Source organism: Pseudomonas sp. Sample_22, from assembly GCF_004307635.1.
GTDB lineage: Bacteria > Pseudomonadota > Gammaproteobacteria > Pseudomonadales > Pseudomonadaceae > Aquipseudomonas.
Genome location: NZ_RCNY01000022.1, coordinates 288,358 through 342,643, shown reverse-complemented (window position 1 = coordinate 342,643; position 54,286 = coordinate 288,358). Strand labels below are relative to the sequence as shown.

Here is a 54,286-nt window from a genome sequence, read left to right as displayed (position 1 = left end):
AACCTTTTTCCCCGGTGCCCGCACCCGCGCCCCGCCCATCGTCGCGTAAACAGCCACCTCTGATTTCACACGGTTGAGAAGACAGCTCTGGTTGTCCGCCGTGTCGTTTACGACTGCTCGATGGAAATTGCAATGTCCAGGTTTTCTGCTGACACACGCTTGAGCCCTGCCCAAGTGTCTTTTACCCCGAACGAATCCATGATTCGTTTCAGGCACGCCACCGCCATTCTGTGCGGGGCCTTGCTGACACCTTCGGTGCTGGCCGATGAACACCCAGGTCATACTGAAGAACTGAGCCCGACGGTCATCACCGCCATTGCCCCGAGTTCGCCGCTGACCATCGTCACCAATCCGAAAGACCCGCGGCAACCGGTGCCGGCCAGCGATGGTTCGGATTATCTGAAAACCATCCCGGGATTCGCCCAGGTGCGCAATGGCGGTACCAACGGCGATCCGGTGCTGCGGGGCATGTTCGGTTCGCGCCTGAACATTCTCACCAACGGCGGCATGATGCTTGGCGCTTGCCCAGGGCGGATGGACGCCCCCACCTCCTACATCTCACCGGAAACCTACGACAAGCTTACGGTCATCAAAGGCCCGCAGACCGTACTTTGGGGACCGGGGGCTTCGGCCGGCACCATCCTCTTCGATCGCGAACCGGAAAGCTTCGGCGAACTCGGCACGCGGGTTAACGCCAGTGTGCTGGCCGGCTCCAATGGCCGTTTCGATAAAGTGCTGGACGCCGCTGCTGGCGGGCCACTGGGCTACGTGCGGGTGATTGGCAACACCGCCCAGGCCGACGATTACAAGGACGGCAACAACGACACCGTCGCCTCGCGTTATGACAAATGGAACGGCGATGTCGCACTGGGCTGGACCCCGGACGCCGATACCCTGCTGGAGCTGACCGCAGGCAAGGGTGACGGCGAGGCCCGGTACGCCGGTCGCGGCATGGACGGTTCACAATTCAAGCGCGAAAGCCTGGGCCTGCGCTTCGAGAAATCCAACCTCAGCGACGTACTGGAAAAGCTCGAAGCCCAGGTCTATTACAACTACGCCGACCACGTGATGGACAACTACACCCTGCGCACGCCGTCCGGTACCGGGATGATGGCCGGGCCAATGGCGTCCAATGTCGACCGCCGGACCCTCGGCGCGCGAATCAAGGGCACCTGGCGCTGGGCCGATGTGCAGTTGATCAGTGGCATCGACGCGCAGACCAACGAACATCGCCAGCGCAGCGCCATGGGTGTCGACGCCTACAAGGACCTGCCCTACACCAAGGATGCCGACTTCCATAACTACGGGGTGTTCGGCGAATTGACCTGGTACGCCGCCGAGCGTGACCGATTGATCAGCGGTGCACGCCTGGACCGCGCTTCGGCCAAGGATTACCGGCAGACCACCGGTTCAGGAATGATGACCCGGCCGAACCCGACTGCCGATGACACCCGCGCGGACACCCTGCCCAGCGGTTTCATCCGCTACGAACACGACTTGGCCGACAGCCCGACCACGCTGTATGCGGGCCTGGGGCACACCCAGCGGTTCCCGGATTACTGGGAGCTGTTTTCACCCAAGTCCGGCCCCGCCGGTTCGGTGAATGCCTTCGACTCGATCAAACCGGAAAAGACCACCCAGCTCGACTTCGGCCTGCAATACAAGACCGAAGACCTCGAAGCCTGGGCTTCGGCTTATGTCGGTCAGGTGCACGACTACATCCTGTTCAACTACACCCCGACAATGATGGGCACGACCTCGCAAGCCGAGAACATCAACGCGCGGATCATGGGTGGCGAATTGGGCGCCGCCTACAACTTCACCGAACACTGGAAAGCCGATGCGACCCTGGCCTACGCCTGGGGCAAGAACAGCAGCGATGGCAGTGCATTGCCGCAAATGCCGCCGCTGGATGCGCGTTTTGGCCTGACCTACAGCGAAGACAACTGGAGCGCTGGCGCACTGTGGAGAGTGGTCGCCGCGCAAAACCGTATCGACCAGAACAAAGGCAACGTGGTTGGCAAGGACTTCGACAAGACGCCGGGCTTCGGCGTGTTCTCCCTCAACGGCGCCTATCGGATCAACAGCCACTGGAAGGTCAGCAGCGGCATCGACAACCTGTTCGGCAAGGCGTACGCCGAACACTTGAACCTGGCCGGCAACGCCGGTTTCGGCTACCCGGCCAATGACCCGCAAGCCATAAAGGAGCCGGGGCGCACGCTCTGGACCAAGGTGGACATGAGCTTTTGAATGCTTCGCGGGCAGCCCGCTCCCCTGTAGGAGCGAGGCTTGCCCGCGATCGGTTGCGCAGCAACCGCAAAACAAACAACTAAAAGATCCAGCCAAGCGGAGCACACGTGATGAAACAGCCCAAAGTGAATTTCTACAACCTGGCCTGGCGCTGGCATTTCTATGCCGGATTGTTCGTTGCGCCATTCATGGTAATGCTGGCGCTGACCGGCACGATTTATCTGTTCAAACCGCAGCTCGACTCGCTGATGTACAGCAGCCTGCTCAACGTCCCGGCCGGCCATCACACGATCCCGGCCGATGACTTGCTCAAACGCGTAAAGGACTCGTATCCACAAGCGACGATCAAGCAATACCTGCCACCGGTCAACGCCGAGCGCAGCGCCCAGTTTGTCGTGATCAAAGACGGCACCGAGCTGAATGTGTTCGTCGATCCGTACCATGGCGACATTCTTGGCGAACAGGACGCCAGGAAGAACCTGCAAGCCATTGCCCGGGCGATCCACGGCGAACTGATGATCGGTACCGTCGGTGACCGACTGGTGGAACTGGCTGCCGGGTGGGGCGTGGTGCTGGTGGTTTCCGGGGTGTTCTTGTGGTGGCCGCGCGGTCAGGCTGCGGGCATCTTGTGGCCGCGCCTCAGTAGTCGTGGCCGCGTGCTGTGGCGCGACTTGCACGCCGTCACCGGATTCTGGGGCGCATCCCTGTTGTTGGTGATGCTGCTGAGCGGCATGACCTGGACCGGGTTCTGGGGCCAACAATATGCGGCCGTGTGGAACGTGTTTCCGGCGGCGATGTGGGACGACGTACCGAAATCCGACGTCGAAGCGCGCAGCCTCAACAGTGCCACGCGCCAGACTGTCCCTTGGGCCATGGAAAACACACCGATGCCGATGTCCGGCGCTCACGCCGAACACATGGCCCACGGTGGTGCCCAGGCTGGCCCGGCGGCACCGACCATCAGCCTGCAGGACGTGCAGAACATCGCCACCCAAGGCAAGGTCGAGCCGGGTTACAGCATCACCTTGCCGACGACCGCCACCGGTGTTTTCACCATCGCGGTGTTCGCCGACGACCCGCGCAATGACGCCACGCTGCACGTCGACCAGTACACCGGCAAGGTCCTCGCCGATGTGCGCTACGAGCATTACGGCGCCGTCGCTCGCGCCACGGAAATCGGCGTGATGCTGCACGAAGGCAAGATGTTCGGTGTGGTCAACCAGATCATCGTGCTGCTGATCTGCCTGATGATCCTGCTCAGCGCCGTCAGCGGGGTGGTGATCTGGTGGAAGCGTCGCCCGCAAGGCAAGCTCGGTGTTCCGCCGCTGCGTCATGATCTGCCAAAGTGGAAAACCGCGATGGTCATCATGTTCGCATTGGCGGTGGCATTTCCGCTGGTGGGCGCTTCGCTGGTAGTGGTGTGGGTGCTCGATCGCCTGGTGCTGTCGCGCTTCATCCGGGAAACTGAAAGCGCCTCATCTTCATCGTGAGTCAGGCGAGATGCGCGGGAGCCTTGGCCCTGTAAACTGCCCGCGCGTCATCCTGGCAACTCAGGGTTACTTGCTGGCCTCATCGCGGGCAAGCCTGCTCCCACAGGGTCCATGTCTTACGCAATTTTTGTGATCGACATAACACCTGTGGGAGCTGGCTTGCCAGCGAAGGGTCCGTTCGCTTCACCTAAAGAGTCACTGCATGACTTCGCTGAACCTCACAAATATTTCCTGGTCTCCCCTTGGTCACGGCCATTGTCATCACCAGTTCCAGCTGCGTGATGCCTCGCTGCGCGTGGCCGCCGGTGAGTTTGTCGGGTTGATCGGCCCTAACGGCAGTGGCAAGACCAGCCTGTTGCGTTGTGCGTGGCGCTTCAGCAAACCGCAAAGCGGCGAGGTCGGGCTCGGCCATCACAACGTCTGGAAGCAATCCTCGCGCTGGTGCGCGCAACGCATCGCCGTGGTGCTGCAGGAGTTTCCCGATGCCTTCGGGCTGACCGTCGAAGAAGTCGTCGCCATGGGGCGCACGCCGCACAAAGGCCTGTTCGATGGCGACACTGTCGAGGATCGAAACCTCGCCCTCCACGCTCTGGAATCAGTTGGCCTCAAGGGCTTCGAAGACCATGCGTTTACCACCCTGTCCGGCGGTGAAAAGCAGCGGGTGATCCTGGCCCGTGCGTTGGCCCAGCAACCGCAACTGCTGATCCTCGACGAGCCGACCAATCACCTTGATCCGCGCTATCAGCTGGAGCTGTTGCAGTTGGTCAAGCGCTTGAAGATCGGCACCCTGGCGAGCATCCATGACCTGAATCTGGCCGCGGCGTTCTGCGATCGGCTGTACGTGATCGATCACGGCCGCATCGTCGCTTGCGGCACACCGAAAGAAGTCCTCAACGCCGCGTTGTTGCGTAACGTGTTCGGCGTCGAAGCGTTGATCGATGAACATCCCTTGCACGGCTACCCCCGTATTACCTGGATAACCCAACCATGAATCTGCTGCGTTCCAGTCTTTCCCTCGCGGTGTTGCTGGGCAGCGCCCAGGCGTATGCCGAGCCCACGCATTACCCGTTGACGGTGCAGAGCTGCAATCGTCAAGTGACCTTCCAGCAGGCGCCGAAACACGCGGTCAGCCACGACATCAACATGACCCAAATGATGCTCGCCCTTGGCCTCAAGCCACAGATGGTCGGGTACAGCGGCGTCAGTGGCTGGAAAGCGGTGACGCCACAGATGCAGAGCATCCTCGACGGCTTGCCGGAGCTGGCGGCCAAGTACCCGTCGGTGGAAACCCTGCTCAACGCCAATGTCGATTTCTTCTTCGCCGGTTGGGATTACGGCATGCGTGTCGGCGGTGACCTCACTCCACAGACCCTGCAACCGTTGGGCATCAATGTCTACGAACTGACCGAGTCCTGCGCATTCGTGATGAAGCGTCCACCGGCCAGCCTCGAAGACACATACAACGACCTGCGCAACCTCGGCAGGATTTTCGACGTGCAGGATCGCGCCGATGCCGTGATCAGTGAAATGCAGGCGCAAGTCAGCAGGATTCGCAAAGGTCTGCCCGCCGATAAGCCCAGGGTCTTTCTCTATGACAGCGGTGAAGACCGGGCCATGACGTCCGGTCGCCTGGGCATGCCGCAAGCGCTGATCGATGCCGCCGGCGGGCAAAACATTCTCGCCGATGTCGACGCGAGCTGGACCCGGGTCAACTGGGAGAACGTGGTTGAGCGCAACCCGCAGGTGATCGTGATCGTCGACTATGGCGAAGTCACCGCCGAACAGAAGATTGAATTCCTGCGCAGCAACAAGGCGCTGCAATCGGTGGACGCGATCAAGCACCAACGCTTCATCGTCATTCCCTACGTGCAGGCCACTCCGGGGATCGACAACGTCCTGGCGGTGGAAACCCTGGCCAAGGGTTTGCACGGCGCATGATCAATCGTCGCTACGCCTTGTTGCTGATGGCCCTTGGCGCGCTGCTGCTGGTGTCGTGCGTGGTATCGCTGGGATTCGGCCCGGCGCGGGTGCCGGTGGACGTAGTCTGGCGGATTCTCCTGCACAAGTTGTTCGGCGTTGGTGTGCAGGAGTGGAGCGCCGGGCAGGCACATATCGTCTGGCTGATCCGCGTACCGCGCATGTTGCTCGGTGCGCTGGTCGGCGCCGGGTTGGCGCTGGTCGGCGCGGTGCTGCAAGCGGCGACCCGCAATCCGCTGGCCGATCCGCATCTGCTGGGAGTCACCTCCGGCGCAACCCTGGGCGCGGTGATCGTGATGTTGCATGTCGGTGAAATCGTTGGCTTGCTGACCTTGCCGATTGCAGCATTCATCGGTGCATTGTTGAGCATGCTGGTGGTGCTGATGATCGCCAGCCGCCACGGTCGACTCGAAAGTGAACGCCTGCTGCTGTGCGGCGTGGCGGTGTCGTTCGTGATGATGGCGGTGGCCAACTTGCTGCTGTTCATGGGCGACCATCGCGCCAGTTCGGCGGTGATGTTCTGGATGCTCGGTGGTCTCGGGCTGGCGCGCTGGGAATTGCTCGCGGTGCCCGCCGCCAGCGTGTTGATTGGGTTGGTGCTGCTGCTGGGCATGGCTCGACCGCTCAATGCGTTGATGGCCGGCGAGCAGACTGCCGTGACGCTGGGATTGAATGCGCGATCCGAGAGGTTGCGAGTGTTCGTGATCGCTTCGCTGATGACCGGGGTGCTGGTGTCTATCAGCGGCTCCATTGGTTTTGTCGGGTTGATGGTGCCGCATATTGCGCGGCGACTGGTCGGCGCGGAACACCGTAGATTGCTGCCGGTGTGCGTACTGCTCGGCAGCGTGTTTCTGGTATGGGTCGACGTCGCCGCCCGGACGCTGATCGCGCCCGAAGACTTGCCCATCGGCGTGGCCACCGCCGCGATTGGCGGCTTGTTTTTCATCGGTTTGATGCGACGTCGTTAACATCATGTTTAATTAAAACAAACTAAAAACCACATGGAGGTCTGGAAAAGTCTCGTATTGAGTTGGCACTTAACAAATCCATGACCACGCTCATACTCCGCTCCAGCAAGTTACATAATAAAAAACTTGCGCACATTAATGACGATTATTCCTACACCTTAACCGTCATAATTCTTACAGGAGCGGAAAGAGGTAACCATGTTAAAAAAACTCATCATAGCCATCGCACTTGTTTCAACGCCTGCATGGGCAGCCAAGCCACCCTTTACTGGCGTTGACTACAGCGGCCGATACCAATGTACCGGAATGGACAGTCATATCGGCCCGTTTGAAGGGGTTGTCGACATGAAACTCAATGCCGAACAAAGTACCGGCGAACATGGCGCCTACGGTTTTACCCTGACATTGCCCGACAACTCGCGGTATGACGGGTTTGCCGCCGCCAACTTGAATTCCCTGGCGATTTACTTTGCCCATACCGACCCGTCGCTCAAGGACTACGGTGTCGGGATAGCGAACATCGCGTCCACGCCTGACGGGAAAACTTCATTCACCAAGTACTACTACGGCCCGGAGTACGAAGGTGGCGGACATGGTTTTGAAACCTGCATCAAAAGCTGACACTCGTCGCTTACAAAACTGATACCCACTGTTGAATCCTGCTCGCGGTGGCGATCTTTCAGCCAGCGCAGATGTTGTCTGATCTACCGCTATCGCGAGCAGGCTCGCGCCTACAGTTCGATCGGCACGGCTCGCCCCAATCTGGCGCGGCCACCTGCACCAGCGCGCCAACAGCGTTCTCTCATGGTGCATCCCGCCAACGCTCAATCGCTCTAAACCGACATTTTCCTACCTTTGCCCGACCGGGCACAGCCCTTGCTAAAGACCCTTCAGTAGTCCGCATCTGCCACCCAAGAAAATTCATAAGTTCATGGAGATCGCACAATGAAGCGTCGCAGTTTGATCAAGGCTTTCACACTTTCGGCAAGCATTGCCGCGATGGGCATGACCTGGACCGTCCAGGCTGCCGAGACCATCAAGGTCGGTATTCTGCATTCGTTGTCCGGCACCATGGCGATCTCCGAAACGTCGCTCAAAGACATGGCGCTGATGACCATCGACGAGATCAATGCCAAGGGCGGCGTGAACGGCAAGATGCTGGAGCCGGTGGTCGTGGACCCTGCGTCCAACTGGCCGCTGTTCGCCGAAAAGGGCCGCCAGCTGCTGACCCAGGACAAGGTCGCCGTGGTGTTCGGTTGCTGGACTTCGGTGTCACGCAAATCGGTACTGCCGGTGTTCGAAGAGCTCAATGGCCTGCTGTTCTATCCGGTTCAGTACGAAGGCGAAGAGATGTCGCCGAACGTGTTCTACACCGGCGCCGCGCCGAACCAGCAAGCGATCCCCGCCGTTGAATATTTGATGAGTGAAGAAGGCGGCAGCGCCAAGCGATACTTCCTGCTCGGCACTGACTACGTCTACCCGCGCACCACCAACAAAATCCTGCGTTCGTTCCTGCACTCCAAAGGTGTGGCCGACAAGGACATCGAAGAGGTCTACACGCCGTTCGGTCACAGCGACTATCAAACCATCGTCGCCAACATCAAGAAGTTCTCGGCCGGCGGCAAGACGGCGGTCATCTCCACCGTCAACGGTGACTCCAACGTGCCGTTCTACAAAGAATTGGCCAACCAGGGGCTCAAAGCCACCGACGTTCCAGTCGTGGCGTTCTCGGTGGGCGAAGAAGAACTGCGCGGCATCGACACCAAACCGCTGGTGGGCAACCTCGCGGCGTGGAACTACTTCGAATCGGTGGAGAACCCGGCGAACAAGAAATTCGTTGCCGACTGGAAAGCCTACGCCAAGAAACACAACCTGCCAGGCGCTGACAAAGCCGTGACCAACGACCCGATGGAGGCCACTTACGTCGGCATCCACATGTGGGCGCAGGCCGCTGAAAAAGCCAAATCCACCGACGTCGACAAAGTCCGTGAAGCCCTCGGCGGCCAGACCTTCGCCGCACCGTCCGGCTACACCCTGACCATGGACAAGACCAACCACCACCTGCACAAGCCGGTGATGATCGGCGAGATCCAGGCCGACGGTCAGTTCAACGTCGTATGGCAGACCGAAGGCCCGATCCGCGCCCAGCCGTGGAGCCCGTTCATTCCGGGCAACGACAAGAAGCCGGAGTATGCGGTGAAGAGCAACTGAGTTATCCCGCTCAACCTGATCGTTCCCACGCTCTGCGTGGGAATGCCTCAACGGACGCTCTGCGTCCGCTTCAGGGACGCGGAGCGTCCCGGGCTGCATTCCCACGCGGAGCGTGGGAACGATCAAAACCAACCCCCAGTGGGAGCGGTTTTTGTGGCGAGGGAGCTTGCTCCCGTTGGACTGCGCAGCAGTCCTTTTTTGGGGCCGCTTCGCGTCCCAGCGGGAGCAAGCTCCCTCGCCACAAGAGCCAGCCTTCACATTAGTCCGAGCAAGGCGACTCTCTATGCCCACTGCCCTCTACCGCTTTCTCCTCGCCCTCGCGTTGTTGCTGCCGATGGCCACTCACGCCGGCGACGCCGAAGACTTCGTCGCCGCCAATCCCGTGCAGCAAGCCAAGTTGCTCGAAGCATGGGCCGCGCAGCCCGATCCGGTCCGCGTCGAGCTGATCAATGCCCTGCAACAAGGTGTATTGACCGTCGACGGCCAACCGAAAACCTTGCGCCTGAACAATCGCTTGCGGGGGTTGATCGACACCGCCCTGGCCAGCCATCAGTTGCTCGCCGCCGACGCCAGACTGCGTCTGGCCGCTGCACAGCAACTACAGAAAAGCGCCAAACCGGCGCAGTTGAAATTCCTCGACCAGCAGCTTGCTGGCGAACAGGACGAAAGCGTCCATGCCGCACTGAGCCTTGCCCTGGCCAACCTGCAATTGGTCGATGCCGACCCGGCTGTGCGGCTGGCCGCTGTGCGCCTGCTCGGTGAAACCGGTGACCCGCTGGCCCGCACCCGGCTCGAAGGCTTGCTCGATCCCGCCGTTGAAACCGATGCCACTGTACGCACAGCGGCCGAAACCAGCCTGGCCCAGGTCAAACGCAAACTGCTGATCGGCGAGCTTGTGGGCCAGGCCTTCAGCGGCATGTCGCTGGGTTCGATTCTGCTGCTCGCGGCGTTGGGCCTGGCGATCACCTTCGGCCTGCTCGGCGTGATCAACATGGCCCACGGCGAAATGCTGATGCTCGGTGCCTACTCGACCTACGTCGTGCAATTGATGTTCCAGCGCTACGCGCCGCAGGCCATTGAGTTCTATCCACTGATAGCCTTGCCCGTGGCCTTTTTTGTCACCGCCGCCATCGGCATGGCGCTGGAGCGTACGGTGATTCGCCACCTCTATGGCCGCCCACTGGAGACCCTGCTCGCCACCTGGGGCATCAGCCTGATGCTGATTCAACTGGTGCGTCTGGTGTTCGGCGCGCAGAACGTTGAAGTGGCCAACCCCGCATGGCTGTCGGGCGGCATTCAAGTGCTGCCCAATCTGGTTCTACCGTACAACCGCATCGTCATCATCGCGTTCGCCCTGTTTGTGGTGGTGCTGACCTGGCTGCTGCTGAACAAGACACGCCTGGGCCTGAACGTGCGCGCCGTCACCCAGAACCGCAACATGGCGGCCTGTTGCGGCGTGCCCACCGGACGCGTGGACATGCTCGCCTTCGGCCTCGGTTCGGGCATTGCCGGTCTGGGTGGCGTTGCGCTGAGCCAGATCGGCAACGTCGGCCCGGATCTGGGCCAGAGCTACATCATCGACTCGTTCCTGGTGGTGGTGCTCGGCGGCGTCGGGCAATTGGCCGGCAGCGTGTTCGCCGCGTTTGGCCTGGGGATCGCCAACAAGATTCTCGAACCGCAGATCGGCGCCGTGCTCGGCAAGATCCTCATCCTCGCGCTGATCATTCTGTTCATCCAGAAACGTCCGCAAGGTCTCTTTGCACTGAAAGGACGGGTGATCGACTGATGAACCAGCCTCTGATTGTCACGGCTACCCAAAAGGCCGGCCCGAAAGTCACGATCGCTGTCGGCGCGGTGATCCTCGCCCTGCTGCTGGCATTGCCGCTGCTGTCGTTGCTACCGGTGGACAGCACGTTGCATGTATCCGCCTACACGCTGACGCTGGTGGGCAAGATACTCTGCTACGCCATCGTTGCCCTGGCGCTGGACCTGGTCTGGGGTTACGCCGGCCTGCTGTCCCTGGGCCATGGTCTGTTCTTCGCCCTCGGCGGTTACGCGATGGGCATGTACCTGATGCGCCAGGCCTCGGGAGATGGCTTGCCGGCGTTCATGACGTTCCTGTCGTGGACCGAGCTGCCGTGGTTCTGGACCGGCACCAGCAGCTTTCTCTGGACCCTGTGCCTGGTCGTTCTGGCGCCGGGGTTGCTGGCTCTGGTATTCGGCTTCTTCGCCTTCCGTTCGCGGATCAAGGGCGTGTATTTCTCGATCATGACCCAGGCCCTGACCTTCGCCGGGATGCTGCTGTTTTTCCGCAACGAAACCGGCTTCGGTGGCAACAACGGCTTCACCAACTTCCGCACGATTCTCGGCTTCGGCATTACTGAACCCGGCACCCGCGCCGTGCTGTTTTTCGCCACGGTGCTGTTGCTGGTGGCGAGCCTGTACATCGGCTGGCGGCTGGCGCAAAGCAAGTTCGGCCGAGTGCTGACCGCGCTGCGCGATGCGGAGAATCGCTTGATGTTCTGTGGCTACGATCCGCGTGGTTTCAAGTTGTTCGTGTGGGTGTTGAGCGCTGTGCTATGCGGTTTGGCCGGCGCGTTGTATGTGCCGCAAGTCGGCATCATCAACCCGAGTGAAATGTCGCCGACCAACTCGATTGAAGCGGCGGTGTGGGTGGCCCTCGGCGGTCGTGGCACCTTGATCGGTCCGTTGCTCGGTGCCGGCGTGGTCAACGGCATGAAGAGCTGGTTCACCGTGGCGTTCCCCGAGTATTGGCTGTTCTTCCTCGGTGCGCTGTTCATTGTCGTGACCTTGTATTTGCCCAAAGGCGTGATCGGTTTGCTGAAAAAGAGAGGTGAGCAATGAGAGTCACTGCGACGGCGCAATTCATGCTCGAACCCGCGTTCTTCCCCGTGGAGCCCAACAAGGACGCCGGCACCAGCCGCGACACCATCGGCCTTGGTCAACGCGCCGGCAAGGGCCTGAACACCCGCCACGGCACCATCCTGACCCTGGAAGACATCAGCGTCAGCTTCGATGGCTTCAAGGCCCTGAACGATCTGAACCTGTACATCGGCGTCGGCGAACTGCGCTGCATCATCGGCCCAAACGGCGCGGGCAAGACCACGTTGATGGACGTGATCACCGGCAAGACCAGGCCCAGCCACGGCAAGGCCTGGTTTGGCGAAACCCTGGACCTGACACAGATGAGCGAAGTGCAGATCGCCCAGGCCGGTATCGGTCGCAAGTTCCAGAAGCCCACAGTGTTCGAGGCCCTGAGCGTTTTTGAGAATCTGGAGCTGGCGCAGAAAACCGACAAGTCGGTGTGGGCCAGCCTGCGGGCGCGGCTCAATGGTGAGCAAAAGGATCGCATCGCCGAAGTGCTCGATACCATTCGCCTGACCGCGTCGGTCAATCGCCCCGCCGGGTTGCTGTCACACGGGCAAAAGCAGTTTCTGGAGATCGGCATGTTGCTGATGCAGGACCCACAACTGCTGCTGCTCGACGAACCGGTCGCGGGCATGACCGACGCCGAAACCGAATTCACCGCCGAGCTGTTCAAGACCCTGGCCGGCAAGCATTCGCTGATGGTGGTGGAACACGATATGGGCTTCGTCGGCTCGATTGCCGACCACGTCACCGTGTTGCATCAGGGCAGCGTGTTGGCCGAAGGGTCGCTTGCGCAGGTGCAGGACAACGAGCGGGTGATCGAGGTCTACCTCGGTCGCTGATTTTGCGAATTGATCGTTCCCATGCTCCGCGTGGGAATGCCGCCTGGGACGCTCCGCGTCCCGCTGACAATGCAGGGCTCAAGTCCTGCGCATGGTGACGCTGAGCGTCACGGAATGCATTCCCACGCAGAGCGTGGGAACGATCACGGGGAGAACATGGACATGCTACAAGTCGACAAGCTGCACCAATATTATGGCGGTAGCCACATCCTGCGCGGCCTGACGTTTGAGGTGAAGGTCGGTGAAGTCACCTGCCTGCTCGGGCGTAACGGCGTGGGCAAGACCACGTTGCTCAAATGCCTGATGGGGCTGCTGCCGGCCAAGGAAGGTGCGGTCAATTGGGAAGGTAAACCGATCACCGCCTTCAAGCCGCACCAACGGGTGCACGCCGGCATCGCCTACGTGCCGCAAGGCCGGGAAATCTTCGGCCGCCTGACCGTGGAAGAAAACCTGCTGATGGGTCTTTCACGCTTTCCAGGCAGTGAAGCGAAAGAAGTCCCGGCGTTCATCTACGAATTGTTCCCGGTGCTGCTGCAGATGAAGCAACGCCGCGGTGGCGACCTTTCCGGTGGTCAGCAACAGCAACTGGCCATTGGTCGCGCACTGGCCAGCCGCCCACGCCTGCTGATCCTCGATGAGCCCACCGAAGGCATCCAGCCCTCGGTAATCAAGGAGATCGGCGCAGTGATCAAGAAACTCGCTGCCCGTGGCGACATGGCCATTCTGCTGGTGGAGCAGTTCTACGATTTCGCCGCCGAACTGGCCGATCAATACCTGGTGATGTCCCGGGGCGAAATCGTGCAACAGGGTCGCGGCGAGAACATGGAAGCGGAAGGCGTGCGCGGACTGGTCACGATCTGAGTCATTCCAAGCACCAATTTGTCGCACTCCTCGTTGCGCCGCGCCCCTTGCTGGTGCGCGGCGCGCCTTAACAATCCTGCTCTTGCGGATAAATACCTGCGGCACAGCCTTTGCAACCCTGCTGTCGAACTCCCGAAAAGCATTGACCATGACTCTTCCCGCATCCGGCATTTCGTTTACCCCCAGTTGGCATGCCGAGCTGGAACTGGGCTACGCCCGGTTCAACGACGCCACGCGCCCGGTCCAGCGCCGGCACAAAGGCCCGCTGCGGGTGCAAAAACACCTGTATGCCGAAGGTCCCGAAGTCTGCCAGCACATCATCGTCCACCCGCCGGGCGGGATTGCCGGCGGTGATCGCCTGAACATTTCGGCCGATGTCGGTTCCCGCGCCTGGGCGCAAATCACCAGTCCCGGGGCAGCCAAGTGGTATCGCGCGGCAGGCCCTGCCTATCAGCGGCTGGACTTGAAAGTAGCCGCCGGTGCGACACTGGAATGGCTGCCCCAGGAAACGATCATTTTCAGTGCAGCGCAGGCCGAGCTCAGCACCTCTGTCGAGCTTGAAGGCGATGCCCGTCTGTTCTACTGGGATGTGGTGGCCCTGGGCCGTCCGGCCAGCGGTGAGCGTTTCGACCTCGGGCACTTTCAGGCGCAACTCGAGATCCGTCGCGACGGCCAGTTGCTCTGGCATGAACGCCAGCGCATTGTCGGCAATGACGGTCTGCTCGATTCGCCGATCGGGCTGGATGGGCAACCGGTGTTCGGCACCTTGTTGGTGACTGGCGAGATAGATAGTGAGTTGCTGGAGAAATGCCGCTCGCTGCCCAACGAAGTGCGCGGGGACCTGACCCAGTTGCCCGGGTTGCTGGTGGCTCGATGCCTGGCCAGTGAGGCATTGCTGGCACGGGGCTGGCTGATTGAATTGTGGAAGTTGCTGCGCCCAGCCCTTTTGGATCGCGAAGCCATGCCACCACGCATCTGGAACACCTGAACACCGAACCCTGTGGGAGCTGGCTTGCCAGCGATGCTTTTGGCGGCATCGAGGTCCCCATCGCTGGCAAGCCAGCTCCCACAGGGTTCGTGTTTACATGCCCGAATACCTTTTAATCTGCCCTGATGGATTGCACCAATGGACCTGACCCCACGTGAAAAAGACAAGCTGCTGATCTTCACCGCCGGCCTCGTCGCCGAGCGGCGTTTGGCGCGCGGTGTGAAACTCAATTACCCGGAAGCCATGGCCTACATTTCCGCGGCGCTGCTCGAAGGCGCGCGCGATGGTCGAACCGTGGCCGAACTGATGCACTTGGGCACCACCTTGCTCAGCCGCGAACAAGTAATGGAGGGTATCCCGGAGATGATTGCGGAGATCCAGGTCGAAGCGACGTTCCCCGATGGCACCAAACTGGTCACCGTCCACCAACCGATCGCCTGAGGTCCCGCCATGACTTACCACATCCGCGATGCCGTGCATGCCGATCTTGCGGCGATCCGCGATATTTACAACGACGCCGTGCTCAACACCACCGCGATCTGGAACGAACATGTCGTGGACCTCGACAACCGTCAGGCCTGGTTCCACGCCCGACAGGCGCAGGCGTATCCGATCCTGGTAATCGTCGATATGGACGACGCCGTACTGGGCTACGCTTCTTTCGGCGACTGGCGCCCATTCGACGGCTTCCGCCACACCGTCGAGCACTCGGTCTACGTACGCAGCGATCAACGCGGCAATGGCCTGGGGCCGCAACTCATGGACGTGCTGGTAGCGCGCGCCCGAGGTTGCGGCAAACACGTCATGGTCGCGGCCATCGAAAGTGGCAACACCGCCTCGATCCGCTTGCATGAGCGCATCGGTTTCGTCACCACCGGGCAGATGCCACAAGTGGGTACCAAATTCGGGCGCTGGCTGGACCTGACCTTCATGCAACTGACCCTCAATCCTGGCGCACAGCCACCTGCCGCCCACAAGGAGTGATCGCTCATGAATCCCGCCCAACTGCGACGCGTCAATGTAGAAAGCTTTGCGCACTACCGTCAGGGCCTGATTGATCTGCTGCTCGATGCCGTCGGCTATGGCGCCAGTGTCGGCTTCATGGCCGACCTTGATGCCACGCAGGCCCACGCCTATTTCGATGAGGTTCAGGACAATCTCAACAAAGGCAATTTGTTGCTGTGGGTGGTGGTCAAGGACGAACAGGTGCAAGCCAGCGTGCAACTGGGCCTGTGCCGCAAAGCCAATGGCCTGAACCGCGCCGAAGTGCAGAAATTGCTGGTGCGCGAACATGCGCGACGTCGTGGCCTGGGCCAACAGTTGATGACCGCATTGGAACAGGCCGCCTTGCAACACAAGCGCGGCATGCTCTACCTCGACACTGAAGCCGGCTCGCCCGCTGAGGATTTCTACAAAGCCCTGGGCTACACCCGCGCCGGGGAAATCCCCGATTACGCCTGCGACCCGAGCGGCCGTTACAAGCCCACCGCCCTCTACTACAAGATTCTCCAAGGAGCCCATTGATGATTCCCGGTGAATACCAGATCCAGCCCGGCGACATCGAACTCAACGCCGGTCGCCGCACCATCAGCCTGACCGTGGCCAACAGTGGCGACCGGCCGATCCAGGTCGGTTCGCATTACCACTTTTTCGAAACCAACGACGCGTTGACCTTCGACCGCACCGCCAGCCGCGGCATGCGCCTGAACATCCCCGCCGGCACTGCCGTGCGCTTTGAACCGGGGCAGAGTCGCGACGTCGAGTTGGTGGATCTGGCGGGGCATCGTCGGGTGTTCGGGTTTGCCGGCAGGGTCATGGGCAATCTCGACTGAAATGTTCCCCTGTGGCGAGGGAGTTTGCTCCCGCTCGAGTGCGAAGCGCTCGCTAATCAGAAACATGGGGTGTACCTGACGATATCCGATTGCAGGTTTCACGGCTGTTGCGCAGCCCAACGGGAGCAAGCTCCCTCGCCACAATGGATCGCAGGTTGACACCCATCATTTACAAGGCAAGCGCATGAAAATCTCAAGACAAGCCTACGCCGACATGTTCGGCCCCACCGTCGGCGACAAGGTGCGCCTGGCCGACACCGAACTGTGGATCGAAGTGGAAAAAGACTTCACCACTTATGGCGAAGAAGTGAAGTTCGGCGGCGGCAAGGTGATCCGCGATGGTCAGGGCCAGAGCCAATTGCTGGCCGCCGAAGTGGTCGACACGTTGATCACCAATGCGCTGATCATCGATCACTGGGGCATCGTCAAAGCTGACGTCGGCCTCAAGGACGGGCGCATCGCCGGCATCGGCAAGGCCGGCAATCCGGACGTGCAACCGGACGTGACCATTGCCATCGGGGCCAGCACCGAAGTCATCGCGGGCGAAGGCATGATCCTCACCGCCGGCGGCATCGACACCCATATCCACTTCATCTGCCCGCAGCAGATCGAAGAGGCGCTGATGAGCGGCGTCACCACCATGATCGGCGGCGGCACCGGTCCGGCCACCGGCACCAACGCCACCACCTGCACCTCCGGGCCATGGCACCTGGCGCGCATGCTCCAGGCCGCCGATGCGTTCCCGATGAACATCGGCCTCACCGGCAAAGGCAACGCCAGCTTGCCGGAGCCGTTGATCGAGCAGGTCAAGGCCGGCGCCATCGGCCTCAAGTTGCATGAAGACTGGGGCACCACCCCGGCAAGCATCGACAACTGCCTGAGCGTCGCCGATCAGTTCGACGTGCAGGTGGCGATCCACACCGACACCCTCAACGAATCAGGCTTCGTCGAAACCACCCTCGCCGCTTTCAAGGGCCGCACCATCCACACCTATCACACCGAAGGTGCCGGTGGCGGTCACGCACCGGACATCATCAAGGCCTGCGGCTTCGCCAACGTGCTACCGAGTTCGACCAACCCGACCCGACCGTTCACCCGTAACACCATCGACGAACACCTCGACATGCTGATGGTCTGCCATCACCTTGACCCGAGCATTGCCGAAGACGTGGCCTTCGCTGAAAGCCGCATTCGCCGCGAGACCATTGCTGCCGAAGACATCCTCCACGACCTCGGTGCGTTCTCGATGATCAGCTCCGACAGCCAGGCCATGGGTCGTGTCGGCGAAGTCATCACGCGCACCTGGCAGACCGCCGACAAGATGAAAAAACAGCGCGGGCCGCTGGCGGGTGACGGCACAGGCAACGACAACTTCCGCGCCAAACGCTACATCGCCAAGTACACCATCAACCCGGCGATCACCCACGGCATCAGTCACGAAGTGGGCTCGGTGGAAGTGGGCAAATGGGCCGACCTGGTGCTTTGGCGCCCGGCATTCTTCGGCGTCAAACCGACGCTGATCCTCAAGGGTGGTGCCATTGCGGCCAGCCTGATGGGCGACGCCAACGCTTCAATTCCGACGCCGCAACCGGTGCACTACCGCCCGATGTTCGCCAGCTTCGGCGGCTCATTGCATGCCACCAGCATGACCTTCATCAGCCAGGCGGCACATGACGCCGGATTGCCCGAAGTCCTGGGATTGAAGAAGAAAATCGCCGTGGTCAAAGGCTGTCGCGACGTGCAGAAAACCGACCTGATCCACAACGACTACTTGCCGAACATCGACGTCGATCCGCAGACCTATCAGGTCAAGGCTGACGGCGAGTTGTTGTGGTGTGAGCCGGCGGATGTGTTGCCGATGGCGCAGCGCTATTTCCTCTTCTGAACATTCAAGGCAAGAAAAAACCCTGAGTGCGCGATCACTCAGGGTTTTAATGGCATCTATGGATGCGCTGGTTGCGCCTTCACATCGAAGAACAGAACCGTGTCAGTCAGTGGTCTCGAGCGTAAAGGCAGGCGGTTCAACCCGGCGCAGTTTTGCCCGGTCCATGGCTTGCTGAGTCAATTGCTTGAGGAGGGTTTCGCGCTCGTCCCTGATCAGGTCAAGCTCTGCGGCAAACACTTCATCGGTCACGACTTTCCCCGGCTCGAAGGCGCTTTCAGGTTTACCCAGTTCAGCGGCCAGCACCCTGATGTCTTCCTTCAGCTTCTCTCTTTCCTTGAGCGTCAGGTCCGAACCGGCGGCACGATCATCCAGAGCGACTTTGAACTCGGTCGTCGCTTCCGTCTTGCGATCAAAGACCCTGAACCGTGCGCGATTCGAGCGCTGCACATAGGTCCGCCAAAACGGCTGCTCGGCAATCGAATCACGCAGCAGATCGCCCTCCTCCAGCCCCAGGACCCGCTGGTAGGCGTCCTCGATCATTTCACTGGTAACGCCTGCGATCTGGCGAAACTGCATACCGCGCGCCTGCCAGGGCAGGTTAAGGCGCTCCGCCAGGTCCGTCATGAAGGCGAGATGGACCTCGACCTCATCGATGGTTCCGGTCACATTGCCTTCCTCATCGATGCGTCGAAATCGCTCGCCCGCGGCTTCGCGGTCGATGATATGACGACGGGCGATTCGCTCGATTTCATCCAGGCGGCTCTTGCCCCGGGCCAATTCGACCAACTGCGTTTCGATCAAACTGGCGTTGCCCAGTTCGAGGGCTTCCTGGACCAGCACATCGACCCCCAGAACATTGAACAGCTGGGTCGCGCCATCCACGCATTGGGTGCGCATCGACGCTTCGCTGAAAAATTTTGTGCGCAGCTCAGCGTCCCTCGCCATGGTCTCGATCATTCGCCACACCTTGGCCGTCAGATCGGTTCGATAGGCGCCGCCCGCGGTGAAGTCTGCCGATTGGGTCAGGCGCCTGATCTCGTCGAAGAAACCGTGCGAGTTGAACTCATCTTCAAGCGCATCCCAGAGCATTTGATTTTGTACCCATTGGTCAAAGGTAATGCCTTGCTGCCATTGCAGGGTGTCACGCACGCCCCGGGGAGGGTACGGGCGATCGGGGTCCAGCCCTGTCGACCTGATGTACTCCTTGAGCCGTTCCAGGTTTTCGGCTGACATGAAGGGCGGCTGGCGGCTGAGCAACGTACGCGCCAGTAACTCTGCATCGACCGAACCCGGGGTGACTTCGGGTATGTGCGTAAGCACGTTGCGTTGCAGGTCAAGATGGATATGCCGGGGGCGTGGAAGGTCGAAGAGCCCCGCAGGCCACGTGGTCGCGCCGGTGTCGTACAGCAGCAGCGTATGCAGGTCGGGCATGCGACTGATGTTCGGCAGCAGACCCAACGGGTTTCCTGCCAGCCCCAGGGTTTGCAGCTTCGTGCAGCGACCGAGCACGTCGACATCGGAGGCCATCAGCACAATCCGGTTGCCCGAGAGCTCGAGGAAATTGAGGTGCGGCATCTGGGCGATGTGTCGCGGCAAAGCCGTCAGTCGATTGTTGCCAAGGTCCAGGGCGCGCAACTTGCGAAACGGCTGAAGAAAGGATTGTTGCGCATCGGTCACGCCGCAGTTGAACATCTTCAGATAAGTGACATGGTCGAAATTGCCTTCCAGCGCCGGCATGTTTTTGAAATGCAGGTTCAGAGGAAAGCTGCTCAAGTCCAGTTTCTCTCCAATCACATTGCCGAATGAGTCGAACTGTTTTGGCCCCGTGCGTTGCCAGCATTGCCTGATCTTGCGGGCGAACTGACTCCTCGCGTTCCGTTCGTCGAAGCCACTGGGGCTAAAACGGAAATCCCGGGTCGGCGAGTTCACCCATCGCTTGAGCGTTGAGCTCAACCGTTCGAATTCAAGTTCAAGTGCTTCAAGCTGCAGGTCGACCAGTATCCCTTGGCGGTTGAAACGCTCCAGCAACGCAGTGGACTCTTGCTCCGTGAAAGCGGGATAGAGCCTTCGTATCCGCGCCTGCGGACTTTGCTCAGCACGCCCGCCAACGAGTTCACGCAAATACCCCAACATTCCACCTGGCAAACGCATGGCTTGCAGGTCGTACAACGGTTTACGGATCGGCTGCTCCAGCAGAATCGGCTCGAACTGCTCATGGCTCAGTGGCGAACGCCGCACCGCTTCCTTGAGCCGTGCATTTTCGTGAATGTCATAACCCAGTGCGTTGCGCTCATTGTCAGGCAGCGCATGCAGCACCGAAGCATAGAGGTCGTCGGTACCGTGCAAGTGGTGATCATTTGCGTCACGCGCCTGGTAGAGGCCATCTTCGTCCAGCACCAGCACCTTACGGATCGGTGCCTGCGCCGGCCCCACGCTGGCGAGCAAATCCCCGGAAAATCCCAGATGACGAATTTCGATCCGCACTTGCGTCGACCAACCGGGCAGGCTGGCCAGCGTGGCGAGTTCGAGCCGGCGGGTATCGGCACTTACCAGTTCATCGAGGTAAAGCCCCTCATAGGCCCGGTTCAAGCGCACGTGCTCCTGCGCCAGGCGGGCCTGCCGGCGCAAACGCAGCGGCAGGCGGCGTTTCTCGGTCAGATGCTGCAGGTCCGCAGGCTCGGCACTCTCGAGTAATTCTTGCGCGACGCTGGCGGGCAGCTGCGCAAAATCATCCACCAGCAAACGCACTTGCGCGCTGCCGGACACATCGCGGCTCTTGTAGAGTGCGTCGAACAGACGCTTTTGTTGCTTGCGCGCCTGCATGGCCAGGCGACTGCGCAGCGCGTCGATCCGTGAGGACGTGTCATTGGCGACCTTCGCACCCAGCATCTCGCGAAGTTCAGCCGTGTCCAGCGACTCAATCACCCGTTCAGGCAGTTTCCCGGCCACCAACTCCGAGCGGCTGATTTTGAGGGTCTGTGGCTCAGCGGCCAGGGTGTTGCCATGTTTGACGGACGCACCGGTGCGGTCATCGCGTTCAAACACCTCCAGGGCCCGGGACTCCGGCCAGCGCGGCAGCTCAACCAGCGTCGCCGGCAGAAAACCGGACATTTCCTCCGACACCTGATCCGACAGGATTTGCTCGGGATAGCGTTGCGCGTCCGCATAGGTATTGAAACGTGTCAACGTATCGCGCAACAGCGCAGGCGGCGTTTCATGTTCAACATGCAACCGGCGCAACAGCCCCTCTTCAACGCCGCTCACTTGCTGGATCTTGGCCAGGGTAGATGCCGAGTAATTATCCAGTGAGTTGTCCAGGCGAGACATCAGTTGAGTCGCGTCCCACCTCAAGGGGTGCTCGGTTTCAGCTTTCCAGGCGCCGGCATTATTGTGCTCCACCCTGGGCTGATAGGCACTTGGCCGGGTCGGATGCTGCAGACGATGCTCGCCCGTCACCGGGTCCTGGCGCACCCGATAATGCTTTTTCTCCAGGCGCAGCCACTGCTGATCGTTGTACTGATAAATCCCCAGATCATTGGGCCTGGCCTCTGCCGGCAGCATCGCCGACTGCTCATAAGGCGCCAGATCCGGTTTCCAGAGGCGGGTCTTGCCATCGGGCAGCTCCACCGGTTTGAGGCTGTCGATCATCGGGCTGGGTGTGACCGCCACCCGGGCGCCGCTGGGCAAGACATGCCCGGTGGCCATCAAGGCCAGTTGCGCAAAGTTGATCAAGACCGAGTTGATGTGCGTCGATGCTTCGTCCCGATCGCCCTTGCTCCAGTCCTCGATTCCCTCCAGCAGCTCTTCGCCAATCTGCGCCACCATCAACGCCAGCATGGCTTCGCCCAGCCCTGGAACCAACATCGCGGCAAAGTTGAACAGGTTCCAGCCAATGTCCAGATAGCTGGTCAGGCGTTTCCAGCGGGTGGTGGCGTCTTCATCGCCGGTCGGCACCGCGATGACCCGAGCATCGCTGATCGCCTTGTCACGTTTGAGCCGGTACAGCTGTGCCCACAGCTCACCGGACAGTCGGTGGGTGACGGGTTCGGCATTCGGATTCTCGACCGCGGTTTCCCGCCACCATGGCCCCATGTCCAGCGGTTCGCGTTGCTGCCAGGTTATCCGGCTCAGCCGTTCCCTGACCCGGGCAAAGAACCGGCCCTTGTCTTTCTGCGCCACGAAACGGCTGAAGAATGCCTGATAGTCCGGCTCACGCAGCTGGCTGATCAGCACTTTCATGAAGTCCGTCAGCGAAGCGTATTCTTTCAAAGGGTGCACTGGGTCGTCCGGTACATAGGCAATCACCGGGCCGCTCAAGCGGTTTTGTTTATAGATGTCCCGCTGGCGCAGCATCTCTTCGCTGACCCCGGTAGGGCCGTTGGCGAAAAACGCCTGCAGCAGTTTGAACTTGTCGATGTCGTTGCCTGGCAATACCACCGATAACATGCTTGACAGGTTGAGCCAGGCAGCACGCTCATCAGGCGCCAGGGCCTCCACGGCAGCCTGGATTTTGCCGCCGTCGCCCTCGGCGCTGAACAACACCACACCGTGCAGCGAAAAGCCCATCAGGGACAGCCGATGTCGATGCAGCGGTCGGTGATGGAAACTGATGGCGCTTTTATTGTCGCGAACATCACGCAGGACACCGTAGGCATACGAACTGATATCGTCTTTCAACAGGGCAATCAGTGAAGCCAGTTCAAACGCCGCTTTCTCACTGGCCGCACCGCGCTGCTCCAGTACTTGCCTTTGCTGCGTGTCGGCCGGCAGCAGCAGGGATTTCAGATGGTTTTGATACTGGGCGCCGACGTCCAGCCGGCGACACAGCCTGGCGATTTTGCTGACTGACATCGACGGTATCAGCGACGGTTCCCCTCGCAAGTCGCTGCGGTAAACACCGGAACCACTCCTGAAATAATCAGCGGCGGTTTCCGGCTCTTCGAAGTTATGCAGCGCCGCGTCCAACAAGGTGGACTCACGCATATGGCTGGCACCGCGATCGATACCGAAGATGATTTTGTCCGGCACATACAGTTTAAGGGTCAACTGGCCGACGTCGTCATGACTGTTGAAGTTCGAACTCATCAACTGGGACAGCAAGGGTTTGGCAAACGCTCTGATGTCCTGTTGCAGGTCTTGCAACGGCGCCTCCACCAGTCGCTGCAACAACCAGCGCTTGTCGATCAACTCCTTGAGGTATTGCCGATCGACGGCGGAAGCTTTCAGATACCAGCCCGGTGTCGAGACCGTGGTGCTGGCAAGCCTCGATACCCTCGCTGGCGGCGCCGTTTTTATGGCGGGCGGAAGCACCTGAACAATACGCTCATAATGAACACCGTTGTTTTGCGCCGGTGACAACGACGAACTTGAAACTTCATTAATATTCTGTAACTCATCCATTGACTTACAATCCAGAACAACCCGAGAAGCCTTCAGCTTAAGCCGCCAGACATAAAACAAAAGACTAAAAACCTGCTGAACTCCTCTGGGTAAAACTGAATAACCCTTCGAACATCAAAGAGTTGCACATATATAAATAACACCACACGCCTGCCAACTATGCCCGCCGCCGGCGACATGCTGTTATTAGCCCGGAAATGCCCTCGATCGCTCGATTGTCATTCACAGGCCCGGTTTCGGCGGTGCGATGTCGACGGGTTTTGCCTCGGCATGAGCGGTCGTGTATTTCTCGCCAAAGGGGCTACTATTCGAATCGGTCTCCCTTGTTCATGTTCAGGAAATTGCCATGCGTCTTTCCGAGTTCATCGTGCTGAACGTTGATCGAATCGTCGATGAATGGGAGCTGTTCGCCGAAACCATCACCCCCGCGGCCGATCTCATGGACAGCGCCGCGCTACGCGACCATTCGCGGGCGATCCTGCTGGCCGCCGCACGGGACATGAGCAAGCCTCAAACGCCCGATGAACAAGCGGCCAAGGCCAAAGGCGAAGGCCCGGAAAAAACTCCGAGCCTGGATGAGGCCGGCGCCAGTCACGGCGAACTGCGTCACACCGTGGGTTTCGATCTGGTGCAGATGACCAGCGAATTTCGCCACTTGCGCGCCTGTGTGATCCGTCTGTGGGTCGACAGCCTCGAATCCCCCGACATGACCTATTTCCAGGACATGATTCGTTTCAATGAAGCCATCGACGAAGCCCTGGCCGAGTCCACGGCCGCCTATGCCGAAAGGGTCAATCGCTCGCGGGACATTTTCCTCGCCGTCCTCGGACACGACCTGCGTTCACCTTTGCAAGCGGTGAGCATGTCTACTGAAATGCTGCTGCGTAAAGCCGCCCTCGAAGGTGATGCGTTGAAATGCGCGGGCAACATCAAACGCGGCACCGGGCACATGGTGATGATGGTCAACGACTTGCTGGAACTGGTGCGCAGCCGTCTGGGCAAGAGCCTGCCCATCGAGCCCGCGCCCATGGACCTGGCCGAAACGGCACAGGAAGCCATTGCCCGGGCATGTGCCGCGCAACCGGAATGTGATCCGATCCTGAATATTCTCGGAGACACCAAGGGCGTGTGGGACTCGCGACGGCTGGATCAAATGCTGCAAAACCTGATCGGCAACGCGCTCCAGCATGGCTCGGACAAACGCCAGGTGACCGTGACGATCAGGGGGGAGCAAAACAGCGTCCAACTGACGGTGCACAATGACGGAATCCCGATTCCCGCCGACGCGATCCCGACGATTTTCGACCCGCTGGTACGCAGCGCCAGCGAAGAGCTCGGCGAGCCCACCACCAGTCTTGGGTTGGGCTTGTTTATCGTCAAGGAAGTGGTCGATGCCCATAGGGGCACGATCGACGTCACTTCCAATGAGGCCGATGGCACGTTGTTTACGGTGGTATTGCCCAGGAATGTCTGAAAGCCGGGGGCACCGCACTATCAGTTCTGATAGTTTCCAAGTCCTGGCCGCCTGAGTAAAACTGGAGCACACATTCAATATGAAAGGCAGGCCTCGCGATGTCCCGCTCCGTCAGCAGTAATTACCCTTTGCGCCAGTCACATATTCTCCTGCTGGCCACCGACAGCAAAAACTCGGTGCTCGCCGAAGCAGTGGACGGCAAGACAAGCTCAATTGCGTATTCAGCCTATGGTGAACAATCCGGGTGGCAGGCGATTAGCGGGCGGCTGGGTTTTAACGGTGAGCTGCGCGAGGCTCGCATGGGCTGGTATCTGTTGGGTAATGGCTACAGGGCTTATAACCCGGCGTTGATGCGTTTTCATAGCCCGGATAGTTTGAGCCCATTTGGCAAGGGCGGGTTGAATGCGTATGTGTATTGCGTGGGAGATCCGGTGAATTATTCGGATCCGACGGGGCATATGCCCAAGAAAATTTTAAAATTTTTTACGAAAAAAACGCCTAAGACTTTGACATCAGCACCCAGTACATCGAGCCTTAGCCCACTTATCAAGCCCGATACTCCCCCTGTAGTAAAACGTCCGCTTCCCGCTTTACCGGGAACTATTGAAGAGTCAACCGTTTCGTCCTTTCCACTGGATGAAAGTACTGGCGAGCCAATTTTCCAGGCTTTGCCTTCGCGGCGAACCTGGACTCCTCAGTCATCATCTCCTCTACCGAAAGAGATGATGACATATGAACAAATGGCTCAACGAGAACGCTCCGCTGGAAGTGGTTCGACATCAAGTTTGGCAAGCCAATCACCTTCTGCTCCCTATGTTGACAGGTCCACTAAGCCGAAGAGAGCTTCCCAACATATTCGTGAACTTACTGCCGATGAGTATCGTTCCGTCTCTACTATTGATCCTGACGATGTCGAACGTGTGGACTTGGCAAAGTACTCCGAGCTTCTGAGACTAACGTAAGGCACCAACAGCATCACACAGGGCAGCGTCGAAGTTACTTCACTTACATCAACATTGGTCTACTCCACCACCAACCGCCCCAACCGCTGCTTCAACATCCGGTTCTCCGCCCGCAGTTGCTGGACCTCTTCCAACAGGTCCAGCGCCAGGGCGACGCCTTCCCAATCCAGCTCCAGATCGCGCCGCAGCTTGGCGGCGCGTTTGGCCAGGGTCAGTTCGTAATCGGTGAAACGCCAGTCCCTGGGCACGGTGCCCTGAGGTTCGAGGATGCCGTGCTCGACGATTTCGATCACGTAGACGTCCGACAAATCGGTCGCCTCACAGAATTCTGCCAGGTCCAGTTGAACGATCAGGGGGTTGCTCATGATGGGCTACTCCGTCTCGGGGATCAGAAATTTTCTCTCGGGTCGAAGGCGGCTTTCTTCGCCAGTTCCTGCCACAAGGCCTTGATGTCATCGTCCGATTTTTTCGGCATGACGGCCTTCAATTGCACGAACAGGTAACCGCGCTCGCCCGCTTTGTTCAGCAGGCCGTGGCCCTTGGCGCGCATGCGCTGGCCATTCTGGCTGCCGGCCGGGACCTTGAGGTTGATCTTGCCGGTCAGCGTTGGCACCGCCACTTCAGTGCCCAGCGCCAACTCCCACGGTGCCAGGGGCAACGTGATGATCAGGTTCTCGCCTTCGACGTCGAATTTCGGATGCGGCGCAAACCGAATGGTCAGGTACAGATCGCCATTGGCACCACCACCGACACCCGGTGCGCCCTGGCCCTTGAGCCGGATGCGCTCGCCGTCGCTCACGCCGGCGGGAATCTTCACATTCAGGCTTTTCGGGGTATTGCTGACGTGCTGGCCGGCGGCGTTGTATTGCGGTACCTGGAAAGTGACCTTCTTCGATTCGTTCGAGAGGGTTTCTTCAAGAAAAATCCCCAGTTCCATTTCCACGTCTTGCCCTCTGCGTCCGCTGCTGCGACGCGACTGTCCAGCGCCAAAACCGGGGCCACGGTTACCGAAGATCGAACTGAAGAAATCCGAGAAATCGCCGGTGTCCTGACCACCGCCACCGAAACCGCCACGGCTCTGCCAGCCCGGTGGTCCCTGGAACGGCTGGCCATGCTGGCCATAACGGCGCAGGTCGTCGTATTCGGCACGCTTGTCGGCGCTTTTCAGGGCTTCATAGGCTTCAGAGGCGTCCTTGAACTTGGCCTCGGCGTCCTTTTCCTTGCTGACATCGGGGTGGTATTTGCGGGCGAGCTTGCGATAGGCGGCCTTGATCGCCTTGTCGTCCGCCGTCGGCTCCACGCCGAGAATCTTGTAATAGTCTTTGAAGTCCATCGCTCGAATCACCATCCGTTATCGAAATCGCGCTACCTGCCACAGCATGCGCCTGTTTGCAGCGCAGGGCTTGACCAATCTCAAGTTTGTGACCGGGCAGCGCATCAGAAGTTTATCGGCAGCGGGCGGGGCTTCTTGCGGTTGCCCCAGGCTGTCCGGTTGATGCAGGGTAGTTTGGGGGTGCCGACGCATCTTTCAAGGCGCCGAAAGGCAAGATTTAGCGGATAGTCGGCCTTCGATTCTGTGCCGCACTGACATACACTGCGCGGCCGTTTTTTAACCGGAACTTGAAAGACATGAACAACGCATCTCCAGCCCGTGCCGTTGGTATCGATTTTGGCACGTCCAACTCCACTGTCGGCTGGCTGCGTCCCGGCGTGGAAACGCTGATCGCGCTGGAGGACGACAAGATCACCCTGCCGTCGGTGGTGTTCTTCAACATCGAAGAACGCCGCCCGGTGTACGGCCGGCTGGCGCTGCACGAGTACCTGGAAGGCTACGAAGGCCGGTTGATGCGCTCGCTCAAGAGCCTGCTGGGTTCCAAGCTGATCAAGCACGACACCAGTGTCCTGGGCACGGCGATGCCGTTCAAGGACCTGCTCGGGTTGTTCATCGGCCAGTTGAAGAAGCGTGCCGAAGCCACCGCCGGTCGGGAATTCGAAGAAGTGGTGCTGGGTCGTCCGGTGTTCTTCGTCGACGACGACGAAATGGCTGACCAGGAAGCGGAAAACACGCTGGTGGACGTGGCCCGCGCCATCGGTTTCAAGGAAGTCTCGTTCCAGTACGAACCGATTGCCGCGGCGTTCGACTACGAGTCGACCATCGAAAAAGAAGAGTTGGTGCTGATCGTCGACATCGGCGGTGGTACTTCCGACTTCTCGCTGGTGCGCCTGTCCCCGGAACGTCGCAACCACGACAACCGTCACGATGACATCCTCGCCACCGGCGGCGTGCACATCGGCGGGACCGACTTCGACAAACAACTGAGCCTGCAAGGCCTGATGCCATTGTTCGGCTACGGCAGCCGCATGAAGAGCGGCGCCTACATGCCGACCAGCCACCATATGAACCTGGCGACCTGGCATACCATTAACTCGGTGTACTCGCAGAAGTCGACCCTGGCCCTGGGCAGCATGCGCTACGACATCGAAGACACCGGCGGCATCGATCGCCTGTTCAAGCTGATCGAGCAGCGCGCCGGGCACTGGCTGGCAATGGAAGTCGAAGAAACCAAAATTCAGTTGACCCACGCCGACAGCCGCCATGTGCCGCTGGACCGCATCGAAGCCGGGTTGAGCGTGGAGCTGAGTCGCGCCCTGTTCGAATCGGCCATCGACAACCTGCTCGAACGCGTGCGCAACAGCGTCACCCAGTTGCTGGCGGACGCCGATGTGCGGGTCGATCAGGTGGATACGGTGTTCTTTACCGGTGGCTCGAGCGGCATCCCGGCACTGCGCAACAGCGTCTCGGCGATGTTGCCGAATGCGCGGCATGTGGAAGGCAACATCTTTGGCAGCATCGGCAGCGGTCTGGCGATCGAGGCTGCAAAACGCTACGGCCCGATGGGCTGATCCAGAACCGAGTTAATGATCGTTCCCACGCTCTGCGTGGGAATGCCGCCATGGACGCTCTGCGTCCGCTGTTGAGGCTGTGACGCGGAGCGTCACGGGATGCTTTCCCACGCAGAGCGTGGGAATGATCGGGCGGGGTTACACCATCCCCACCTGCTTCAACTCACTCTTCAGATACGCGTAGTAGATCGGCCCCGCCACCACACCCGGCAGGCCGAACGCGGCCTCGAACACCAGCATCGCCAAGAGCAACTCCCACGACTTGGCACTGATCTGCCCGCCGACGATGCGCGCGTTGAGGAAGTACTCGAGCTTGTGGATGACGATCAGGTAGCCCAGCGCTGCCATCGCCACCCAGATCGACAGCGACAGGCCGACGATGGTGATCAGGGTGTTCGACATCAGGTTGCCGATCACTGGCAACAGGCCGAGCAGGAAGGTCAGGACGATCAGGGTCTTGGTCAGCGGCAGCTTGATGCCGAACATCGGCAGCACCACCGCCAGGAAGATCCCGGTGAAGAAGGTGTTGAGCAGGGAAATCTTGATCTGCGCGAACACAATGTTGCGAAAGGCCTGGACCAGCAGGTGCAGGCGATCGAACAGTGCGGCGGCCAGCGGCTTGCGCTTGGTCAGGTCGGGAATGCGCTGCAAGGCGATGATCGCGCCCAGCACCATGCCAATCAGCAGCGTCACGAACATGTGCGCCGCGTCCTTGCCCACCAGCTGCAAATCGCTGAGGTGCTTGCTGATCCATTCGCCAATCGCCACCCGGAACTCGGCGGCGCTGGCCGGCAGATAGGCGTCGATGAACGGCGGCAATTGCCCGCGTGCGCGGTCGACCACGCCCATGAATTTGTCCAGGGAAGCCCCGGGATTTTCTGCTTCGTGCAGCAGGAAGCTGATGGCGCCGGCGAAAACCAGCGCCAGCACACTGACAATCAACGTCCCCAGCAACGCCACTGCCAGCCAGCGCGCACGGCGCCCTTCGATCAACCGCTGCAACTGCGGGGTGAGCATGTTGACCAGTTCGAACACCAGCAACCCGGCCAGCAGGCTGGGCAGCAATCGCAGCGGGATAACCAGCAGCAGTCCGCCAAAAATAATGACCCAGCTGATGACCAGCAAAACTTGACGCTGAGAAAACGTTGGCATACAGCCTCAAAACGAACGGCGTAAAAGGATTGGCAGTCTGCCAGCGATCCGGTGTCAGCACTAGGGATTGTGTGGGGCGACCTTGGTCTGGGTTCTGGCTATTTTTTCTTCAGGCAATCGCTCATGAACGCCTTGCGCTCATCACCCTTCAAGGCCTTGGTGGCGGCATCGGCATTGCAGGTTTTCATTTTCTCTTGCTGCGGGGTCAAGGCTTTGCCGGCATCGTTGGCCGCCGGGGTGGCCTTCAGGCAATTGCTCATGAAGGCTTTGCGTTCATCGCCCTTGAGGGTTTTGGCAGTCGCCTCGGCGTTGCAGGAGGTCATCTTGTTCTGTTGGTCAGTGGCGGCGAAACCCTGGGAACAGAGCAGCAAACCGATCATCAATAAAGGGGCACGCAACATTTGCATGGAGTTTTCTCCTTATCGCCGCACCAAGGGGAACGGCCTTGCTCTGGAGTGTAGACAACGCCTGTTACACCTTCCTGTTCGTCAAATGACTGCGTCGATACTGCTCCGGCGTGCTCCCGGCTTGACGCTGGAACATCGCGATAAACGCCGAACCGGTGCTGTAGCCCATGTCGAAGGCAACGTCCTGGACACTGCGGTTGCTGTCCAGGGCCTCGATGGCGGCGAGAAAACGCACGCGCTGGCGCCACTCGCCGAAGCTCATGCCCAACTCACGCACGAACTGCCGCGCCAGGGTGCGCTCACTGACATGAATCTGCGCGGCCCAATCCGCCAGGGGCCGGTTATCCCCGGGTTCGGCCTGCAAGGCTTCGAGGATACTCAGCAACCCGGCACTGCGGGCGTAGGGTAAATAGCACTCATGCACCGGCGCCTGCTTCAGTTGATCGACCAGCACTTGGGCCAGACGTTGGTCTGCCTCCTGCCTCGGCACCTTTACGTCCCGGGCAGCGAAGTCCTTGAGGATTGCCTTGAGGATGTCGCTGATGGCGAGGGTGCAGGCTTGTTGCGGTAAATCGGCGCACATCGTCGGCGCCAGGCACACCGCTCGATAATTGATCGGCTGATGGCTGTAAAAGCTGTGCTCAGTCTCGGGCGGCACCCACACTGCGTACTGCGGCGGCGACATGAAGCGGCTGCCGCCAATCTCCATGTGCAACACACCATGTGCCGAGTATTCCAGTGTGCCCCACGGATGCCGGTGGGCCGAGGCAAAGCGGTGCGCATCGAAATCGGCGTAGCGGAAATACACGGGGGCAGGCAGTTCGCTGAAATCCAGCAGGTCGATGTGTTTACGGGTCATGCTGTCCGGATTCAGGGGCAGGTTGTCTGGATTGAAGTATAGGCTCGTATCCAGACAGAGGATAATTGCCCTTCATTAACGTTCTGGTTTTTCCCGATGCAATACGCTTATCCCCTGTTGGCCATCTTTATCTGGGCCGGCAACACCGTGATCACCAAAATGTCGGCCGGGGCGATCTTCCCCGCCGAGATCGGATTCTACCGCTGGCTGCTCGCCGGTTTGTTGTTCACACCTTTCATGCTCAAACCGGTGATCGCGCACTGGCCAGCGATACGCCCGAACCTGGGCAAGATTTTCATCCTCGGCGTGCTTGGCATGGCGGTCTATCAGAGCCTGGCGTACTTCGCCGCGGCCCTGACCTCAGCCACCAACATGGGCATCATCCTGTCCTTGATGCCGCTGATGTCGCTGGCCATGGCGATCATCAGCCTCGGCCAGCGCCTGACCGCCGGCGCACTGGCCGGTGCGGTGCTGTCGTTTGCCGGGGTGTTGGTGGTGGTGTCCTCCGGCAGCCTCGGCTTGCTGCTGGAACACGGCGTTAACCTGGGCGACGCGATGATGCTGGTGGCAACGCTGGCCTACGCGGTCTACAGCACCCTGCTGAAAAAATGGCAGCTGAAATTGCCGCCGCTGGTGTTGCTTTACTTGCAGGTTCTGGTGGCGGTAGTGGTGTTGTTTCCGCTGTTCCTCGCATCAGCGAAAGTCGGTCCGACTTTGCACAATATTCCGCTGGTGCTGTATGCCTGCCTGTTGGCTTCGATGGTCGCGCCACTGGCATGGATGCAGGCGGTGGTGCGCCTGGGACCGAGTCGGACGGTGATGTTTTTCAATTTGCTGCCGGTGATTACTGCGCTGATCGCGGCGGTGGTGCTGCGTGAGCAGCTGGCGCTGTATCACTTGGTGGGCGGGGTGCTGACGTTGGGTGGGGTGATTGTTTCCGAGCGTTGGACCACCGTGTTAGGCCGTAAGGTCAGCGTTGCCTGATTTGCCGCCATCGCTGGCAAGCCAGCTCCCACAGGTTTTCGGTTGCTCACAGAAATCACATCCGACACAAAACCTGTGGGAGCGTGGCTTGCCCGCGATGAACGATAACGCGATCTAAAGCCCGGCCGCTTTCAGCCGCGCCGCATGCTCCAAAAACAAACGTATCGGCTCGGCGCCCTTGCCGACCAATCCCAGTGACTGATTGACGATGTCGAAGTGATCCAGCGGAAAATCGTCGCCAATCACCGTCCCCAGGTGCGAGCTGTAGCGGCCGACCATTCCGTCGCAATGTCCGGCTTCGCGCACGAAGGTTTTGGCGAACAACCGGCAACTGCGGTTGGTGCCATCGAACAGGTTGCGCCCGCGATCGGTCTTGCCCGGTTGCAGGGTCCCGGACCAGGAGTAGTAACGCACCCCGTTCACTTCTTCCGGGCCGTGCCCGCCCCACGTCTCGGGCAGGCCCTGTGGATAACGCTGATTGAACAGCGCGACGCCTTCTGTGGTAAGTGAATGGTGCGATCCATGAACGTCCACCGGCAACTTCGGCCCGTGATAACCGGTATCGAGCAGACACATCAAGGCATTGATCACTCGCAACAACCCGCTCAGCAAGCGGCCCTTGAGGCTGTCATGGGCATAGTGCCGGTGCAGGTAATCGGCCAGCTCCGAACCATGGTTCGGGCCCGCGACCGAAGTGACCGAGGCGACCAGGTCCGGACGTTTGGCCGCCGCGTATCGGGCGGTCAGCGAGCCCTGGCTGTGGCCGATCAGGTTGACCTTGTCGGCCCCGGTCTCGCGCAGAATCTCTTCGATCCGCGCCAGCAATTGCTCACCACGTACCTCGTTGGAATTGAGCGGCGACACCTGCACCGCGAACACCACGGCACCACCACGACGCAGCGCCTCGACGATGCCGTACCAGTACGGGTAGAGCACCAGATGGATAAACCCGAGCATTCCCGGGACCAGCACCATTGGATAACGCGGGGCAGAACCTTGCGACATGGGCGGACATCCTTGTGATCGATAGGTGACGCAAGGCGTGATGCAAGACACCCGCCAAGCATCGCCAGCGAACATGACAACTCGACGACCAGTCTATGACATCCCGCCTACTTCAGCCCCGCCACTCCCGCCACGATCAGCCCCACCGACAGCAACTTGACCGCGGTCAGGCTTTCACCCAGCAACACAAACCCGAGAAACACCGTGCCCAGCGAACCAATGGCAGTCCAGATCGGGTAAGCGATGCTCACCGGCAACTCACGCATGGCCAGGGTCAGGAAGTAGATCCCGGCCACCGCCGCCACCACGGTGATCAGCGATGGCCAGAGCCGGGTGAAGCCCTCGGCGTACTTCATGCCCATGGCGAACGTGACTTCGAACCCGGCGGCGATCAGTAAAAACAGCCAGGCCATCTAGAACTCCCTGGCCAGCGCCAGCAAGCGCTGTTCGGCCTCGGCGGCGGACACCGCGAAGGTCCGCGCCTCGGACTCCTCGCCCTCGGCGGCGACCACGGTGACGTCGGTGATGCCAATGAATCCCAACACTGTGCGCAGCAACGTGTCGGCGTGATTCATGGCTTCCAGCTCACCGCCAGGGCCAAAACCGAAGCCGCCACGGCTGCTGATGATCAGCGCCTTTTTGCCCTGCACCAAAGGTTCGTATTGAGCCACGCCATTGTCCAGCGTGTGATTGAAGGTCAGGCCGAGCCGCACGATCTGATCGATCCATGCTTTGAGGCCGCTAGGCACGCTGAAGTTGTGCATCGGTGTAGAAATCACCAGCACATCGTGGCCGAGCAACTCCCCGACCAGCTCATCGCTGAACGCCAGATCCGCTTGCATCGACAAGGGGCGGGCCTCGGGCTCGGGATAAAATGCCGCAGCCACGAATGCTTCGTTGACCGGCGGAATCAACGCCCGACCCACTTCCCGGCGAGTCAATTGCACCTGCGGATTGCGCGCCTGCAACGCCGAAAGAAACACCTCGGCCAATCGCCGCGAGTGAGAACGTTCACCTCGTGGGCTGGCATGCACTGCAAGAATTTTACTCATCTGAATCTCCTCAAGGTCTAGACTGAAAACACAAGTGGCTGCAGATTGACGCGGACTGCCTCAGTCATTCAAATGAGCAAAAATCAGTCGGGATGAATCCATTTCATCCGTGGAGAAATCAATGTTTGCTTCGTTGCCGCTGACTGCCTTGCGCGCCTTTGAATCCGCCTCACGCCTGCTTAGCTTCAAGGCGGCCGCCGAAGAACTGTCAGTGACACCCACGGCGGTGTCCCATCAGATCCGCTCACTGGAAACCTGGCTCGGGGTGCCGCTGTTCGAGCGCCTGCCCCGTCGGGTGCGCCTGACTGAATGCGGCGAACGGCTGTTCCGCAGCCTGCACGGTGCTTTTCTCGATGTGGCGCAAAGCGTCGATACCCTGCGCCCGCAACGCAGCGGAACCAGTCTGACGATCTCCACCACCGCTGCTTTCGCCGCCCTTTGGCTGGTCCCTCGCCTGGGACGTTTCTATGCCCGGCACCCGAATATCAACGTACGCCTGGACACCCATTGCGAAGTTATCGACCTGCATCAGGACGCCAGCGTCGATCTGGTGGTGCGCTACAGCCTTGATGACTATCCGAATCTTTATGGGTTGTGCCTGTTCGATGAGTCGTTTGGCGTCTACGGATCGCCAGAACAGGTGGCGCTGGCGTCGACCCGCGCACCGACGCTGATCAGCGTGCATTGGCACAACTCCAAGCTCTATGCCCATGGCTGGGAGGCCTGGTGCGCGCAGTCCGGCGAAACCTGGCTGGCCGGCCAACCCGCCGTGCGCGAATACGACGAAGAGCATTACGCCCTGCAAGCGGCCATCGCCGGGCAGGGCCTGGTGTTGGCGAGCAATATCCTGGTGTCGGAAAGTGTGGCCAGCGGTTTATTGCTGCCTTACCGGGGTGACGTGCAGGTGGACGGTGCCGGTTACAGCGCGTTGTGCGTGCCGGGACGCGAGCGCCATCCTCCGGTGCGGGCGTTTTTTGCGTGGTTGAGGGAGGAGGCGCTGGCGTCTGGGCATGCCTTGGCATGAAGACCGGACGCAGTCACTGCAAATCCGCCATTGCGAGCAGGCTCGCTCCGGCAGGGGAGCTGCTCGCGACGAGGCCTTGCAGGCGCCCGATTATTTTGTCGGTTTGACGGTCACCGGCGCCTTGCCCGATTTCATCTGCTCCAGCAACGGCGCGCACTGATTCGGCTCGCCGCCACTCGGTGCCACCAACGCCAGCAGCCCCGCTGCGGGTGCAGCAATCACCCCCAACGCCACCATCCCGGCCCCGCGCAACATCAACGGCACTGCTTTCACACCTGCATCCGGCTTGATGAACTTGCCACGCACGTACAGCGGCGAACGTAACGAAATCAAACGCCAGCCCTTGGACTCCGGCGTGATGGTCAAGTCCAGTTGCTCAGTGGCCATGTTCGCTGTGCCATCGATATAGATGATCGCGTTCTCGGTATCGAAGACGAACAGGCGCGTGGTCGCCAGACCATTCTTGATGTCGAAGTCAGAGGCTGCGCAGTTGATCTTCACTTCCTTGTCACCGAAGATTTTGCCGACCACGTAGTTACCGACGTTCAACCCCGCCAACTCCATCAATTCGCGGCTGATGGCACCATCGTTGATCAGCATTTTCAAGTTGCCGTTGGCACTGCCCAACAACGCGGCCACCGAATTGCCGCGACCGGTGATGTCGGCATCGCCATTGAGCTCGCCGAAACTGGTTTTCATCGGCTCGAAGGTCGGGAACAACTGCTTGAGCTTGAAACCGCGAGCAGTGATTTTCGCCCGCCCTTCCAATGGCTCGGTGTGACCATTCAGACGAATCTGCGCCTCCAGGTTGCCGCCAGCCACACCGAAGCGCAGCGGTTCGAGACTGAGCACGCCATCGGTCAGCACCAAGTGCGTGTAGAGATCGTTGAAGGGCAGTTTTTCGCTATGAACGATGCGTTTGCCGGTGAACTCGACGTCGGCATCCATATCGCGCCAGCGGTCGGTCTTGAACGCTTCGACCGGCAGCACCTTGTCCGCCGGCTGTTTGCTGTCACCGCCACGGGCTTTCTGCTTGGCATTGGAGTCGGCACCGATCAGTGGGGCCAGGTCAGCAAACAGCAGTTGGTTAGACAGCAACGAGCCGCTGAGCTTTGGTCGTGGCTGACCCGCGACGTAAGTCAAATCGCCGTGGATGTCACTTTCGCCAATCTTGCCGTTGAATGCTTCATAACGGAACACCGCCCCGCCAGGCTCATGCAACTTGGCGATCAAGTGGCCGTCAGTGGCGTACGGCGGCGTATCCGGCAAGGTAACGCCGGTCAACGGGTAGAGATTACCCAGGCTGGTGCCGGCCAATTTGAGCTGCAAGTCCAGAGCGCCCAGGCTCATCGGATCGGTCAGGGTGCCGGCCAGTTCGACGCTGGTATCGCCGATTTTCGCCTGTGCCTGAAGTGGAAATGGCCTGGTCGCATCCTGCAGTGCCAGCAGACCACCGATCTTGCCTTGACCGGCGAGTGTCTGGCCGTGGTATTGGCCTTTGACCTTCAGGCCAAACGCGTAGTCCATCGGCGCGCCGCCCCGCTGCGAAGCGTTTTTCGCGGCTTTGACACCGACGATGTCACTGAAGGGAATCGGCTTGCCCAACGGGTCGATCAACAAGTCGAGCTGCGTCTTCAGGTTTTGATCGTCGAGGGTGACATGGCCCTTGTCGAAGCCTATGGCACCGATATCAACGACCCACGGGGAAGGTTCGGCGTTCGGGTCCTTGGGGTCGAACCTGAACACCCAGTTGGCACGCCCGTCGGCCAGGCGCTGCAGTTTGGCATTGGGTTCAGTGAGATCGATGCGCGGGATGACCACACGCTGCCCCAGCAAGGCCAACGGCGAGATGCGCAGCTCAACCCGTTTGAGACTGGCCATCTGCGGCGTTTTCGACCAGTCCGGGTTGCCAAGGGTCAGGTCTTCAGCCACGACATGCGGCCACGGCACCCAGGCCCGCCAGCCGCCTTCGTCGAGCTCGCGACGCCAGATCACCGCCAGGTTGCCGTTGATGGCGAATGGACGATGTAACTCTTCGGAGACTTTGGCGTTGAGGGGGGGCTTGATCCGGTTCCAGTCGAAAAACACGATGATCAGCACCAGCACAGCCAGTAATACAACGAGACTGGCCAGGGACCAGGTGAGAATTCTACGGGTGCGCGTCATTGCACAAAGCTCCTGATACAACTGAACGCCCCGACGGCGACGCCCATGAGAAACGCCGGGCCAAAACCGACCCGCTATGGAATCTACGACTGAAAAACGCTCGGCAGGTTTAATCGAATAACCGATTTTGCCGCAACCACCCCTTCACTTGCGCTCTCTTTTCGCCCTCAGCGTTACCGGGCCCGCACTTTTGCGCGGCGTGAGTGAGTCGAAAATACCCACCGCGGTGCAAAAGCACCGCCCGCAAAGCCCCGATCTACAAGGCCTGCAGAGAACAATCAATTCCGTTGATTATTACCATTGCGTTTATGAACTTTTATATCGACTTATCGAGAGTAGCATTGCCCTCGTACCCAATTTATTGCCCTCCTACGGAGCACCTCATCATGAAACGCCAATTGCTACTCAGTCTTACCCTCTCAATGCTGGCCAGTACGGCTTTCGCCCTGCCAGCCGCTGAACAGGCTACTCCACAAGCCAAAGATCACCACTCGGTATTCAGCCAGACTGTCGCTGCCGATGGTTCTGACCGCACGCCGGGCCAAACTCTGGCTGAAGGCGGTAACGATCGCCTGAAAGAAAAAAACCTGATCACTGAAGACGGCTACGACCAAACCCCACAAGGTCAAACGGTTGCCGCTGACGGTTCCGACCGCACGCCGGGCCAAACCCTTGCAGCCGATGGCTCCGACCGCACTCCGGGCCAAACCCTCGCCGCTGACGGCTCCGATCGCACTCCTGGCCAAACCCTCGCCGCTGACGGCTCCGATCGCACTCCTGGCCAAACACTGGCCGAAGGTGGTGGTGATCGTGTGATCGAACGCAACAGCACCATGAGCTAAGCCCCATGGCCGCCCTGAAAAAAAGCCCAATCAGCGGATTGGGCTTTTGACTGTCTGGATATTGCGTTTGTAACAGCCGAATTCTTCCCCGCTCGATCTCCCTATCCTCGTTCGACGCCAGCGAAGCCGATTTGCTAGAGTGCGCCGCTGTCTACTTCAGAAAACACCCTTGCAATGCTGCCCCGCGCCGAACAGAAACAACAAACCCGCAACGCCCTGATGGACGCTGCTCGCCATTTGATGGAAGGCGGCCGAGGATTCGGCAGCCTGAGCCTGCGTGAAGTGGCGAAAACCGCCGGGATCGTGCCCACCGGTTTCTACCGGCATTTCGCCGACATGGACGAACTGGGCCTGGTGCTGGTCAGCGAGGTTGGCCAGACTTTCCGCGAAACCATTCGCCTGGTACGGCACAACGAGTTTGTCATGGGCGGCATCATCGATGCGTCGGTGCGGATCTTTCTCGATGTGGTGTCAGCCAATCGTTCGCAGTTCCTGTTTCTCGCCCGCGAACAATATGGCGGCTCGTTGCCGGTGCGCCAGGCCATCGGCCGCTTGCGCGAAGACATCAGCTCCGACCTGGCCGCCGACCTGTCGCTGATGCCCAAGCTGCAACACCTGGACATCGCCGGGTTGAGCGTCATGGCCGACCTGATCGTCAAAAGCGTGTTTGCCACATTGCCCGACATCATCGACCCGCCGGCCGAGGCGCTGCCTGAACACTTGACGCCCCAGGCGAAGATCACCCAGCAGCTGCGCTTCATCTTTATCGGCCTCAAGCACTGGCAAGGGCTCGGCAGCACGGAGTAAACCTGCTGCCCATCGGAGAACGATCATTGGAAGACCTCAACTCCCTCTACTACTTCACCCAAGTGGTCGAGCACGGTGGCTTCGCCCCGGCCGGGCGGGCGCTGGACATGCCCAAATCCAAGCTCAGCCGGCGCATTGCCGACCTTGAGGAGCGCCTCGGTGTACGCCTGTTGCACCGCACCAGCCGCCACTGCTCGCTGACCGAGGTCGGCCAGGCCTATTACCAGCGCTGCCTGGCCATGCGCGTGGAAGCCGAAGGTGCCGCCGAGATCATCGAACGCAACCGCAGCGAACCCCGCGGGCTGGTGCGCATCAGTTGCCCGACCACCCTGCTGAACTTCTGGGTCGGGCCGATGCTGTCGCGCTTCATGCTCAAGTATCCGCAGGTGGAACTGTTCATCGAGAGCACCAACCGTCGCGTCGATCTGCTGCATGAAGGCATCGACGTCGCCCTGCGCGTGCGCTTTCCGCCACTGGAAAACACCGACATGGTGATGAAAGTGCTGGGCAACAGCACCCAGTGCCTGGTCGGCCACCCGAGGTACCTTGAACAACTGCCGCCAGGTTTCGACCCAAAGGTGCTCAGCCAATTGCCGAGCGTGCATTGGGGCAGTGTGCAGCGTGAATATCAATGGGAGCTGATCCAGGGCGAGGACATGAGCCACAGCATTGTCATCCCCCACACGCCGCGCATGGTCACCGACGACCTGTTCGCCCTGCGTCACTTTGTGGTGGCCGGCGTGGGTATTGCTCACTTGCCACGGGTGGCAGTGCGTGAGGACCTGGCCGAAGGCCGGCTGGTGGAATTGTTGCCGGGCTGGCATCCGCGTTGCGGCATTGTGCATGCGATCTTCCCGTCGCGACGCGGGCTGCTGCCGTCGGTGCGCTCGCTGATCGACCATCTGGCCGAGGAATTCAGCGTCAGCGACATGGCGTAAAACCCTCTGCGGCGTGCCCCCGGCCTATCAGCCAATCGACGTGAAAAAAGGGGACCCTTAGCGGTCCCCGTTACCATCAGAACGCAAAGCAGGAACAACCCAACGCTCCCCAAAAACCCTGGTAGTCGTTGACCGGCACACTCGAGTGTCGGGCCCGTTCATGGCTGTGAGCATGCACCCCGCAAGGCCCTACACACTGATGCGCCGCCAATGCAAGCGACGGCGTACCCGCGCGCCAGTGCCCTGGCACTTTGGCCACCGGCGACCACTCGGGCAGTACCGGCACCTGCGCAGGTCCCAGCTTGTCGAATTCGCCAGCGCCGTACACCACCTTGCCGTCGACGATGGTCAACACCGACTCGATGCCCTTGATCGCTTCTTCGTCGACACTGAAGAAATCCAGCGACAAGGCCGCCAGGTCCGCCATCTGGCCGACCTTGATCTGGCCTTTCTTGCCCTGCTCGCTGGAGAACCAGGCGCTGCCGTGGGTGAACAGTTGCAGCGCGGTTTCGCGACTCAGGCCTTCCGGATAAAGCGCCATGCCGCCAACGGTCTTGCCGCTGACCAGCCAGTACAGCGACGTCCACGGGTTATAGCTCGACACTCGGGTGGCATCGGTGCCGGCGCCTACCGGGATGCCTTCGGCGAGCATGCGCTGGATCGGTGGGGTTTTCTCGGCAGCCTTGGCGCCGTAGCGATCGACAAAGTACTCGCCCTGGAAGGCCATGCGGTCCTGGATCGCGATACCACCGCCCAGCGCGCGCACCCGCTCGATGTTCTGCGAGCTGATGGTTTCGGCGTGGTCGAAAAACCACGGCAGGCCATTGAACGGAATGTCGCGGTTGACCTTCTCGAACACATCGAGCATGCGCGAGATCGATTCGTTGTAGGTGGCATGCAGGCGGAACGGCCAGCGCTGCTCGACCAGATGGCGCACCACCGGCTCCAGTTCCTGCTCCATGGTTTGCGGCAGATCGGGACGCGGCTCCAGGAAGTCTTCGAAGTCGGCTGCGGAGAACACCAGCATTTCGCCAGCGCCGTTGTGACGCAGGAAGTCGGTGCCGTCACCAGGCTTGACCTTCGCGCTCCAGTTCTTGAAGTCGGCGAGTTCTTCCTTGGGCTTCTGGGTGAACAGGTTGTAGGCGATGCGTACGGTCAACTGGCCCCTGTCGGCCAGTTCCTGGATGACCTGGTAGTCGTCCGGATAGTTCTGGTAGCCACCGCCGGCGTCAATGGCGCTGGTCAGGCCGAGGCGGTTGAGTTCGCGCATGAACTGGCGGGTCGAATTGACCTGGTATTCCAACGGCAGCTTCGGCCCCTTGGCCAGGGTGGCGTAGAGGATCATCGCGTTGGGGCGCGCGATCAGCAGGCCGGTCGGTTCGCCGAACTTGTTGCGCTGGATCTCGCCACCGGGCGGGTTCGGCGTGTCCTTGGTGTAGCCCACGGCCTTGAGCGCAGCGCGATTGAGCAGTGCGCGGTCGTAAAGGTGCAGCAGGAACACCGGGGTATCGGGCGCAGCCTGATTGATTTCTTCCAGGGTCGGCATGCGTTTTTCGGCGAACTGGAATTCGTTCCAGCCACCCACCACGCGCACCCACTGCGGCGTCGGTGTGCGGGCGGCCTGATCCTTGAGCAGGCGCAGGGCGTCGGCCACCGAGGGCACGCCTTCCCAACGCAGCTCCAGATTGTAGTTGAGGCCGCCGCGAATCAGGTGCAGGTGGGAGTCGTTCAGACCCGGGATGACCGTACGCCCCTTGAGGTCGATGATTTGCGTGGCCGAGCTTTTGTGGGCCATGGCCTCGCCATCCGTGCCGACGGCAATGAAGCGGCCGTCCTTGATGGCGACCGCCGTTGCCATCGGCTTCTCACGGTCCACCGTGTGCAGTTTGCCGTTGAACAGGATGAGGTCGGCGGTCATCGAGCCTGCCTGACTGGACGCGTAGGCGGAACCCGAGCTGGAAAATGGCAGGGCGGACCAGAGCGCTCCGGCAGCACCGAGAATGGTGCTGTTGGCCAGGAACTGGCGGCGGCTCTTGTCGTTGGAGTCTTGGGGCATGATGTTCTCCATCTGGATGCGGCAGCGGTGGGCACGACTGCGAAGCATGCCGGGCAATGCTCGTCAGGAATTGGATGGATGTGCGGCGCGACAGCACACCGCCCGGGACAACGATAGTCGGTGTCCCGGGCGGCAGCGGATTACTTGGCGCTATTGAAGGCGTTGTAGCTGGTCATCAGGTTGCGGTAGTCCGGGATGTGGTTGGAGCACAGCGCGGCCAGGCCTTCGATATCGTTGCGCCAGTCGCGGTGCAGCTCGCAGGCCACGCCGAACCAGGTCATCAGTTGTGCACCGGCCTGGCTCATGCGGTCATGCGCGGCATCGCGGGTCATCTGGTTGAACGTACCGGAGGCGTCGGTGACCACAAACACGTCGAACTCTTCTTCCAGCGCAGCCAGGGCCGGGAACGCTACGCAGACTTCGGTCACGACACCGGCGATGATCAGCTGTTTCTTGCCGGTGGCCTTCACGGCCTTGACGAAATCTTCGTTGTCCCAGGCGTTGATCTGACCAGGGCGGGCAATGTAAGGAGCATCCGGGAACAGCGCTTTCAGCTCAGGCACCAGCGGGCCGTTGGGGCCTTGCTCGAAGCTGGTGGTGAGGATGGTTGGCAGGTTGAAGAACTTGGCCAGGTCAGCCAGAGCCAACACGTTGTTCTTGAACGCATCCGGCTCGATGTCGCGGACCAGCGACAGCAGGCCTGCCTGGTGGTCGACCAGCAGTACAGCAGCGTCGTCTTTGTTCAGGCGGTTGTATTTGAATTTGGTCATGGCTGTAGCTCCTAAGGTTTCGCTTTCAGTAGTGGGTTGTGTTTCGCGTTGATGGGAGAAGATTAAAACCATGACGTTTTGCGCGGTAGACAGTGAAAATTGTCCTTAGCGTTCTATTTTGTGAACGATAGACGGACAGGCTTTGTTTTCGCCACAAAACGGTGCCGCACTGCCGTGTCACGCCCCAAGACGATGCATAGCACTCGACACATCCGAATCAATCCCACGTTTCCGACAGTCATTTCCTACACATCCTCTGATTGGCAAGGCCCTTGCTCTGACCTCGCTACTGTCAATTGCTGGAAGCTTTCCGATGCTGGTGATTCATCGCAGAATCGACCCTCAACCCATGTGGGCCGCCGAGTTGCACCTGACGTTCGAAGCCCGGAGCAAAAGCCGCCTGCGCTGTTTCAGTGCCGAGGGTGAAGACGTCGGCTTGTTTCTGGAGCGCGGGCAATCGCCGCTGTACGACGGCGAATGTCTCCAGGCCGAAGACGGGCGCATCGTTCGTGTCTGTGCCCGCCCCGAACAACTGCTGCACGTGACCTGCGCCAATGCCTTCGAACTGACCCGCGCCGCGTATCACTTGGGCAATCGCCACGTTGCCCTGCAAGTCGGTGACGGTTGGCTGCGCCTGCTCGACGATTACGTGCTCAAGGCCATGCTCGAACAACTGGGCGCCCATGCCGAAAACATCGAAGCCCCGTTCCAGCCGGAACACGGTGCCTACGGCGGTGGCCATCACCATTCGCGCCACGGCGATGAAGATTTCAATTACCCGCCCAAGCTCCATCAGTTCGGCGTGCGCCTGTGAACCCCGCCTGGGCATTGCTGCGCCTGGCCAGTCCGCAATTGCCGATCGGCGGCTACAGCTATTCCCAAGGTCTGGAAATGGCAGTGGAGAACGGCCGTGTCCATGACCCGGACAGCGCGCGGCGCTGGATAAGCGATCAACTGCTGCTCAATCTCGCCCGTTTCGAGGCGCCGCTGTTGCTCGCCCATTGCGTTGCCGCCGCCGAGGAAAACTGGAGCGAATTGCTGCAACGTTGTGAAGAACACCGCGCCAGCCGGGAAACCCGCGAACTGCATCAGGAAAGCCGGCAGATGGGTTACTCCCTGCAACAACTGCTCACCGGCCTGCCGGAGCTCGATGCAGCGGCCCGCGCCTTTCTGCAGCAACGCCCCGAGCCGCACCTGGCCCTGGGCTGGGCGCTGGCCGCCCGCGCCTGGCGGATCAGCCCGCAGGATGCGCTGGCCGCCTGGCTCTGGAGCTGGCTTGAGAATCAATTGGCGGTGCTGATGAAAACCCTGCCGCTGGGCCAGCAAGCCGCCCAGCGCCTGACCAGCGAACTGCTGCCGCTGCTGCAACAAGCCCAGCAGAGCGCCAGCCAGATCAACCCCGAACACTATGGCAGCGCCGCGTTTGGCCTGTCCCTGGCCTGTATGGCCCATGAACGGCAGTACAGCCGTCTGTTCCGTTCCTAGGGCCTGTTACTTTGGAGAACTACATGAACACTCAACCTCTGCGCGTAGGCATTGGCGGCCCGGTCGGTTCCGGCAAAACCGCCCTGACCCTGGCCCTGTGCCTGGCCCTGCGCGACCGTTACAACCTGGCCGTCGTGACCAATGACATCTATACCCGCGAAGACGCTGATTTTCTGGTGCGCAATGAAGCACTGGCACCGGAACGCATCATTGGCGTGGAGACTGGCGGTTGCCCACACACGGCCATTCGCGAAGACGCCTCGATCAATCTCGAAGCCGTGGATCAACTCAACCGCCGTTTTCCAGGGCTGGACCTGATTCTCGTGGAGTCCGGTGGCGACAATCTATCGGCCACTTTCAGCCCGGAACTGTCGGACCTGACCATCTACGTGATCGACGTTTCCGCAGGCGACAAACTGCCACGCAAAGGCGGGCCGGGCATCTGCAAATCCGATCTGCTGGTGATCAACAAGATCGACCTGGCGCCCCTGGTGGGCGCATCGCTGACCCTGATGGACAGCGACACCACACGCATGCGCAACGGCAAACCGTTTGTCTTCAGCAACCAGAAAACCGGCCAGGGCCTGGAAGACATCATTGCCTTCATTGAGCGCCAAGGCTTGCTGACCGCCGCCTGATCAAGATTTATTCACAAGGAAGCTTCCATGACACTCAAACGCATTTTGGCCGCCGCGGCCCTGTTGCTGACCCCTGCCCTCGCTTTTGCCCACCCGGGGCACGGCGACAATGGCTTGATCGCCGGTATCAGTCACCCGATCGGCGGCCTCGATCACTTGCTGGCAATGCTCGCGGTCGGCCTTTGGGCGGCACAACAAAAAGGCGCGGCGCGCTGGGCGCTGCCCTGCACTTTCGTCGCGACCATGCTGATCGGTGGCCTGCTGGGCTTTGAAGGGCTGAACCTGCCGGCACTGGAAAGCGGGATTGCCGCGTCGGTCCTGGCGCTGGGCCTGGCCGTAGCGCTGGCGGTGCGTCCACCGTTGAGCCTGGCGATAGTTGCCACGGCATTGTTTGCCTTGTTCCATGGCGTGGCCCATGGCCTGGAACTGCCGGACATGTCCAGCCCGTGGGCGTATGCCGCCGGGTTCGTTGCGGCAACCGCTGCCTTGCATGCGGCGGGTTATGCGCTGGTGCGGGTATTGCCGCAAGCTGCTGCACCGTTGGTGCGACTGGCGGGTGCAGCTTCGGCGGCGACTGGGGTCTGGTTGTTGGCGGGCTGAATTTCTGGCGTTTGTCAGCCTCATCGCGGGCAAGCCATGCTCCTACAGGTCCTGTGTTGATCGTTCCCACGCTCTGCGTGGGAATGCACCCCGGGACGCTCCGCGTCCCAAAAGGCCGAACGCCGAGCGTCCGTTGAGGCATTCCCACGCAGAGCGTGGGAAAGATCGATAGAGTTTGCACTTAACCTGTGGGAGCTGGCTTGCCAGCGATGGCGGTCGGAAAGACACCACATCTCTCAGGCCTGCTACCATGTCGCGCAACCAAACCTGCCGTGACGACGCCAGCCAATGCCGCATGTTCCCCGCTCTGCCTCCCACCCTGAATTGACCGCCCTGTTCGCCTCGGTGCAACAGCACTTTGAAGGTGTGATCGTGCCACTTTGGCAAGGTCCCGGCTGGAATGCCGACATGGCGTTGCCGTATGAAGCACTGGACGCCGCGCATCATCCGTTGCCAGCGCAACGCTATCGGGCCATGGCCTGTGCACGCCAGTTGTATCTGTTTGCCAGTCTGATCGGCCAGGTACCGGCCGCCGAAGAGCGCGCGGCGGCGCTGTTTCGTTCCTTGCAACGACACTTTCACGACGCCGAGCACGGCGGCTGGTTCTACAGCATCGATCCGCAGGGTGCACCGCTGGATCAGCGCAAAGACCTCTACACCCACGCCTTCATCCTGTTCGCCTGCGCCCATTATTGGGACAAGGTCCGCGAACCGCTGGTGGAATCTGTACTCAACGCCGCGCTGGAAGTCATCGCCCGGCGCTTTTCCACAGGCGACGGCATGTACGAAGCCAGCCTCGATAGAGACTGGTCGTCGCTCGGCAGCGGCCCCCTGCAAAACCCGTTGATGCACTTGGCCGAAGCCTTCCTCGCGACGTTGTCGGTGCGCGAAGACATTGCCGTGCAGCGCGCGCTCATCGAGTTATGCACAGCCATGCAGAAACGCTTCGTCGACCCGCAACACGGCGTATTGATGGAGAAACCGCTGGGAACTGTGGATAACTGGTTCGAGCCGGGGCATCAGTTCGAATGGTATTTCTTGCTGGAGTCTTCAGTGCTGCTGCGCGGATCGAAACTGCATGCCTCACTGGAACGCGCCTTTGCCTTTACCGAGCAACTGGGCGTGGATCAATCCTGCGGAGCGATACGCGCCATGCTCGACCTCGGACCTGACGGCGGCTCACGAGATGCAACCCAGCGTATCTGGGCTCAGGCTGAATACCTGCGGGCATTGACATTGCGACCGCACAGCGAAGCCACGGTGCTGCGCCAATTGCAGGCGCTGCAACAGCATTTTCTGCATGCCGGTGGCTGGCACGAATGCCGCGACGAACACGGCGAAGTCAGCCGTCGGGACATGCCGTCGACCACGCCTTATCATCTGGCAACCTGTTATCGCGGGCTTGCCGATTATCTTCGCTGATGTTTGGTCGCAATCGCGGGCAAGCCCGCGATTGGCCGTCACACGCTCTTAAGCCTTGCCACCACTGCGATCAATCGCAAAACCGGCCCATGCCTGGCTGACCGGCATCAGTTCCAGGCTGTTGATGTTGATGTGCGCCGGAGCATTGAGGACCCAGAAAATGGTGTCGGCAATGTCTTGCGGCTGGATCGGCTCGGCACCGGCGTAGGTCGCGTTATACCGTTCCTGATCACCGGCGAAACGCACCAGCGAGAACTCGCTCTCGCACAGGCCGGGCTCGATATTGCTGACCCGCACGCCTGTACCCTGCAAATCGCAGCGCAGGTTCAGGGAGAACTGTTTAACGAAGGCCTTGGTTGCGCCATACACATGGCTGCCCGGATACGGATAGTTGCCGGCCACGGAGCCCAGGTTGACGATGCCGGCACCACGACCGTGGGCGATCAGGCGCGGCAACAGCAGTCGGGTGCTGTACATCAAACCTTTGACGTTGGTGTCGACCATCGTGTCCCAGTCGTCGAGATCGCACTTGGGGGCCGGATCGACGCCCAGCGCCAGGCCGGCGTTGTTGATCAGCCCGCGCAGTTTGGCGAAGGACGGCGGCAGGTTGGCAATGGCTTGTTCCATCGCCTGGCGATCCCGTACATCAAGCACCAGGCCATGCACTTCAGTCTGCTTCGACAACTCGGCGCACAGCGCATTGAGGCGTTCTTCACGACGACCGGTCAGCACCAGTTTCCAGCCCGCCTCGGCAAAACGACGGGCACAGGCTTCACCAAAACCGGAAGTCGCGCCGGTAATAAACAGGGTGTTGAACATCGTGTTCTCCTTGCTTCGGCTGTCGGTCAGCCATGGGAATAGACAATCAACGGGCAGCATGCCCGGCCTTGCTCACACGGGCAACCACCGCGAGCCTGTTCAAAAAATGATCTAATCGCGCAACGCCTTACCCTCCGTGGCTTGCAGCCATGTGCCCGCACGTTATCCACAGGCCGGTCCACAGTCTTTGGGGGCAAGTGGAAAAGCTGCAAGCCGCTATCCACAAGGCTTAGCGCGGGGTTTTGAAACTTTTTTGCTTGACCCTCAAGCGCCTGCTGTGTAGCCCATCGCCATATTCATGACTGACAGGTCAAACCAACGATGGCGCCAAGCCAGCAACCACGGCCTTCAGCCGAGTCTTTCCAGAGTTTAGTCACAGACTTATCCACAGGCTTGTGCACACCCGATTCGCTGATTTTCACTGCCAACAAAAAGGTTGACAAAGTGCTCTTTCAGCCAAGTAAAAACCACTGATCAAAAAACAACCACACCTCTGCACGCCACGGTTTCAAAGGGCTTCAGCCAGCTACTCCCACGTTATTCACAGCCAGCTCCACAGTAATCGGGGACAAGTCAAAACCGTGACAAAACAACTATTTGCAGCGGCTTTATGTCGCGGTTTGGGAGCTCGGGGAATTTGTTTTCCACAATTTCAAAAGAATGCCCCGCTGCCCCTGTGGGAGTGAGCCTGCTCGCGATAGCGTCGGTACGCCCTGGATGGATATGACTCACACATAGTCATCGCGAGCAGGCTCACTCCTACAGGGAGCCGTGGTGTTTGCGAGATATAAAAAAGCCCCGGCGATTGCGCGCCGGGGCTGTGCATAACGAAGCCGACTCAGTGCCCGCCAAGATAGGCGTTACGCACATCCTCGTTGACCAGCAACTCCTTGCCAGTGCCGGTCATGCGGATTTCGCCGTTGACCATCACATAGGCGCGGTCGGACAAGCGCAGGGCATGGTTGGCGTTCTGCTCGACCAGGAAGATGGTCATGCCGGTCTGCGCCAGTTCCCGCAGGGTGGCGAAAATCTGCTTCACCACAATGGGTGCCAGGCCGAGGCTGGGCTCATCGAGCAACAGCAATTTCGGCCGACTCATCAGCGCACGGGCGATGGCGAGCATTTGCTGTTCACCGCCGGACATGGTCATTGCGCGCTGGGTGCGCCGTTCTTCAAGTCGCGGAAACAACTTGAACATGCGTTGCATGTCCTCCTTGGCGTACTTGTCACCAATCGGAATGGTGCCCATCAGCAGGTTTTCCTCGACGGTCATGTCGGGGAACACTCGCCGCCCTTCCGGCGACTGTGCAATGCCGTTGGAGGCGATGTAGTGCGACGACTTGTGGGTAATGTTCACGCCTTGGTAGAGGATCTGCCCGTCCGCCGCGCGCGGCTGACCGAAGATCGACATCAGCAGGGTCGACTTGCCCGCGCCGTTGGAGCCGATGAGGCTGACGGTTTCCCCTTCGTTGATATGCAGCGAGACTTTCTTCAGGGCCTGGATCGGCCCGTAAAACACGTCCAGTTCCTTGAGTTCGAGGATGGGTTGGGTCATACCACTTCCTCTTCGTCGGCGCCCAGGTAGGCGGCAATCACTTTCGGATCGTTGCGGATGTCGTCGGGACCGCCCTCGGCGATCACGATGCCGTGGTCCAGCACCACGATGTGGTCGGAAATACTCATAACCATGCCCATGTCGTGTTCGATCAGCACCACGGTCAGATCGTGCTCGTCGCGCAGCAGCCGGATCATCGCGCTCAGCGCTTCGGTTTCCTGAGGGTTGAGGCCGGCGGCCGGTTCGTCGAGGCAGATGATCTGCGGACGGGTACACATGGCCCGGGCGATTTCCAGACGGCGTTGCTGGCCGTAGGACAGTTCACCGGCCAGGCGGTTGGCGCAGTCCACCAGGTCCACCACTTCCAGCCAGTAGAACGCGTGGTCCAGCGCATCGCTTTCAGCTTTGCGGTAACCCTTGGTGTTGAGAATGCCAGCCAGCATGCTGCGGTTGACCCACATGTGCTGGGCCACCAGCAGGTTTTCCAGCACCGACATTTCCTTGAACAGGCGAATGTTCTGGAAAGTCCGCGCCAGCCCGGCACGGTTCACCAGGTGCGTGCCGCCGAACATCTTGTAGCGCAGCCGGGTGATGAAGTTTTTAGGCGAGACGAAATCGGTCGGTTTGAACGATTCGCCGAGCAACTGGATGACGTTGGTCCTTTCGCCACGCACATTGAGTTCGATCTTGCCGCCGGAAGCCTTGTAGAACCCGGTCAGGCAGTTGAACACCGTGGTCTTGCCGGCGCCATTGGGACCGATCAGGGCGAAGATCGAGTTGCGTTTGACCTGCAGGCTGACATCGTTCAACGCCTTGATGCCGCCGAAGTGCATCATCAGCTTTTCGACACTGAGTACGACTTCGCTCATGGCGCTACTCCTTTACGCGGGGTCACACCGGTGCGGCTGATCCGAATCAGGCCACGCGGTCGCCAGATCATCATCAACACCATCAGGATGCCGAACAACAGCACGCGGTACTCGGCGAAGCCACGCAGCAGTTCCGGGGCGACAGTCAGCACGAAGGCAGCAATCACTACACCAATGGTCGAGCCCATGCCACCCAGTACCACGATGGCGAGGATCAGGGCCGATTCGAAGAACGTGAACGAGGTCGGGTTGACGAAGCCCTGATAAGTGGCAAAAAACACGCCCGCCAGACCTGCCGTCGATGCACCGATGGTGAACGCCGAGAGCTTGACCAAAACGTGGTTCAGGCCCATGGAGCGGCAGGCGATCTCGTCTTCGCGCAGCGCTTCCCAGGCACGACCGACCGGCATCTTCACCAGGCGATGCTTGATGTACAGCACAGCCAGTACCACGAGGAACAACACCGCGTAGATGAAGTAGTACTTCACGTCCGGGTTATAGGCGATGCCGAAGAACTCATGGAACGGTACACCACCGTCCTTCGCCCGCTTGCCGAATTCCAGGCCGAAGAAAGTCGGCAGTGGTGCCGGCATGCCATTCGGACCGCCAGTCAGCGACAGCCAGTTATTGAGGACCAGACGGATGATTTCACCGAAGCCCAGGGTCACGATTGCCAGATAGTCACCGTGCAGACGCAGCACCGGGAAACCAAGGATGCAACCGGCCAGCCCCGCCGTGATCGCCGCCAGCGGCAGCACCGTCCAGAAGCCCAGCCCGAGGTATTGATAACCGAGTGCCAGACCATAGGCGCCGATGGCGTAGAACGCCACATAACCGAGGTCGAGCAAGCCGGCCAGGCCGACCACGATGTTCAGCCCCAGGCCCAGCAGCACGTAGATCAGCCCGAGGATGACCACGCCCAGCAGGTAGGAGTTGGAGAAAAACGGGAATACCACGGCGATGACGATTACCAGCGGAATGATCCAGCGCAACCGCGATTTGTAGTCAGGCGCCAATACATGGACGCCGGAGCCGGTTGTTTCAAAACCTTCAAGGATTCTCAAGCCCTTGGGGGTTTGCAGGAACAAGCTCAGGGCGAAACGACCGGCCATGACAATGGCGACGATCCATGCCACCCGGGTGGTTTCCATGTTGAAGCCGTAGCCATCGAGCACAACGCCGACAATCGGCCCGAACACGATCAGGGCAATGAGGCCGGCAAGAATCGCGTCAACCAGACTTTTTTTGATATCAATGGTTTTTTTAGTGGTTGAAGACATCGCTTACACCTTCGACACAAGAGGACGGCCGAGCAGGCCTTGGGGCCGAAAGACCAGAACGAGAACCAGCAGCGAGAAGCTGAATACGTCTTTGTAGTCCGAGTTCACCAGGCCGGAAAACAGCGACTCGGAAATCCCCAGGATGATCCCGCCGAGCATGGCGCCAGGCAGCGAGCCAATCCCGCCGAGCACCGCAGCGGTGAACGCCTTGATCCCGATGATGAAGCCGGCATAGAAGTCGAAAGTGCCGTAGTTCATGGTGATCAGCACGCCGGCCAGGGCCGCCATCGCTGCACCGATGATGAATACGTAGGAAATCACCCGGTCGGTGTTGATCCCGAGGATCGAAGCCATCTTGCGGTCTTGCTGGGTTGCACGGCACATGCGGCCGAGCTTGGTGTACTTGATGATGTAGGTCAGCGCAGCCATGCCGACAAACGCGGCAACCAGAATGAACACCTTGGTGTAGGTCAACTGCACGAAACCGCTACCGACCTCGACACGCCAGGCCCCTGTGAGCAACGTGGGAACGCCTTGTTGCTTGGCGCCCTGGGCGATCTGGGCGTAGTTTTGCAGGATCAGCGAAATACCGATGGCGCTGATCAGTGGTGCCAGTCGGGTGGAATTACGCAGGGGTTTGTAGGCGACACGCTCGATGACCCAGCCATACACCGCCGTGACGACGATGGTGAAGATCAACGTGCCAAGCATCAGCAGCGGAAAGGATTCGATACCGAAGTAAGCCAGCAGAGCCAGACTGATTGCCGCCAGGTAAGCGGAAATCATGTAAACCTCGCCATGGGCGAAGTTGATCATGCCGATGATGCCATAGACCATTGTGTAGCCGATGGCGATCAGGCCATAGACCGACCCGAGGGTCAGGCCGTTGACCAGTTGCTGCAGGAAAATACCATCCATAACGCAATCTCACGCAATGAGAACCTGCACATGTGGCTGTGCGGTTCCTCTAAGGAAAATACAGATATACGTCGGAGCAATGTCATTCACGATCAGGCAGACCACCACGGTCCCTGTGGGAGCTGGCTTGCCAGCGATGGCGGTTGAACATTCGACAAAAATGTCTCTTGCAAGTCCGCCCATCGCGGGCAAGCCCGCTCCCACATGGGATCTGTGGGGTTCAGGTGATCGAATCAGCCCTTACTTCTGTTTTTCCAGTTGGTGATATTTGCCGTCCTTGTCCCACTGGTAAACAACGTAGTCGGAGACTTTCAGGTCGCCCTTGCTGTCCCAGGTCTTCTCGCCCATGACGGTCTTGACCGGGTTCTTCTTCAGCCACTCAGCGGCTTTTTCGCCATTGTTGGACTTGGCGCCGTTGAAGGCTGCAGCCAGGGTTTGCACCGAAGCGTAGGCGTACAGGGTGTAGCCTTCAGGCTCGGTACCGGCCTTGCGGAAGGCGTCTACCACGGTCTTGCTGTCTGGCAGCAGGCGTGGGTCGGCACCGAAGGTCATCAGCACGCCGTCAACGAATTGCGGACCGCCAGCGGTGGTCACCAGTTCGTCGGTCACGATGCCGTCGTCGGACATGAACTTGACGTCTTTGAGGCCTTGTTCACGCAGTTGACGAACCAGAGGGCCGGCTTCCGGGTGCAGACCACCGAAGTAGACAACGTCAGCGCCAGCGCCACGGATCTTGGTCACGATGGTGCTGAAGTCTTTCTCGCCACGGGTCAGGCCTTCGTACAGCACAGGCGTTACGCCGCGCTTGACCAGTTGAGCCTTGGTGGCGTCAGCCAGGCCTTGGCCGTAGGTGTCCTTGTCGTGCAGCACGACGACTTTCTTGCCCTTGAGCACGTCGACGATGTAATCGCCGGCCACGATGCCCTGCTGGTCGTCACGACCGCACATACGGAACATGGCGCTCAGGCCGCGTTCGGTAACCTGTGGGTTGGTGGAGCCTGGAGTAATGGCGATGATGCCCGCTTCGTCGTAGATCTCGGAGGCCGGGATGGTCGACGAGGAGCAGAAGTGACCGACGACGCCGGCCACTTTCTGGTTGGTCAGGTCTTTGGCGACCGTCACAGCCTGTTTCGGTTCGCAGGCGTCATCGCCCTTGACCAGTACGATTTTTTCCCCGTTAACCCCGCCCGCCGCGTTGACCGCATCGGCCGCCGCCTGTGCACCCTTCATGTACTGTTCGCCAAATGCCGCGTTGGCACCGGTCATTGGTCCCGCTACGCCGATCTTGATGTCAGCCTGAGCAAACGCAGAAACACCCAGCGCAGTTGCCACTGCGAGGGCCAGAAAGCCTTTCTTGTAAAACGTCTGGGACATGAGGTGATGCTCCTTGGTTTTTTTAATTGGCACTACAACTTCACTGAATGCTCAGAGCAAGGGCCGTGCCATCGGTTTTTTATTCTGAAAAAAGTCGCTGCCTTATTGTTTTTTCGACTGTTTCGAGCCCATTTTCATTGGGCGTGCAACCGTCTAAACCGCGGAAGGTAAAACCATTTTTTATTTGAGGCGCAACCCGCCTGCGCCATCATTGCAACCGCGGCTTTAAACGACGTGCAACCAGCCTGTAACAACGTGCGTCACCGAAGTGCACACTGCTGGTGCGGGACTGCTACAACCCGCACCACTACAGGCTAGCTGCAGATCGAAA

General features: G+C 60.1%; 47 protein-coding genes and 1 pseudogene. 30 read left to right on the top strand and 18 right to left on the bottom strand.

What is annotated here, in order from left to right; all coding sequences use genetic code 11:
- Positions 1-132 precede the first annotated feature (132 nt).
- The 17 genes from D8U73_RS06525 to ureC all read left to right on the top strand — a co-directional run bounded on the left by D8U73_RS06525 (position 133) and on the right by ureC (position 18,193).
- Complete coding sequence (locus D8U73_RS06525; RefSeq protein WP_130904003.1) at positions 133-2,250, top strand: TonB-dependent copper receptor; 2,118 nt, start codon at positions 133-135, stop codon at positions 2,248-2,250.
- 110 nt (positions 2,251-2,360) lie between these two features.
- Positions 2,361-3,740, top strand: coding sequence for a PepSY domain-containing protein (locus tag D8U73_RS06520; protein ID WP_130904002.1), 1,380 nt, complete (start codon positions 2,361-2,363; stop codon positions 3,738-3,740).
- Between the two features lie 202 nt (positions 3,741-3,942).
- Positions 3,943-4,731 carry an ABC transporter ATP-binding protein gene (locus tag D8U73_RS06515; protein WP_130904001.1) on the top strand — a complete coding sequence of 263 codons (789 nt, stop codon included), beginning with the start codon at positions 3,943-3,945 and terminating at the stop codon, positions 4,729-4,731.
- Positions 4,728-5,678: an ABC transporter substrate-binding protein gene (locus tag D8U73_RS06510; protein ID WP_130904000.1), complete on the top strand. Its 951-nt coding sequence runs from the start codon at positions 4,728-4,730 to the stop codon at positions 5,676-5,678. The genes D8U73_RS06515 and D8U73_RS06510 overlap by 4 nt, the downstream gene beginning before the upstream one ends.
- Complete coding sequence (locus D8U73_RS06505; RefSeq protein ID WP_130903999.1) at positions 5,675-6,685, top strand: iron ABC transporter permease; 1,011 nt, start codon at positions 5,675-5,677, stop codon at positions 6,683-6,685. Before D8U73_RS06510 ends, D8U73_RS06505 begins: the two co-directional genes overlap by 4 nt.
- A gap of 306 nt (positions 6,686-6,991) precedes the next feature.
- A complete protein-coding gene (locus D8U73_RS06500) occupies positions 6,992-7,306 on the top strand; it encodes a hypothetical protein (protein ID WP_241668497.1) in 315 nt (104 codons plus the stop codon).
- Positions 7,307-7,630: 324 nt separating this feature from the next.
- Complete coding sequence (gene urtA, locus D8U73_RS06495; RefSeq protein ID WP_056852436.1) at positions 7,631-8,896, top strand: urea ABC transporter substrate-binding protein; 1,266 nt, start codon at positions 7,631-7,633, stop codon at positions 8,894-8,896.
- Positions 8,897-9,179: 283 nt separating this feature from the next.
- On the top strand, positions 9,180-10,682 hold the full coding sequence (gene urtB / locus D8U73_RS06485) for an urea ABC transporter permease subunit UrtB (protein ID WP_056852435.1): 1,503 nt from the start codon (positions 9,180-9,182) through the stop codon (positions 10,680-10,682).
- Positions 10,682-11,761, top strand: coding sequence for an urea ABC transporter permease subunit UrtC (urtC, locus tag D8U73_RS06480; protein ID WP_056852434.1), 1,080 nt, complete (start codon positions 10,682-10,684; stop codon positions 11,759-11,761). Before urtB ends, urtC begins: the two co-directional genes overlap by 1 nt.
- Positions 11,758-12,627 carry an urea ABC transporter ATP-binding protein UrtD gene (gene urtD / locus D8U73_RS06475; RefSeq protein ID WP_056852433.1) on the top strand — a complete coding sequence of 290 codons (870 nt, stop codon included), beginning with the start codon at positions 11,758-11,760 and terminating at the stop codon, positions 12,625-12,627. The genes urtC and urtD overlap by 4 nt, the downstream gene beginning before the upstream one ends.
- 162 nt (positions 12,628-12,789) lie before the next feature.
- Positions 12,790-13,488 (top strand): urea ABC transporter ATP-binding subunit UrtE, encoded by a 699-nt coding sequence (urtE, locus tag D8U73_RS06465; RefSeq protein WP_007945247.1) that lies wholly within the window; start codon positions 12,790-12,792, stop codon positions 13,486-13,488.
- 148 nt (positions 13,489-13,636) lie between these two features.
- Positions 13,637-14,476, top strand: a complete 840-nt coding sequence (locus D8U73_RS06460) for an urease accessory protein UreD (RefSeq protein WP_056852432.1) — start codon at positions 13,637-13,639, stop codon at positions 14,474-14,476.
- Positions 14,477-14,614: 138 nt separating this feature from the next.
- The gene (gene ureA / locus D8U73_RS06455) at positions 14,615-14,917 is read left to right on the top strand and encodes an urease subunit gamma (RefSeq protein WP_056852431.1); all 303 of its coding nucleotides are present in this window, start codon (positions 14,615-14,617) and stop codon (positions 14,915-14,917) included.
- Between the two features lie 9 nt (positions 14,918-14,926).
- Complete coding sequence (locus D8U73_RS06450) at positions 14,927-15,460, top strand: GNAT family N-acetyltransferase (RefSeq protein WP_130903997.1); 534 nt, start codon at positions 14,927-14,929, stop codon at positions 15,458-15,460.
- Positions 15,461-15,466: 6 nt separating this feature from the next.
- Positions 15,467-16,000, top strand: a complete 534-nt coding sequence (locus D8U73_RS06445; RefSeq protein WP_056852429.1) for a GNAT family N-acetyltransferase — start codon at positions 15,467-15,469, stop codon at positions 15,998-16,000.
- Entirely contained in the window at positions 16,000-16,308 is a 309-nt protein-coding gene (locus D8U73_RS06440) for an urease subunit beta (protein WP_056852428.1), read from the top strand. The genes D8U73_RS06445 and D8U73_RS06440 overlap by 1 nt, the downstream gene beginning before the upstream one ends.
- Before the next feature lie 184 nt (positions 16,309-16,492).
- The gene (gene ureC / locus D8U73_RS06435; RefSeq protein ID WP_130903996.1) at positions 16,493-18,193 is read left to right on the top strand and encodes an urease subunit alpha; all 1,701 of its coding nucleotides are present in this window, start codon (positions 16,493-16,495) and stop codon (positions 18,191-18,193) included.
- Positions 18,194-18,295: 102 nt separating this feature from the next.
- Here the strand turns inward: ureC and D8U73_RS06430 are convergent, their stop codons facing one another.
- Positions 18,296-23,593: an NEL-type E3 ubiquitin ligase domain-containing protein gene (locus D8U73_RS06430; protein ID WP_130903995.1), complete on the bottom strand. Its 5,298-nt coding sequence runs from the start codon at positions 23,591-23,593 to the stop codon at positions 18,296-18,298.
- Positions 23,594-23,939: 346 nt separating this feature from the next.
- On the opposite strand from D8U73_RS06430, the gene D8U73_RS06425 reads away from it, so the two are divergent.
- Both D8U73_RS06425 and D8U73_RS06420 read left to right on the top strand, forming a co-directional pair.
- A complete protein-coding gene (locus D8U73_RS06425) occupies positions 23,940-25,067 on the top strand; it encodes a HAMP domain-containing sensor histidine kinase (protein ID WP_130903994.1) in 1,128 nt (375 codons plus the stop codon).
- 146 nt (positions 25,068-25,213) lie between these two features.
- A pseudogene (locus D8U73_RS06420) lies at positions 25,214-26,029 on the top strand (RHS repeat-associated core domain-containing protein); the annotation flags it as partial.
- A gap of 59 nt (positions 26,030-26,088) precedes the next feature.
- On the opposite strand, the gene D8U73_RS06415 reads toward D8U73_RS06420, so the two are convergent.
- Positions 26,089-26,394, bottom strand: coding sequence for a chaperone modulator CbpM (locus tag D8U73_RS06415; protein WP_056852424.1), 306 nt, complete (start codon positions 26,392-26,394; stop codon positions 26,089-26,091).
- A 23-nt stretch (positions 26,395-26,417) separates the two neighbouring features.
- A complete protein-coding gene (locus D8U73_RS06410) occupies positions 26,418-27,362 on the bottom strand; it encodes a DnaJ C-terminal domain-containing protein (protein ID WP_056852423.1) in 945 nt (314 codons plus the stop codon).
- Positions 27,363-27,658: 296 nt separating this feature from the next.
- On the opposite strand from D8U73_RS06410, the gene D8U73_RS06405 reads away from it, so the two are divergent.
- A complete protein-coding gene (locus D8U73_RS06405; RefSeq protein ID WP_056852422.1) occupies positions 27,659-28,933 on the top strand; it encodes an Hsp70 family protein in 1,275 nt (424 codons plus the stop codon).
- Between the two features lie 138 nt (positions 28,934-29,071).
- Here the strand turns inward: D8U73_RS06405 and D8U73_RS06400 are convergent, their stop codons facing one another.
- From D8U73_RS06400 to D8U73_RS06390, 3 genes are all read right to left on the bottom strand, one after another.
- Positions 29,072-30,085 carry a hypothetical protein gene (locus D8U73_RS06400; RefSeq protein WP_056852421.1) on the bottom strand — a complete coding sequence of 338 codons (1,014 nt, stop codon included), beginning with the start codon at positions 30,083-30,085 and terminating at the stop codon, positions 29,072-29,074.
- A 98-nt stretch (positions 30,086-30,183) separates the two neighbouring features.
- On the bottom strand, positions 30,184-30,492 hold the full coding sequence (locus tag D8U73_RS06395; RefSeq protein WP_130903992.1) for a PsiF family protein: 309 nt from the start codon (positions 30,490-30,492) through the stop codon (positions 30,184-30,186).
- 64 nt (positions 30,493-30,556) lie between these two features.
- Positions 30,557-31,351 (bottom strand): helix-turn-helix transcriptional regulator, encoded by a 795-nt coding sequence (locus D8U73_RS06390; RefSeq protein ID WP_130903991.1) that lies wholly within the window; start codon positions 31,349-31,351, stop codon positions 30,557-30,559.
- Positions 31,352-31,447: 96 nt separating this feature from the next.
- Here D8U73_RS06390 and D8U73_RS06385 point away from each other — a divergent pair, with 96 nt between their 5' ends.
- On the top strand, positions 31,448-32,335 hold the full coding sequence (locus tag D8U73_RS06385) for a DMT family transporter (RefSeq protein WP_056852418.1): 888 nt from the start codon (positions 31,448-31,450) through the stop codon (positions 32,333-32,335).
- 114 nt (positions 32,336-32,449) lie between these two features.
- Here the strand turns inward: D8U73_RS06385 and D8U73_RS06380 are convergent, their stop codons facing one another.
- The 3 genes from D8U73_RS06380 to D8U73_RS06370 all read right to left on the bottom strand — a co-directional run bounded on the left by D8U73_RS06380 (position 32,450) and on the right by D8U73_RS06370 (position 34,392).
- On the bottom strand, positions 32,450-33,340 hold the full coding sequence (locus D8U73_RS06380) for a triacylglycerol lipase (RefSeq protein WP_130903990.1): 891 nt from the start codon (positions 33,338-33,340) through the stop codon (positions 32,450-32,452).
- A 107-nt stretch (positions 33,341-33,447) separates the two neighbouring features.
- Positions 33,448-33,753 carry a multidrug efflux SMR transporter gene (locus D8U73_RS06375; RefSeq protein ID WP_056852416.1) on the bottom strand — a complete coding sequence of 102 codons (306 nt, stop codon included), beginning with the start codon at positions 33,751-33,753 and terminating at the stop codon, positions 33,448-33,450.
- Positions 33,754-34,392 (bottom strand): NAD(P)H-dependent oxidoreductase, encoded by a 639-nt coding sequence (locus D8U73_RS06370; protein WP_130903989.1) that lies wholly within the window; start codon positions 34,390-34,392, stop codon positions 33,754-33,756.
- A gap of 109 nt (positions 34,393-34,501) precedes the next feature.
- On the opposite strand from D8U73_RS06370, the gene D8U73_RS06365 reads away from it, so the two are divergent.
- Positions 34,502-35,416, top strand: coding sequence for a LysR substrate-binding domain-containing protein (locus tag D8U73_RS06365; RefSeq protein ID WP_177435513.1), 915 nt, complete (start codon positions 34,502-34,504; stop codon positions 35,414-35,416).
- Positions 35,417-35,506: 90 nt separating this feature from the next.
- On the opposite strand, the gene D8U73_RS06360 is transcribed toward D8U73_RS06365, so the two are convergent.
- The gene (locus tag D8U73_RS06360) at positions 35,507-37,582 is read right to left on the bottom strand and encodes an AsmA family protein (protein ID WP_130903987.1); all 2,076 of its coding nucleotides are present in this window, start codon (positions 37,580-37,582) and stop codon (positions 35,507-35,509) included.
- Between the two features lie 386 nt (positions 37,583-37,968).
- On the opposite strand from D8U73_RS06360, the gene D8U73_RS06355 reads away from it, so the two are divergent.
- The 3 genes from D8U73_RS06355 (at position 37,969) to D8U73_RS06345 (ending at position 40,169) form a co-directional block, all read left to right on the top strand.
- Positions 37,969-38,424: a hypothetical protein gene (locus tag D8U73_RS06355; protein WP_056852412.1), complete on the top strand. Its 456-nt coding sequence runs from the start codon at positions 37,969-37,971 to the stop codon at positions 38,422-38,424.
- A 174-nt stretch (positions 38,425-38,598) separates the two neighbouring features.
- Entirely contained in the window at positions 38,599-39,231 is a 633-nt protein-coding gene (locus tag D8U73_RS06350) for a TetR family transcriptional regulator (RefSeq protein WP_056852411.1), read from the top strand.
- 26 nt (positions 39,232-39,257) lie between these two features.
- A complete protein-coding gene (locus D8U73_RS06345; protein ID WP_056852410.1) occupies positions 39,258-40,169 on the top strand; it encodes a LysR substrate-binding domain-containing protein in 912 nt (303 codons plus the stop codon).
- A gap of 76 nt (positions 40,170-40,245) precedes the next feature.
- Here D8U73_RS06345 and D8U73_RS06340 read toward each other — a convergent pair whose 3' ends face one another.
- Both D8U73_RS06340 and ycaC read right to left on the bottom strand, forming a co-directional pair.
- On the bottom strand, positions 40,246-42,225 hold the full coding sequence (locus tag D8U73_RS06340; RefSeq protein WP_056852409.1) for an amidohydrolase: 1,980 nt from the start codon (positions 42,223-42,225) through the stop codon (positions 40,246-40,248).
- 140 nt (positions 42,226-42,365) lie between these two features.
- Positions 42,366-42,995 carry an isochorismate family cysteine hydrolase YcaC gene (gene ycaC / locus D8U73_RS06335; protein ID WP_056852408.1) on the bottom strand — a complete coding sequence of 210 codons (630 nt, stop codon included), beginning with the start codon at positions 42,993-42,995 and terminating at the stop codon, positions 42,366-42,368.
- Positions 42,996-43,308: 313 nt separating this feature from the next.
- On the opposite strand from ycaC, the gene ureE reads away from it, so the two are divergent.
- The 5 genes from ureE to D8U73_RS06305 all read left to right on the top strand — a co-directional run bounded on the left by ureE (position 43,309) and on the right by D8U73_RS06305 (position 47,140).
- Positions 43,309-43,809, top strand: coding sequence for an urease accessory protein UreE (gene ureE, locus D8U73_RS06330; RefSeq protein WP_130903986.1), 501 nt, complete (start codon positions 43,309-43,311; stop codon positions 43,807-43,809).
- Positions 43,806-44,480 carry an urease accessory protein UreF gene (locus D8U73_RS06325; RefSeq protein ID WP_056852406.1) on the top strand — a complete coding sequence of 225 codons (675 nt, stop codon included), beginning with the start codon at positions 43,806-43,808 and terminating at the stop codon, positions 44,478-44,480. Before ureE ends, D8U73_RS06325 begins: the two co-directional genes overlap by 4 nt.
- Positions 44,481-44,503: 23 nt before the next feature.
- On the top strand, positions 44,504-45,118 hold the full coding sequence (ureG, locus tag D8U73_RS06320; RefSeq protein ID WP_056852405.1) for an urease accessory protein UreG: 615 nt from the start codon (positions 44,504-44,506) through the stop codon (positions 45,116-45,118).
- A gap of 27 nt (positions 45,119-45,145) precedes the next feature.
- Complete coding sequence (locus D8U73_RS06315) at positions 45,146-45,718, top strand: HupE/UreJ family protein (RefSeq protein WP_130903985.1); 573 nt, start codon at positions 45,146-45,148, stop codon at positions 45,716-45,718.
- Between the two features lie 288 nt (positions 45,719-46,006).
- Complete coding sequence (locus D8U73_RS06305; protein ID WP_130903984.1) at positions 46,007-47,140, top strand: AGE family epimerase/isomerase; 1,134 nt, start codon at positions 46,007-46,009, stop codon at positions 47,138-47,140.
- A 48-nt stretch (positions 47,141-47,188) separates the two neighbouring features.
- On the opposite strand, the gene D8U73_RS06300 is transcribed toward D8U73_RS06305, so the two are convergent.
- The 6 genes from D8U73_RS06300 to D8U73_RS06270 all read right to left on the bottom strand — a co-directional run bounded on the left by D8U73_RS06300 (position 47,189) and on the right by D8U73_RS06270 (position 53,955).
- Complete coding sequence (locus D8U73_RS06300; protein WP_130903983.1) at positions 47,189-47,959, bottom strand: SDR family oxidoreductase; 771 nt, start codon at positions 47,957-47,959, stop codon at positions 47,189-47,191.
- An 838-nt stretch (positions 47,960-48,797) separates the two neighbouring features.
- Positions 48,798-49,514 carry an ABC transporter ATP-binding protein gene (locus tag D8U73_RS06290; protein WP_056852401.1) on the bottom strand — a complete coding sequence of 239 codons (717 nt, stop codon included), beginning with the start codon at positions 49,512-49,514 and terminating at the stop codon, positions 48,798-48,800.
- Positions 49,511-50,383 carry an ATP-binding cassette domain-containing protein gene (locus D8U73_RS06285; RefSeq protein WP_056852400.1) on the bottom strand — a complete coding sequence of 291 codons (873 nt, stop codon included), beginning with the start codon at positions 50,381-50,383 and terminating at the stop codon, positions 49,511-49,513. The genes D8U73_RS06290 and D8U73_RS06285 overlap by 4 nt, the downstream gene beginning before the upstream one ends.
- Positions 50,380-51,663: a high-affinity branched-chain amino acid ABC transporter permease LivM gene (livM, locus tag D8U73_RS06280; RefSeq protein WP_056852399.1), complete on the bottom strand. Its 1,284-nt coding sequence runs from the start codon at positions 51,661-51,663 to the stop codon at positions 50,380-50,382. The genes D8U73_RS06285 and livM overlap by 4 nt, the downstream gene beginning before the upstream one ends.
- Before the next feature lie 3 nt (positions 51,664-51,666).
- Positions 51,667-52,581, bottom strand: a complete 915-nt coding sequence (locus D8U73_RS06275; protein WP_056852398.1) for a branched-chain amino acid ABC transporter permease — start codon at positions 52,579-52,581, stop codon at positions 51,667-51,669.
- A gap of 240 nt (positions 52,582-52,821) precedes the next feature.
- A complete protein-coding gene (locus tag D8U73_RS06270; protein ID WP_056852397.1) occupies positions 52,822-53,955 on the bottom strand; it encodes an ABC transporter substrate-binding protein in 1,134 nt (377 codons plus the stop codon).
- Between the last annotated feature and the right edge of the window lie 331 nt (positions 53,956-54,286).

Excerpts from the sequence above, each read along its gene's own strand:
- D8U73_RS06415 (WP_056852424.1), bottom strand. The coding sequence starts at position 26,394 with ATGAGCAACCCCCTGATCGTTCAACTGGACCTGGCAGAATTCTGTGAG.
- D8U73_RS06290 (WP_056852401.1), bottom strand. The coding sequence starts at position 49,514 with ATGACCCAACCCATCCTCGAACTCAAGGAACTGGACGTGTTTTACGGG.
- D8U73_RS06410 (WP_056852423.1), bottom strand. The coding sequence starts at position 27,362 with ATGGACTTCAAAGACTATTACAAGATTCTCGGCGTGGAGCCGACGGCG.
- D8U73_RS06375 (WP_056852416.1), bottom strand. The coding sequence starts at position 33,753 with ATGGCCTGGCTGTTTTTACTGATCGCCGCCGGGTTCGAAGTCACGTTC.
- D8U73_RS06425 (WP_130903994.1), top strand. The coding sequence starts at position 23,940 with ATGCGTCTTTCCGAGTTCATCGTGCTGAACGTTGATCGAATCGTCGAT.
- D8U73_RS06395 (WP_130903992.1), bottom strand. The coding sequence starts at position 30,492 with ATGCAAATGTTGCGTGCCCCTTTATTGATGATCGGTTTGCTGCTCTGT.
- ycaC (WP_056852408.1), bottom strand. The coding sequence starts at position 42,995 with ATGACCAAATTCAAATACAACCGCCTGAACAAAGACGACGCTGCTGTA.
- D8U73_RS06300 (WP_130903983.1), bottom strand. The coding sequence starts at position 47,959 with ATGTTCAACACCCTGTTTATTACCGGCGCGACTTCCGGTTTTGGTGAA.
- urtC (WP_056852434.1), top strand. The coding sequence starts at position 10,682 with ATGAACCAGCCTCTGATTGTCACGGCTACCCAAAAGGCCGGCCCGAAA.
- D8U73_RS06390 (WP_130903991.1), bottom strand. The coding sequence starts at position 31,351 with ATGACCCGTAAACACATCGACCTGCTGGATTTCAGCGAACTGCCTGCC.
- D8U73_RS06515 (WP_130904001.1), top strand. The coding sequence starts at position 3,943 with ATGACTTCGCTGAACCTCACAAATATTTCCTGGTCTCCCCTTGGTCAC.
- urtA (WP_056852436.1), top strand. The coding sequence starts at position 7,631 with ATGAAGCGTCGCAGTTTGATCAAGGCTTTCACACTTTCGGCAAGCATT.
- D8U73_RS06500 (WP_241668497.1), top strand. The coding sequence starts at position 6,992 with ATGGACAGTCATATCGGCCCGTTTGAAGGGGTTGTCGACATGAAACTC.
- D8U73_RS06525 (WP_130904003.1), top strand. The coding sequence starts at position 133 with ATGTCCAGGTTTTCTGCTGACACACGCTTGAGCCCTGCCCAAGTGTCT.
- D8U73_RS06405 (WP_056852422.1), top strand. The coding sequence starts at position 27,659 with ATGAACAACGCATCTCCAGCCCGTGCCGTTGGTATCGATTTTGGCACG.
- D8U73_RS06285 (WP_056852400.1), bottom strand. The coding sequence starts at position 50,383 with ATGAGCGAAGTCGTACTCAGTGTCGAAAAGCTGATGATGCACTTCGGC.
- D8U73_RS06305 (WP_130903984.1), top strand. The coding sequence starts at position 46,007 with ATGCCGCATGTTCCCCGCTCTGCCTCCCACCCTGAATTGACCGCCCTG.
- D8U73_RS06430 (WP_130903995.1), bottom strand. The coding sequence starts at position 23,593 with ATGGATGAGTTACAGAATATTAATGAAGTTTCAAGTTCGTCGTTGTCA.
- D8U73_RS06340 (WP_056852409.1), bottom strand. The coding sequence starts at position 42,225 with ATGCCCCAAGACTCCAACGACAAGAGCCGCCGCCAGTTCCTGGCCAAC.
- ureC (WP_130903996.1), top strand. The coding sequence starts at position 16,493 with ATGAAAATCTCAAGACAAGCCTACGCCGACATGTTCGGCCCCACCGTC.
- D8U73_RS06385 (WP_056852418.1), top strand. The coding sequence starts at position 31,448 with ATGCAATACGCTTATCCCCTGTTGGCCATCTTTATCTGGGCCGGCAAC.
- D8U73_RS06510 (WP_130904000.1), top strand. The coding sequence starts at position 4,728 with ATGAATCTGCTGCGTTCCAGTCTTTCCCTCGCGGTGTTGCTGGGCAGC.
- ureA (WP_056852431.1), top strand. The coding sequence starts at position 14,615 with ATGGACCTGACCCCACGTGAAAAAGACAAGCTGCTGATCTTCACCGCC.
- D8U73_RS06460 (WP_056852432.1), top strand. The coding sequence starts at position 13,637 with ATGACTCTTCCCGCATCCGGCATTTCGTTTACCCCCAGTTGGCATGCC.
- D8U73_RS06450 (WP_130903997.1), top strand. The coding sequence starts at position 14,927 with ATGACTTACCACATCCGCGATGCCGTGCATGCCGATCTTGCGGCGATC.
- urtD (WP_056852433.1), top strand. The coding sequence starts at position 11,758 with ATGAGAGTCACTGCGACGGCGCAATTCATGCTCGAACCCGCGTTCTTC.
- D8U73_RS06520 (WP_130904002.1), top strand. The coding sequence starts at position 2,361 with ATGAAACAGCCCAAAGTGAATTTCTACAACCTGGCCTGGCGCTGGCAT.
- D8U73_RS06355 (WP_056852412.1), top strand. The coding sequence starts at position 37,969 with ATGAAACGCCAATTGCTACTCAGTCTTACCCTCTCAATGCTGGCCAGT.
- D8U73_RS06445 (WP_056852429.1), top strand. The coding sequence starts at position 15,467 with ATGAATCCCGCCCAACTGCGACGCGTCAATGTAGAAAGCTTTGCGCAC.
- D8U73_RS06400 (WP_056852421.1), bottom strand. The coding sequence starts at position 30,085 with ATGCCAACGTTTTCTCAGCGTCAAGTTTTGCTGGTCATCAGCTGGGTC.
- D8U73_RS06505 (WP_130903999.1), top strand. The coding sequence starts at position 5,675 with ATGATCAATCGTCGCTACGCCTTGTTGCTGATGGCCCTTGGCGCGCTG.
- D8U73_RS06275 (WP_056852398.1), bottom strand. The coding sequence starts at position 52,581 with ATGGATGGTATTTTCCTGCAGCAACTGGTCAACGGCCTGACCCTCGGG.
- urtB (WP_056852435.1), top strand. The coding sequence starts at position 9,180 with ATGCCCACTGCCCTCTACCGCTTTCTCCTCGCCCTCGCGTTGTTGCTG.
- ureE (WP_130903986.1), top strand. The coding sequence starts at position 43,309 with ATGCTGGTGATTCATCGCAGAATCGACCCTCAACCCATGTGGGCCGCC.
- urtE (WP_007945247.1), top strand. The coding sequence starts at position 12,790 with ATGCTACAAGTCGACAAGCTGCACCAATATTATGGCGGTAGCCACATC.
- D8U73_RS06350 (WP_056852411.1), top strand. The coding sequence starts at position 38,599 with ATGCTGCCCCGCGCCGAACAGAAACAACAAACCCGCAACGCCCTGATG.
- D8U73_RS06270 (WP_056852397.1), bottom strand. The coding sequence starts at position 53,955 with ATGTCCCAGACGTTTTACAAGAAAGGCTTTCTGGCCCTCGCAGTGGCA.
- ureG (WP_056852405.1), top strand. The coding sequence starts at position 44,504 with ATGAACACTCAACCTCTGCGCGTAGGCATTGGCGGCCCGGTCGGTTCC.
- D8U73_RS06315 (WP_130903985.1), top strand. The coding sequence starts at position 45,146 with ATGACACTCAAACGCATTTTGGCCGCCGCGGCCCTGTTGCTGACCCCT.
- D8U73_RS06440 (WP_056852428.1), top strand. The coding sequence starts at position 16,000 with ATGATTCCCGGTGAATACCAGATCCAGCCCGGCGACATCGAACTCAAC.
- D8U73_RS06360 (WP_130903987.1), bottom strand. The coding sequence starts at position 37,582 with ATGACGCGCACCCGTAGAATTCTCACCTGGTCCCTGGCCAGTCTCGTT.
- D8U73_RS06370 (WP_130903989.1), bottom strand. The coding sequence starts at position 34,392 with ATGAGTAAAATTCTTGCAGTGCATGCCAGCCCACGAGGTGAACGTTCT.
- livM (WP_056852399.1), bottom strand. The coding sequence starts at position 51,663 with ATGTCTTCAACCACTAAAAAAACCATTGATATCAAAAAAAGTCTGGTT.
- D8U73_RS06380 (WP_130903990.1), bottom strand. The coding sequence starts at position 33,340 with ATGTCGCAAGGTTCTGCCCCGCGTTATCCAATGGTGCTGGTCCCGGGA.